The sequence below is a fragment of the Phenylobacterium sp. J426 genome, assembly GCF_024699945.1.
In the GTDB taxonomy this organism is placed as follows: domain Bacteria; phylum Pseudomonadota; class Alphaproteobacteria; order Caulobacterales; family Caulobacteraceae; genus Phenylobacterium.
In genome coordinates, this window is sequence record NZ_JAJOMY010000003.1 from 1 (window position 1) to 56,623 (window position 56,623).

A 56,623-nucleotide genomic window follows, 5' to 3' on the forward strand; every position below is an offset into this window, starting at 1 on the left:
GGTCCGGCGATAGTGCCTGACGCCGCGTGTGGGGACCAAGCAAATGCTCGGACGCAAGATGTCGAACGCCTCCGCCCGGCGCTGTTTAGCTGCGTTGGATCGATCGCTCGCCATCATTCAGTTCGACACGACCGGGATCCTGGCGGCCAACACCAACTTCTGCTTGGCGATCGGCCATGAGGCCTCGAGATCATCGGTCGGCACCACAGTATGTCTCGTGTAGCCGGAATACGCCCGGTCGGCGGACTACAAGGCGCTCTGGAAGAAGTTGAGTGGACGGCGAGTTCGACGCGCGCGAATACAAGCGGATCGGAAAGGGTGTCCGCGAAGTCTGGATCCAGGCGAGCTACAATCCGGTACGCAACGGCGCTGGAAGGTCGTGGGCGTCGAAAGCGGCCACGGACATCACCGAGGTCAAGCTGCGCGAATGCGGAGTCTGAGGGCAAGCTGAACGCCATCTCCCCTCGCCCAGGCGATCATCGAGTTTGAGACGGATGAGTACGATCATCACGGCCAACGAGGCGTTCCCTGTCGTGGGCTCCAGCCTTGAGGGAGATCCCGGGGTCGGGGCATCGGATGCTTCGTCGATGCCGCCCACGCCGAATCTTCCGAGTACGCCGTCTTCCGGCGCAGGCCGAACGCCTGCGAGTTTGTAAAATGCGCCGCCGAGTTCCAGCTTTCGGCAAGAACGGTGGGAGGTGTGGATCAGCGCCTCCCGCAATCCGATCTTCGACATGGATGGCCGCGTGATGAAGGTGGTGAAGTTCGCCTCCGCCGATTGCCCCGCGTGAACGCGGTACAGAGCATCGGCGAGGGCTTGGCGGCCCTTGCCGCCGGGCGCCCACGCGCCGGCTCGAAACCTCGTTCCCGCCGGAGTACGAGCAGTTGCGCTCTGATTACAACAGCGCCATGGAGACGCTGCAACAGGCCATGCGCGCCATCAACGACGCGGCCCCACGGCATCCGGTCGGGGCACCGACGAGATCGCTGCGCCTTCGACGACCTCGCTCGAAGTCCAGGCTATAGCAGCAGGCGGCCCCGCTTTTTGAGGAGACCGCCGCCGCGTTGGACCATGATCACACGCCGTGCGGACCACGGCGGAGGGGCGAAACACGCCCAGCAGGTCGTGTCCAGCACCGGGCGACGAGGGCCCAGGCAGTCTGGCGAAGTCGTGCGCGAGGCGATCACTACGCCATGGGCGATCGAACGCTCCTCAAGCGAGATCAGCCAGATCATCGGCGTGATCGACGATCGCCTTCCAGACCAATCTGCTGGCCCTGAACGCGGGCGTGGAAGCCGCCCGGGCAGGCGACGCCGGCAAGGGTTAGCCGCCGTCGCCTCTGAAGTCCGGGCGCTGGCCCAGCGTTCCGCGGACGCCGCGAAGGGAAATCAAGACGCTGGATGCACCGCCTCGACCAGTCAGGTGTACGGAAGGCGTCAGCCTGGGTGGGGCTGACCGTCTGCCTGGCTTTGAGGCGGGATCGTGGCCCAGGTTGTGGGAAATCAACACCGCGGTCACGGAGATCGCGGCCTCGGCTCAGGAGCAGTCCACGGGGCTCCAGCAGGTGAACACCGCCGTCAACCAGATGGATCAGGCGACCCAGCAGAACGCGGCGATGGTGGGAACAGTCCACCGCCGCCAGCCACAGCTTGGCGTAGGATACCCGAGAGATGACGCGCCTGATCAGCCGCTTCGAAGTCGGCGGCGCGCCACCGGCTCCCTGGCGCTCAGAGCGGCACCCTCGCCTACGGCCGCGTCGTGGCTCTGAAGTCGGTGATCGACCCTCCGTCGTAACGGCGGCTTCCGCAAGGCTCTTCGTGGCCGCCAGTTCTGAGTGGGAGGCATTCTAGTCGAGGTCCCGCTCATGGCTGGCGCTCACCTGGAGGTGGCGTCTACAATATTGCCTCTTGCACTTCGACGATATGTTCAGCGGGAGCAGAGCGCCGCGCTCGCGGCCTTCCTCGAAAGGTACCGAACACCGCCGGTCAATGCGGCACGGGCGGGCCGCCAAGATTGACGGCGACCGCGCCTCAGGCGGCAACAGGCTCGTCGCAGAGCAACACGGCAATGCACGTCGTACCCCTGCCAAAGTTCGACGTTCGGCGTTGCTGGTGTCGCACAACTTGCGGATCCGACGATGCCGCCCAGCTATTCCGAGATGATCTCGCCCGCTGTTCCGATCTGATGCCGCCCAGCGGCACAGCCTTCATCGACAGGTTTCATCTGTCTGGGGTTCGGCCGGCTGGTCAAGCCTGATCGGCGGGTTTCGGGCGGCGCAGGGAGTCGCCGCTGAGGTCCAGGCGGTGGGCGTTGTGGACGAGCCGGTCGAGGATGGCGTCGGCGTAGGTGGCCTCGCCGATGACGGTGTGTGCCAGGCCGAGACCGGTAGTTGGCTGGTGACGATGGTGGAGCGCCGGCCGTAACGGTCCTCGAGGGATCTCGAGCAGGTCGTGACGTGCCTGGGCGTCGAGCGGCTCCAGGCCCCAGTCGTCCAGGATCAGCAGTTGCACGGCGCCCAGGCTCTTGAAGCGGCGGCCGATGCTGCCGTCGCCGTGCGCCAGCGCCAGCTCGTCGAAGAGCTTGGGGACGCGGACGTAGAGCACCGAGCGGTTGTCGCGGCAGGCTTTGTGGCCGAGCGCGCAGGAGATCCAGCTCTTGCCCACCCCGGTCGGGCCGCAGATCACCAGGTTCTCGGCCGCGTCGATCCAGTGGCTTTTGAGCAGCGTCGTGAGGACGCCGCGGTCCAGTCCGCGGGGGGCGCGGTAGTCGATGTCTTCCGGGACGGCGTGGTGGCGCAGCCGCGCATGGCGGAGCCGGGCGCCGAGACGCTTGTCCTGTCGGTGCACGGTTTCACGGTCCAGCAGCAGCGCCAGCCAGTCGGCATGTCCCAGGCCGCCGGCTTCGGGGTTGTCGAGCAGTTCGCGGAAGGCCTTGGCCATGCCTTGGAGGCCCAGGACGTTGAGCTGGTCGAAGGTGGGATGGGTCAGCATCAGATCTCCTCAGTGGTAGTAGGTTGAGCCGCGGATGTTGGGGTGGGCGACGGCGCCGCCGGCTCGCCGTCGCGCCGCCGGACCGGTTGGCCGTCGAGCCGGTTGTCGAGGATGGATTTGACCGCGCCGTAGCTGCGCGCGCTCACCAGCAGGGCGCGCTCGCAGGCCGCCTCCAGGCGCGCGACGCCGTAGACCTTGGCCAGGCGCACGATCCCCATCGTGGTGCGGAAGCCCTGTTCGGGGTGCGGCCGGTGCTCGAGGATCACCTGGCAGAGCAGCGCCACGGAAGGGCCGCAGGCCCGCGCCTCGCTCAGGATCCGCTCGATGGTCCAGTCGCTGTAGCGGCGGTGGCTGGCCGGCATGTGCTCGCTGAGCGTGGTGTGTTTGCCGTCGCCGGAGCCACGCAGGTGGGCGGCGATGCGCTCGCCGTGCAGGAAGATCTCCACGGCGCGGGCGGTGAGCCGCACCTCCACCGTCTCGCGGGCGTGACGGTAGGGGGACGGAGTAGAAGTGGCCGTCGACGTCGACGTGGTAGTCCAGCCCCACCTTGCGCACGCGCCATTCGGCGAGGGCATAGGGCTCGGCCGGCAGGGCTTTAAGCCGCGGGGCGTCGATCTCCGCGAAGAGCTGGCGACGGGTGCGGCGCTGATAACGCCGGACCTGCTGCTCGTTGAGCCAGACCAGCAGCTCGCCCAGGGCGGCGTTCACCTCGGCCAGGCTGTAGAAGCGTCGATGGCGCAGCTTGCCGAGCAGCCAACGCTCGGCGATCCGCACTGCGGCTTCCACCTTGGCCTTGTCCCGCGGCCGCCTGGGCCGCGCCGGCAGCACCGCGGTGTCGTAGTGGGCGGCCAGCTCGCCGTAGGTGCGATTGACCTGCGGGTCGTAGAGGCAGGCCTTGATGATCGCCACTTTGGGGTTGTCCGGCACCAGCAGCCGCGGCGCGCCGCCGAAGAAGGCGAAGGCCTGCACGTGGCCGTCGACCCAGTCGGGGAGCTTCTCGCTCCAGGTGGCGCAGGCGAAGGTCAGGCTGGAGGCGCCCAGCACCCCGACGAAGATGTGCGCCGGCTGTGTCTTGCCGCTGCGGCGGTCGATGATCACCGGCACGGTGTCGCCGGCGTAGTCGACGAAGAGCTTGTCGCCGCCAAGATGCGTCTGGCGCATCGTCACCGGCAGGCGGGCTTCCCAGCTGCGGTAGAGCTCGCAAAATCGGCTGTAGCGATAGCCGTCCGGATAAGCCTCGATGTACTCGTCCCACAGGATCTGCAGGGTGACGTGCTTCTTCTTCAGCTCGCGGTTGAGCGCCGCCCAGTCCGGCTCGGCGCGCCGACGGAAGCCCTGCTTTGTCCTGCTCTCGCCGTAGAGCCGGTCTTCCAGCTCGCTGTCCGTCAGATCCAACGGCAACGGCCAGGCGAGACCGGATTCTTCGAAGCGCCGCGTCATCTCGCGGAACGTCGACGGGGCGATCCCCATCCGGCGGGCGATCTCCCGCCCGCCAAGCCCGGCGTCCAGGCGCAGCCTCAACATCTCGCGCACGCGGCGCATCGCAATCCTCTCCGTCGGCATCGGCCTCTCCTCGAAAGGAGGAGAGCCTAGCGTCGGCGAAGGCCTGGACCGCCGGGCCGCCTGGGCGGGATCATCCCGGATCCTGGGCGGCGTTATCCCGGAACGGTGGGCGGGATCACTTCGGAATGGTGGGCGGCATCAAATCGGAACGGCGGGCGCGATCACGTCGGATCCGCACACAACTCGCGCGCGACCGCCTTGGCTGCATCATCGTCCGCCGCATCGATCCAGTCGCCGCTGACGATACGTCCGGCAGGATTCAATCTGTAAGCGTGGTATTGCACGACCGTCACAGTCTCCTCCGCTTCAGGTAGTGATCGCAATCGCGCTCGGCCGCAGAGGGAATATGCGAGAGTCCGCTCCGACCTGCGAAGCAAGGTATGTGCATGCCTCGCGTGGCCGGAAACACCGCAAAGAGTGCGCTCACCTCACTTCAGGCGAGGCATGCCCACCCGCTCGGCACCAACGCAGGAGCAGGCCTTCGCCAGCTGGTTCATCAATAAGAACGGCGGCGGTAATGCTGTACCGGCGGCGTCGCTGGCGTAGGCCCTCACTGATGCTCGTCATCTGCTTGTCCGCCAGACATCTGCACGGCCCCGCTTACAGCCTTCAAGGTGGCATCATCTTCGACCACGGGAGGGATGATCGCGGTGACTACGGCTGTGGCGTAGTAGGACACGCGCACGCCCCCGATGTACCGTCCTACGGAGCGCATGTGGGAGACGAAGATGCAGCCTAAACTCAGTCTGCGCCTGCCGAGCGCGGCGATCTTCTGGTCCGGACTCCTTGCCGTGGGAATTCTGCAAATTGGCGGAGCGGCGTTCGTAGCTGCACAGCCTTGGAGGCAGGCCGAGCGGGCGCAGCAGCAACGCTTGTGCGCTCTGGCCATCGAATGGGTTCTAGGGGCCCACGATCAGACGACTCTAGAACGTGGCAAGTACCTGATCCGTGAACTTGACTGCGATATCGTTCGGAACAGCATGTCAGCCGCGCTCTGAGTTGGGCGATATGAGTCCCTCGCTCGGTTGAACTGCCCAGACGACCTGACTCCATTTGGGCTGCGAACCGCGTTCTCGCGTTTTGAGTGTCAACCTGCCAGCAATTGGATCCGCGTCGCACGTTTGGAGTCAGTGGCGCCAGGGAACTTCACTCGCGAAACTTGGTATCAGCGACACCGGCGGCCCTTCGAGGCCCCTGGGAGCTGCCACCCGGTCGACCAACAGTCGGATTGCGTGGTCTCGGCTTTGCTTGGCCGCACAGGCTTCTACTCGATATGGGATTCGAGTTCAGTTGGATGCCGAGGCGCTTCACGCGGTCGCCTCGACAGCCAGCCGTCGACGCTCACCGGTGCCATGCACCAGGCGATAGAGCGAGGGCAGGACCAGCAAGGTGAGCAGTGTCGAGGAGATAATCCCGCCAATCACGACGGTCGCGAGCGGACGTTGGACTTCGGCCCCCGCTCCCACGTTAAACGCCATTGGCACAAAACCGAGGCTCGCCACCAAGGCCGTCATTAACACAGGGCGCAGCCTGGTCAGGGCGCCTTCGCGGATCGCTTCGTCTAGTCCTCTACCCTCGGCCAGGAGGTTACGGATGAAGCTCACCATCACGACGCCGTTCAGGACGGCCACACCGGAGAGCGCGATGAAGCCGACGCCGGCGGAGATGGAGAGGGGCAACCCCGCAGGAGAAGGGCGGCTACCCCGCCCGTCAACGCCAGCGGCACGCCTGAAAAGACGATGGCGGCGTCCTTCACCGAGCGGAACAGCGCAAAGAGCAGGCCGAAGATCAGCAGCAGGGCGGCGGGTACGACGAGCTGAAGGCGCTTGGCCGCCGAAATCAGCTGCTCGAACGTGCCGCCATAGCTGACCCAGTAGCCGCTAGGGAGCTCGACTTCGACTCCCACCTTCTGCTGAACCTCGGTGATGAAGGAGCCAAGGTCGCGCCCGCGGACGTTCGCTGTCACCACGACACGGCGCTTGCCGTCCTCGCGGCTGATCTGGTTGGGCCCGATCTCGACTTCGATCTTGGCCACGTCCTGCAATGGGACGAAGCCGCGGGGCGCGCCTTCCGCCGCCGGCAACGGGATCTGGAGCCGACCGATCTCATCGACGTTGCGGCGAATGTCCTCCGGCAACCGGACAATGACGTCGAACCGGCGGTCGCCCTCGAAGATCTGGCCTGCGACCGCGCCGCCGATCGAAGCGGCGACCACGTCCTGGACATCCTCCACGTTCAGCCCAAGCCGGGCGAGGGCGGCGCGATCAGGCGTGATCTGCAGCACCGGAAGTCCGGTAATCTGCTCTACCCCGACATCCTGAGCGCCTTCGATCCCCTCCACCACAGAGCCGACCGCCTCGCCGATCGAAAGCAGCACGTCGAGGTCGTCGCCGAAGACCTTCACAGCAACGTCAGCGCGAACGCCTGACAGGAGTTCGTTGAAGCGCATCTGGATGGGCTGGGTGAACTCATAGTTGTTGCCGGGGATCGTAACCACGGCCGCCTGGAGCTCGGCCAACAACTCCGCGCGGGGCTTGCGGGGGTCGGGCCAGTCCTTCCGATCCTTCAGCATGACGAAGGTGTCGGCGACCGACGGCGGCATCGGATCAGTAGCCACCTCCGCTGTACCCAGTTTGGCAACGACGCGCTCTACCTCCGGAAAGCGCTTTAGACGGGCCTCAAGCGCCGACTGCATCTGGACCGCCTGCGTCAGGCTGGTGCCGGGGATCCGCAGGGCGTGGAGGGCGATATCCCCTTCATCGAGGTTCGGGACGAACTCCGACCCCATGCGGCTCGCTGCAAAGCCAGCGATCACGACGAGAACGACGGCCCCCGCGACGAAGGCTGTGCGGAGGCGCAGCGCCGCGTCCAGAGCGGGTTGGTACACCCGCCGCGCGCGCCGCATGACGGGACTCTCCTTCTCCTCGACCCTGCCGGCGACGAAGAGCGCAACGGCGGCCGGCACGAAGGTCAGGGAGAGGACCATGGCTGCGGTCAGGGCGATCACCACGGTGATGGCCATGGGATGGAACATCTTACCCTCCACTCCCGTCAGGGCGAAGATCGGCACATAGACAAGCGTGATGATCAGGACGCCGAAGAGCGAGGGGCGGATCACTTCGTCGGTCGCGCTCGCGGTGAGCTCGAAGCGTTCCTCGCGGGTGAGCAAACGCCCAAGCCTGTGCTGAGCCTCGCCAAACCGACGCAGGCAGTTCTCGACGATGATCACCGCGCCATCGACGATCAGGCCGAAGTCGAGGGCGCCGAGGCTCATGAGATTCCCGGAGACCCGCGTCTGCACCATCCCGGTGATGGTCAGCAGCATGGACAGGGGGAATGATGGCCGCGGTGATCAGAGCCGCACGGAAATTGCCGAGCAGCAGGAAGAGCACCACGATCACGAGTAGAGCCCCTTCGAGGAGGTTCTTCTCGACCGTCGCAATGGCGCGATCCACCAGGTCTGTGCGGTCGTAGACCGCCTGAGCGGTCACGCCGGGCGGAAGGGCCTTAGCCGCCTCCTCGAGGCGTTCCGCGGCCGCGCGCGCAACGGTGCGGCTGTTCTCGCCCACCAGCATGAAGACCGTGCCCAGCACTACCTCTCGGCCATTCTCGGTCGCCGCCCCTGTGCGCAGCTCCTCGCCCATGCCGACGTCGGCGACGTCGCCGACCCGGATGGGCACGCCGCCGCGATTGCTGACGATGATGCCGCGCAGATCCTTGAGCCCAGCCGCCTGCCCGGGCACGCGCACGAGGTACTGTTCGCCGTAGCGCTCCACATAGCCCGCGCCGACGTTGGCGTTGTTGGCGCCCAGGGCTGAGACCACGTCACCAATGGTCAAGCCGTAGGCCGATAGCCGTTCCGGAAGCGGGGTGACGTGATACTGCCGCTCGAAGCCACCGATGGTGTTGACCTCGGTGACGCCGGGGGTGTTGCGCAACTGAGGTCTGATGACCCAGTCCTGCAAAGTCCGCAGGTCCTCAGGCGTATAGGCGCTGCCGTCCGGTTTGCGCCACCCGGGACGGGCCTCCAGGGTGTACATGAAGATCTCGCCGAGCCCCGTGGCGATCGGACCCAACTCGGGCGTCAGGCCCTCCGGCAGTTGGCTGCGCGCGCCCTGCAGCCGTTCGTTGACCAGCTGGCGCGCGAAGTAGATGTCGGTCCCGTCTTTGAAGACGACCGTCACCTGGCTCAGGCCATAGCGCGAGATCGAGCGAGTGTATTGCAGGCCCGGAATCCCTGCGATCGCCGTCTCGACCGGGAAGGTGATCCGTTGTTCGGATTCCCAAGGGTGAGAAGCCTGGCGCCTCGGTGTTGATCTGCACCTGGACATTGGTGATATCAGGCGTGGCGTCGATGGGCAGACGTTGAAAGCTCCAGACGCCGATTGCGGCGCTGAGGAGCACGAGCGCAAGGACGATCCAGCGATAGCGGATCGAGAGCGCGACGATGCGTTCAAGCATGTTCTGATCCGCTTCTAGTGATCGTGGCTCGCGCCGGACTTGTCGATGTCCGCGCGGATGAGGAAGGCGCCATCGGTGACGTACTCGGTTCCGGGCTCGAGGCCCCCGAGGACCTCGGTCCATTCAGGGGTGCTGCGTCCCAGTTCCAGCATCCGCACCTCGTAGGTATTCCCGACCTTCGCGAAGACGACGGTGAAGTCCCTGAACCGCTGGAGGGCCTTGGTGCGCACGGCCAATGGGGCTTGCTGGGTCGCCACCTGGAACGAGCCCTCGACGCCCATACCCGGGCGGAAAGTGGCTGCGGCGCTTGGCGGCAGGTGAACGTGCGCCATCAGGGTCTGACTGGACATGTCAGCGGTCGGCAGAATGGCCTCTACAGGCGCTACGAGGCGGCTTTCGCCCGAGAGAGTGCGCACCTCCACCTTTTGGCCGACGCGGACGCGCTCGGCGTCGCGCGGATAGACGAAGAATTCCGCGTGCAGCTTGGTGGGGTCGGCGATGACGAACAGCGCCTGGTCGGAAGCCACATCGCCGACATTGGCGTTCTTCTGGACGATGACGCCGCCGATCGGGGCCGGGATGGCGTAGGTCTGCAGGCTCTGGCTCGACTCGACACGGGCCAGGACCTGCCCCTTGCGGACCTGCTGTCCCAGCTGGCCGGTCATGGCCATGATCCGGCCAGGGTACCAGGCGCGGACGTCCCCCCTCTCCTTCCGGAGTAATCTCGACCCGCCCCGCCATATCGACGAGCTCGGCCAGCAGCACGGGACCCGCGCGCTCGGTCTTCACCCCGCCAGCCTGCGCCGCCTCCGCGGAGATGGTGGTGCGGCCTTCATAGGAGGGGTAGGCCCATTGATGGGTTCGGCCCCCCTCGACTGCGCGGACCTTCACGTCGAATGAGTGGGGCTCGGTGACCACGCCATTGCCGCGGAGGTAGTCGGACTGAGGCGCGAAGGCGAACTGATCAACCCGGCCGCCCAGGCGGGCGAGTTCGACGGTGAGCTGGACTTGCCGGGGATCGATCGGCTTGTCTTTGCGGTAGGCGTAGACGTGAAACTCCGGATCCACGCCCTCTTCGAAGATGGTCATCTCGACGGCGAAGTCTCCGTCCCGAAGCATGCGGCCGCGGTGAGGCCCGCGCTCGTAGTCTGCGGCCGCGGCTGCGCCGTGCTCGGCTCCCTCCGCCGGCGTCTGTTTCCCATCCCCACAGGCTGCGAGGAGAGCGGCGGCCGTGATCAGGAGCGCAAGGCGCGACAGCCGATTGAGTGCATAGGCGTTCATCAGCGACGCTCCGCGTTCGAGGTTGAAGACGAGATCCCAGCGTGGCGGCCGGTGAGACGGTCCAGGGCGGCCCGCTCGACGTGGTACTGCCGCAGCACGCTGACGCGCCGAGCCCTGGCCTCGGCCAAAGCTCGCTCGGCCTCGGTCACATCGAGGTACTGGAACCCTCCGCGGTTGAAGCCTTCACGCACCTGCTCGACCGACCTGATGGCAGGTGGGATGACTTCCGCCCGGATGCGTTCCGCCTCGGCCGCGGCCGCCGAAATACGTACGGTCAGCTGAGCGATCTCGCGCTCTCGCGTCAGACGAGCCGCGGCGATGTCCGCCTCAGCAGCCGTTCGCTCGGCCTGGGCGCGCTCGATAGCCGCCCGATTGGTGTCGTTGCGCCGCAGCGGGATTGTTCCGCCCACCACAAAGGCCACGTTCGCGCCATCGCCCAAGTAGCGGACTCCAGCGCGTAGAGTTGGATCAGGCACAGCGCGCGCCTGCTCCACCCGGATATTGGCGAGCGCAATATTCCGCTCGGCTTCAAGCAGGGCGAAGTCCGGCGTGGTGAACATGGAAGGAACGACGGGAGCTTTGGCGTCGAAGAATGGCTCTAAAGCCAGACGGAAGTCAGGCTGGCCGCTCCAGAACCGTGCAAGCGCCGCCCGAGCGTTGTGGGCGCGGTCCCGAGCCTGATCGCGTGCGATCTCCGCCTGAGCCGTCATCATGTCGGCGCGCGAGCCGGCGAAGAGCGGATCGCGGGCGCTCTTCACGCGCCGGTCGATGTCCGCCTGGGCTTGGCGAGCGGCGATGAGCCTGGCCTCGGTGATCAAAAGCTCCGCTTCGGCCGCCGCCGCCTCTGCGTAAGCGACCTGCACGTCACGAAGGACGTCCAGTGTGCGGACTTGGCGTCGCAGCCGCGCGGCCTCGATCTCAGCCCGCGCGCGTCCCGTCCGGGCCTCGCGCTTCCCCCGCGCTCAAGCGTCTGCTGATAGCTGAGCGTCGCCTCGGTGCGATCCAGGAGTGAATAGGCGCCGGTGCCCGCGAAATTCTCCAGGTCCAAACCGAGGGTGGGATTCGGCCTCACCCCCGCTTGCCGCAGATTAGCTTCGGCGGCCGCCAAGCGGGCCTCGGAGCCGGCAATGGTCGGATCAGCCGCGAAAGCCCTGGCGAGCGCCTCCGACAGGCTGAGAGCGGGCGGCTCGGCTTGCGCTCGCGCGGCAGCGGGCGCGCTGAGGCCTAGGATGAGGGTGGCGGCGAACGCCAGCCCAAGCCGCGAGCTCGCGCGACGTTGGAATCTGAATGACATCTGTCTCTCGAAGCATGGGGGATCAGGCGCGCGCGGCCTGATCGCCGCGCTATGTCAGGCGAAGACTTCGAGAGGCATCTTGGGAGGGCGTTCTAGCCCAAAGATCATGCCGGCGGCCGGCGGAGCGTCATTTGGCGCACGGAGCACCAGGGACTGGCCTTCGACCGCCGGCACAGCGTCCGCTCGAGGAAGCAGGGAGACCTGGGGCCCGTCGCTGTGGTGATGATGGGCCGGGGCGTCTCCAGCGCCATCAGCCGGAGCCTCGGCCTGCGGTTCGTGGTCGTGATCGGCGCCGTGATCGTCTTGGTCGAAGTATACCTGACCGGCCAGGGAGACGGCCGGATGGTCTATCGACAAGCTGTGCTGGGCTTGGTCCAGGGTCGCGATCGGCGCCTGAGAGACAAGCACGGCCGTCAACGCCACGCAAAGCGTAGCGAGGAACGTCCTTAGCTTTCTGGCTCGCAGCGCTACCACTCAGAACTCCTGGCAGGCGTTACTAGGTTGCGCAGCCTGCGGGTGCAAGAACAGTGACATGCGACTAGACGCCCATTCTCGGCCACTGATGGTGGAGATCATCAATGACGAAAGCATGTACGTGTTCGGACCGCCCGACGGCCCGGGAATCCTCACGCCAATGAGGATGGTCAGAGGGCAGTTCGGTGTGAGTATGCGCGAGCTGATCGGGATCGCGCGCCGGCCATACCTTCAGACCAATGACCACCCCGGCGAGCCAGATTAGAGCCAGCGCCACGAGGTCGCGGACATACCCAGCGCCGCGCCGAGGCCGCCGGCGACTGTAGGTCAACAGCCAGCAGGCCGGTACGCCCGTGAGCGTGCTGACAACGGGCGCCTATAAGATCGTCTGGTCTGCCGCCTCGGCCGACGGCCACAAGATGACCGGCGAAGGGGCCTTCAAGGTCGGCTGACGTGCTCGAGCCTGCGGTGATCGTCCTCAGGCTGGTGCAGTACGCGGGAGCGATGTTCCTCATGGGATCGTCGCTCTTCTTTATCTATGCCCCTCCCCTCCGCAGGTCCCGGCTCCGCCGCGGAGGCGCCCTGGGCCCGCAGGCTGCTGGCGAGCGCCGGCGCGCTGCTGGCGCTCGCGACGCTGCTGTGGATCGCCGCCCAGGCCAGCGTGCTGGCCGGATCGATGGTGGAAGGCCTTAAACCCGAAGCGCTCGGCGCGGTGATGACGAGCAAGGATCTCGGCAAGGCGGGAATTCTCCGGGCGGGCGTCGCCTTCCTGGCCGCAATACTGGCCATGATGCTGAGGCCGGCGCGCGCCAGTTGGGTCGTCGCGGCCGCGCTTGGGACCGTCGCGACCGCGACCTTCGCCTGGATGGGTCATGGCGCGGCCACGGAGGGGCCACGCATGTCCAAGATCTATGACCACCCCCGCCCCGTTGCACCTGGGCTGGAACCTACAAGAGAGAAACTAGAAGCGCGCCGTCAGCCCCACTTTCACTGCTGTCGGCGAGCCCGGGGTGATATTGTTGTTGCTGTTGGCGTAGAGGAAGTAGCGCTTGTCCAGCAGATTCTCGACGTTCACCTGGGCCGTGATCTGGTCGGTGACGTCATAGAACACAGCCGCATCTAGACGGGTGAACCCGGGCATCACCACCAGATTGTCCGTCGAGGCGTAGCGCTTGCCTTGGTAGATCGCCCCGAGCGCGACACCCAGTTTCGGCGTCACCTCGTACCGGCTCCAAAGTGAGGCGCTGTGCTTGGGCATGTTCGGCAGGTTGTTACCGGCCCGGACGGTGCCCGAGACGTTGTCGAGGAACTCGCCGTTGGACAGGGTGTAAGCCGCGACGAAGCTCAGCTGCTCATTCAATTCGCCCGCCGCGCTCAGCTCCACGCCTCGCGTGCGCTGCTTGCCGATCGGCACGGTGGGCGACGCCGCATTGCTGGGATCGGAGAGCGCCAGCACGTTATCGCGGTCCAGCTGGAAGACCGCCGCAGTTACATTGAAAGACGGGTTGATGTCCCACTTCGCGCCGAGCTCGTAGTTCTGGAATGTCTCGGGATCTAGGTTTTGATTGCTGATCGATAGGCTGGTGAGCTGGTCGCCGCCACGCGGCTGGTAGGTCTTCGAATAGCCGGCATAGATCGATGCGTTCTGCACCGGCTTCCAGATCACCCCCCACTCGCGGGGACCAGAGCGTGTCGGTCACATCGAATTGCCGCTGCTGCCCGGCCGGGAAGCCAACCACGCGCCGGTCGGTCACGCGCGTGCGGAAGTCCTCGTAGCGAACGCCCAGCACCAATTTGAGGGCCTCGGTGAGGCCGATCTGGTCCTGGACGTAGCCGGCCTTGACCGTCGCGACACCCTTGTTGTCGCCGCTCGACGCAGTCTGCGTCCACGTCAAGGGAAGCCGGACGTTAGAGGCGGAGATCGGCACGGTGACCGAGGCGGCGTTGCCGGCGAAGCGCCCTTCGAAGCGACGGTTATCGGTGATCTGGTGCCCGTATTCCGCACCGGCCAGCACCAGGTGTTCGATCGTCCCGGTGTTGAACGTCAGGGTCAGATCGGTCTGGCTGATGAAGTTCTTGCGCTCCATCGCGTTGTTGTAGGCCGAAAGGGACACCGTCGTCTGGGCGGCGTTCACTTCGCCCGGGAAAACGTTTTGGTAGAATTTGTCATAGTTCGCCCAGCGCGTGCGATTTCTGATCGACACGTTGCCGCTGAACCTGTGCTCGATGAAGATGTTCGCCGCGTCGGTGTCGGTCCACGTGGGGCTGTTGGATGGATCGCCGAAGAACTGGCCCCGCGGAGTCTTCAGCGGTTTGGTCACCGCCAGGCCGGCCCCGCGGAACTGCGCAGGCACACCACGATCGGCGATGCGGTTGTCTTCGAAATGCTCATAACCGATCTGCACCTCGGTGGCGTCGCCGAGCCGGAACGACCCCGTCGGATTTACACCCCAGCGCTCATAGTTGACTCCGTCACGATAGCTACCGCTGTCCTGATAGACGCCAATGATACGGACAGCCACGCGGTCATTCACGGGAAGTCCAAGGTCGCCGCTGATTCGCTTGTGGTCGTAGCCGCCCGCTTCGAGGCGGAGCTCGCGAACGGACTGCCAGCCGGCGACCTTCGTCACCCGATTGACGACGCCGCCGATGCCGCCGCGCCCGAAGATCATCGCGTTGGGACCCCTGAAGATCTCGAGCCTTTCGATGTTGTAGAGATCGCGATAGGTCTGGACGTCATCGCGCACGCCATCGACGAAGAAGTCGCCCGTGGTGGCATTGCCGCGGAACACCAGAGTCTCCCGGTTGCCCTCCCCTTGCGCTGAGAAGACGCCCGGAACGTATCGGATCGCCTCGCCGATATTGCCCGCCGCCTGGTCGTTGATCTGTTTGATCGAGACGACGGTGACAGCCTGCGGAACGTCGATCAGCGCGGTGTCCGTCCGTGTCCCCGTGGTGCTTCCCGTCACCTTGTAGCTGGTCTTGGATTCCTGCTCGCGGGCTTGAGCGGTCACCGTGACACCGCTGAGGGTATTTGCGTCAGAGGCCGCGTCGGCCTGCGCCACCCCGGTCCAACAGACTGCCGACGTCGCCGCCAGCAGAGCCACACGCCGATGACCCCCGCCCCTCCGCCACTCCACTCATAGCCGAATCCCCCGCGCTCAATTGCGACTGCGAATAGTTCTCAATCGTACCCTGCGGAGCTAGTCAAGCGTGAATGTAGCTGGAGAGGTCGGGGCGCACGGCTGGTAGTTCGAGCCGCGCCCCCACAGGCGCGCCGGGTGAGCGTCCAGATGTCAAATCCGCACGATGATGCCTCGGCATCGCAGGTAGGCCGCCACGCTCCAGGTGAAGCCAACCAAGCCAACGAAGGACAATACAACCGCGAGCAGGGTCTCAGCGCCGGAGCGGGGGGCCGGCCAAAAGCAGACGCGCGGCGGCCGCGGTCATAGCGGTAAGCACGAGCGAATGGAGGATACCAGGACACCCCGCCGCCGGCGAAGCGCACGTCGAAGGCGCCGAGGCGTCGTGACCAGCCGGCTCACATGTTCGGACTGGACTGAGCTACGTGCTCGCGCGCCTGCCGGCGCGCTCGAACAAGCTTTTCGGCGGATCGCCCGTGCGCCGGCCGGCCGGGCGGGCGGTCGCTGCGCTAGCTGAGGGCTGCGCGCCTGCCCTTCGGCCGGCCTCTAGTCGGCGAACTCAGCGACATCTCTAACCGGCGTAGACATTTTGATTGTAGCCGCAAAGTGCAACTGTCAGTGCCGCGCGATAAGAGACACCCGCCTGCGCTCAAGCTTGTGGAAGGTGACGCGATAGATGCCGGCCAGGCCATCAGGATGGCCGTGTGATGACTGAACTGGCGCCTTGGATCGCGGCTTCCGACCGGTCGGTGTTCGTGGCGACCGGGCCGATGTTATGCAGCGCCGAAGGATCCGATGGCTGGGCCGCAAGAACCTTTCGGCTGCGTTTTTCCCAGCTCGCGGGAGCGCTCTTGATTCTCAAGCGACTTGAGCATGTATCTTGTTGTTGAGATTTATTCTCATGAATCCCCAGGACACTTCGATGTTGGCGCTCGCACGCCTCCTTCTTGCAGTTGCCTTTGTCGGAACCGCCCAACTACCCGACACCGTCATGGCACAGAACGCGCCCCCTTCGGCGGAGGTCGCTTGGCGCCTCTTGGACTATATCGCCGTGGATTACCCGGGCGCAGTCTCCAAGGGCAGCATCATCAGCGAGGCCGAGTATGCGGAGATGCGGGAATTCTCCGCCTCCGTACGCAGCCGTATTGTGACCCTGCCGGCCAGTCCCGCTAAGCCGCAGCTCCTTGCGGAGGCAAACGCGCTCGTTGCATCGGTCGATCAACGGGCCGAGCCTGCGGACGTGGCGCGACGAGCCCGGACCCTCGCGACGGATCTCCTGAAGGCCTACCCCGTGCCGCTCGCGCCGCAGGAGGCGCCAGACCTCACAAAGGGCGCGGCCCTGTACGCCGAGCAGTGCGCGTCCTGCCATGGCGCCGCCGGTAGGGGTGACGGCCCGAACGCGAAAGAGCTTGAGCCGCCGCCAATCGCCTTCACCGACGTGGCGCGCGCAAAGGAGCGGAGTCTCTTCGGCCTCTACCAGGTGATCGGACAGGGGCTCGACGGCACGGCCATGGCGAGCTTCGCCCACCTCCCGTCTGAAGACCGCTGGGCCGTCGCCTACTATGTGGGGAGCTTTGCCTACTCGCGAGACGACGAGCGCGCCGGCGAGCAGGCTTGGCGCGCCGAGCCGCAGTTGCCAGCCGTAGTCCCCGACCTGCAAGTCCTGACCCAGACCACGCCTGCAGCATTGGCCGCTCGCGTGGGCGAGCCGCAGGCCACCCAGCTCATGGCTTATTTGCGCCGCCATCCCGAGGCTGTAGCGCCCAAGTCGAATGGCGGGCTGGACGTCGCGCGCCGCAAACTCGCCGACAGCCTGGCGGCCTACCAGGCGGGCGACCGCAAGCGGGCAGAGGAGCTGTCGCTGTCCGCCTATCTTGACGGATTCGAGCCTGTCGAACCTCTGCTTCGGGTGCGCGACGGCGCCCTGATGGCCAAAGTCGAGGCGACAATGGGCGAGCTCCGGGCGAGCCTTGCCCGCGGCGCGCCGCGTCGGCCGAAGTGACCGCGCAGGTCGGTGAGCTCAACGCATTGTTCGATAAGGCCGCTGGCGCGCTCGCCCCAGAGCAAGCCAGCGCCGCCTCGAGCTTCCTCGGCGCCTTCACCATTCTGTTGCGCGAAGGAGTCGAGGCGCTTCTGATCGTGATCGCGATGATCGCCTTCCTGCGCAAGACCGAGCGTCAGGATGTGCTGCCCTATGTCCATGGCGGCTGGATCGCCGCACTTGCGGCAGGGGGGACTTACCTGGGCGGCGGCGACCTACCTCATCTCGATCAGCGGGGCGAGCCGTGAACTCACCGAGGGCTTCGGCTCGCTGGTCTCCGCGATCGTGCTAATCTCGGTGGGCGTGTGGATGCATGGAAAGGCGCAGGCGGGCGCGTGGCAGGCCTATATTCGCGACAAGCTGTCTTCGGCGCTCTCGAAGCGGTCGGCCTGGTTCCTGTTCCTGCTGGCCTTCGTCGTCGTCTACCGGGAAGTGTTCGAGACCATCCTCTTCTACGCCGCCCTTTGGAGCCAGGGAGGTCAGCTCGCGATGGTGTCAGGGGCGAGCCTGGCGGTCATCTGTCTGGCGGGGATCGCCTGGGCGCTGCTGAGCTATAGCAAGCGCCTGCCCATCGCGCAGTTCTTCTCCTATAGCTCGGTCCTCATCGCCGTGCTGGCCGTGGTGCTCGCAGGGAAAGGCGTGGCGGGACTGCAGGAGGCTGGGATACTGGGCGTGCGCCCCTTCCCCCACCTGCCTCGAATCGAGGTGCTCGGCGTGTTCCCGACCTGGGAAGGGCTCCTGGCTCAGATTCTGACGCTGACCGCGGTCCTGGTCGGCTTCCGGGCGGCGGGCCGGCGGGCCCAGGCCGCGGCGCGGGCCTAGGGACGTTGGCCACCGTGAGGCGGCCGGATCAGAGCAGAAGCAGTCGGAGGCTTCTGGCTAAAGGCGCTTTAGAATGGCCTTCATCTGCGCGATTTCGCGCTTCTGGGACTCCACGATCCCACTAGGGCCGAAGCACAGTTGACGGATCTCAGCGTCCTTGATCGACGCCTGGCCGCACATCAAAATCGCGCCGGAGTGGTGGGGTATCATGGAGCGAACGAACTGTCGGTCGCCGACAAACCCTTGGGCGCGAATTCCTGCCAACGAAAGAACGAATACGGCGGCAAAGACGACGTATAGGCCAACATTGAGTTTGGTGTTGCGATACATCGACTTCATCGTCAGCAGCATCACTGCGGCCATCGGCGCCCACATCACCAGCGCCATGTAGAAGAAGTTGATGTTCTGGACGAACTCTCCCCAGCTCGAGATCATCGCGAACATTGCAATATACATGATGACGAGGCTCAAGGCGAGATTGAGCGCGAGCATCATATAGTGATGCTGTATCATCTGGCGATCCATTGATCCTTCGATCTTATGTTCTGTCCGCACGTCCCTCTCCTATCGCGCTCAATTTCTAGATTGTGGCTTCGCCGTAGATGTGCGGCTACAACGCGGCATTATCGGAAGAGTTCAATCACAAGGCCCAGCTTTAGACTCCACACGCGCACGTGGTGGCAAAGGGATCGTCGGAAGAGTTGCGATCGCAGGCTCTAATCGATCGCGATCGGCTGTACGCCGATGAGGTCGACAACAAGCGGCGATCGTAGGCAGCCTATGTCAGCCTGGCCAGTGCGCGGTTCTCAGCACGTATGCGCACCCAAAGCATGGCGGCGTTCAAGGCGGAGAATATCAGGGCGTAGGTCGGCAAGCCGAAGGCGATCGGCAGCACCGCAATCTCGGCGACAACGACGGCATAGTTCGGGTGGGACAGGACGCGATAGGGTCCGCGCCTCACCAGGGGTGCGCCGGGAAGTACAATGATCCGGGTGGTCCAGCGATCTCCCAGCGTTGCGATGACCCAGATCCGCAACAGTTGCAGGAGCAAGAAGAGGCTCAGCCAAAGCGGCGCGACCGGCCGGTCCCAGGCCATCATCCAAAGACCGATCAGCCAGGCGGCGTGCAAGGAGACCACGATAGGATAGTGACCAGACCCCATCTCGACGCCGCCTCTGGCCAGGAGCCTTGCGGAGTTCCGGCGGGCAAGGAGAAGCTCGGCGATCCGTTGCAGGGTCACGAGGGCCAGGACCGTGACGGACAGGGTCACGCCGCGCGATCCAGGGTGACGGTGCTCGCGGTGAAGCCTGGTCCCAACGCCGTGAGAACCGAGCGCGGCGGCATGCCAGAGCGCCGAACGCGGTCGAGGACGAACAGCGCGGTCGGGGCGGACATATTGCCATGGTCAGCCAAGACCTCGCGTTCTCGATCCAGGCCGCCCTGCGGGATCGACAGCGAAAGCTCCAGCGCCTCGATCACTTTCACGCCGCCGGGATGGCAGATGAACCGGTCTATGTCCTCGACCTCTAGATTCTGGCCGCCCAACATCGACGCCATGGCTGGCCGCAGATTGGTTTTGGCGAATGGCGGGATCGCGCGTGCGAAGATCACCCCGAGGCCCGTCGGCTCGACCCGCCACCCCATGACATCGAGCGTGGCGGGCCAGGTATGCTCGGCGATCCCAGTCACCTGGGCGAAACCGCCCTCCCCGGCCCGGACCACGCAGGCTGCAGCGCCATCGCCGAACAGCGCCGTGGCCACGATGTCGGCCTTGCTGAGGTTGTCCAGCCGGAACGCAAGGGAACAAAGCTCGACGGTGACGAAGAGGACGATGGCGCCTGGAGTCGCCGCCGCGAGTTTGGCGGCCAGAGCAAGACCGGTCGCGCCGCCGGCGCAGCCGAGACCAAAGACCGGCACACGGGCGGCGTCGGGTCGGAATTTCATGCGCTCCATCGCGCGCGCCTCCAGACTGGGCGTCGCGATCCCCGTAGACGACACCGTGACGATGACGTCGACGTCGGGGCCGGCGAGCCCCGCCTCGGCCAGCGCCGCGGAGGCCGCCTGCACGAACAGGTCCGTCGCGCCATCGAGGTAAGCTTCGGTGCGTTCGGGCCAGCCCCGGGGCTCGAAGTACCATTCGATCGGCCGGATCACCTGCCGGGTACGAACGCCGGCCGAGGTGAAGACCGGAGCCATACGCTCGAACTGCGGAAACTTATCGTAAAACAGGTCTCGCGCCGCCTGCTCCACTTGCGCTTGCGCCAGCACGTTAGGCGGGGACGCCGTTGCGAGCGACAAGAGGGCCACGGGAGGCGGCATGAACTGTGGAATCCTGCGCATGACGTCGTCCGACCTCGACGACGGATTAGGCAAACAGATCGCAGCTCGCAGGGTTCCCGAAGTGACCGATGATCGCAGACACCGTCTTCGCAAATCGACGCCGGAGGACTGCGCAAGCAAGCCGTTGCGTAGGCCCAGATTGGAGGGTGGCTCGGCGTTCGAATACTCGGTATGGCAACTTTGTTGTGTGGTTCTGAGGGGGAGAAGCACGGTTGTACGTATATCCCTTAGATATGGAGAGGTTTCATGCGTTCCAATCGTTTTGCACTTCGCGGCGCGTCCGCGATGTTCACAGTGCTCGCCCTGGCGCCCGCGCCCGGGTTCGCTCAGTCCACCGCTCCTGAAGCTCTGGAAGAGGTGGTCGTCACAGCAGAGAAGCGCGAGACAAATCTGCAGGACACGCCGGTCGCCGTCACGGCGGTCACCGGCGAGACCCTTCGCGCGCTCGGGGTCTCCACCCTCGAGGATCTGCAGGTCTTTACGCCGGGTGTCACCATCACCAACGACTCGATGGCGATCGTGAACATCCGAGGCATCGGCACCTCGGCCTTCGGTGTCGCCACCGACCCGAGTTCGACGGTCCACTACGACGGCGTCTATATTCCGAGGCCGACCACTAGTTACCAGGACATGTTCGACGTGGAGCGCATCGAACTGCTCCGTGGTCCCCAGGGCGTTCTGTTCGGACGCAACTCCGCCGGCGGCACGCTGAACATCACCTCGCGGGCGCCCACGTCTGAGTTGGAAGGGATACTCAGCGCGACGGTAGGCAACTACGATCGACGGACATTCTCCGGCTCCGTGTCCGGGCCGCTTGGCGAGCGCATCCGCGGCCGCCTGACCGTCCTCAAGAACGATCGCGACGGCATCTACGACAATCCGAAGACAGGCGAAAAATACCAGGACATCGACCGTTTCGCCGCGCGCGCCACGCTCGCAATCGACCTCGCCGAAAACTTCGATCTGACGCTGCGCGCCGACTATGGCCGCGACCGCGAGACGGGCTATCCGTCCATTCGCCAAAGCTACCCGGCGGACTTCGCGCGGGCCGGCGCGACCATCCCGCGCGGCGAGGACGAGCTGATCCTCGACACGCGACCGCGCAACAACGTGGAGAACGGCGGCGTCTCGGCGACCGCTACGTACGTGACGGCTCCCGTGACCCTGAAGTCGATCACTGCCTATCGCGGCAGCACGGTCAACCAGGTTCTCGACGTAGATGCGACGGACCTCTTCCTACGCAACATCACCCTCTACGAACGGTCGCGCTCCTTCACGCAGGAGCTGCAGCTTAGCAACAACGAGCCTGAGCGCCTGGAATGGATCGTCGGCGCCTTCTACCTGCGCGAAAAGGCCCGCGACCAGCTGCAGATCCTGGAGCCCGCCCGCACCCTCGGCCTGCCCGAAAGCAACGTCACCAATGCGCTGGCGGCCTACGGCCAGGCCACGTTCCGGCTGACCGATCGGCTCCGGCTCACCGGCGGCGCCCGTTATAGCTACGAGGAAAAGGATTTCGCTTACCGCGTCCTTTCCGGAGGGACCGATGTGGGCGGTGAAGCGGCCAAGGCGTCCTGGCGTGCATGGACCCCGAAAGTCGGGATTCAGTACGACGTCAGTGAAGACGTGATGGCCTACGCCTCCATCACGCGCGGCTTTAAGTCGGGAGGCTTCCAACTTGGGGACGGCCGGCCGTTCCGGCCGGAGTATATCTGGAGCTACGAGGGCGGGGTGAAGTCCATGTTCTGGGACCGCCGTGTCCGGGCGAACCTCAGCGTCTTCTACTACGACTATACCGACCTGCAGGTGGTTGAGTACATCAACGGGGTGGCCACCACCACCAACGCCGGCAAGGCCACCCTGAAGGGCGGCGAGCTGGAGGTCACGGTGAGGCCCGTCCGCGGCCTCGACCTGAACGCGACGGCGGCCTACCTCGACGCTGAGTACGACCGCTTCTTCGACAATGGGGTCAGTCTGGCCGGGAACATCCTGCCGAACGCGCCGCGGTGGAACTTCACAGGGGCCGCACAGTACCGGTGGGAGTTCGTCGACGGGCACAGCCTGACCCTGCGGGGCGACATCGCCTGGCGTGATCGCGTCCAATTCAAGCCGAACAACCTGCGCCAGTTTTCGGGCGAGCCGTACACGCTGCTGAACGCCCGGGCGACCTTTGCAACGGCCGGCGATGTCTGGGAGGTGGCCGTGTTCGGCCGCAATCTTACCGACGAGCGGTACGCGACCTACAAGACCGTCGGAACCGACGCCACCGGAGTCTCGAACCCGGCCCTGCCGCTCGCCGTCTACGGAGAGCCGCGGCAATATGGTGTGCAGCTCGTGCGCCGGTTCTAGGCTTCTTGCCCCCTCCGCCCTCGGCGGAGGGGGATCTTTGGGTTTCGAGAAAAACAGATGCAACATCACCATTTCGCCGCGTTCGCGATCTTGGCCATCGCCGCTCCGGCTTCGGCGCAGACACAGGCGGCGCAGGGCGCCGGCGGCCGAGGTTCGCAACGTCCTCGACGCGTTCACGACCGCCCTGGAGCAACGCGAGGTTAGAGAGTTGGCGCGGCTCTTCACCCCGGACGCCGCCGTCCTCGAAGGCGGGCGTTACGAGGGGCCGATCGGTCAATACCTGAACCATCATCTCGGGCCGGAGCTCGCCGCATTCGACAGTTTCGAGATCAAGAATCGCAAGGTGGACATTCAGGTGCTGGGCGAGGTGGCGTGGGCCCGCGAGGAGCACGGCTACGTCATCCGCGCCAAGGGCCGCCAAGGCGTCATCGAACGGCGCGGGGTGAGCACGGCCGTCCTGGTGCGAAGCGCCGGCGCCTGGCGCATCGCACAGCTTCACCTGTCCTCAAGGGCCCTGAGAGCGACCCGAGCGCGCCTCCATGCTGTGGGAGTGAAGCAACGTCCGCTCCCGGATTGATCGGAAAGTGCCGACGGGCGGCGGGAGCCGGCGCTTGTGCGCGTCAAATTCTGCCTGTCCGCGTCGCAGACGCGAAGAACCAGCCTGGATCGTGAGCCTCTGAAGGCGGCGCGGTCCCGGTTGCTCGACCCGACCGGGAGTATTGACGCTCGCGCATCACTCCCGGTCAAATCTCAGAGCCCGACGTGGGTCGTGCTAGACCTTGATGTCGAGCGTGCCCGCAGGCTTGCTATTGTGCGAGGTCTCGCCAGTGGCGTGGCTCGTCTCAGGCTTGGCCGGCGGCTGGGTTTGCTGCGGCGCCCGAGCGGCCTGCGCCAGGGCGGCAGAATTCACGGCGCTTGCGGCGGAGACGTTCATCGGAATGTTCCTTCCTCGTTGTGCTCTTGCTGAGCTCAGAAATCGCTAGCGGGAGCGCACTGAAGAAACAGTGAATGGCCCCCACTATTCATGGTGCGCGTCTTGGCAGAAGAGCATGCCTCCACGTGCCCACAAGCAGGTCAGGCACGCCTTCAGGTCCTCGCCAATCTCTAGCGATGCGGCGCTATCACAGCGGGAGCGCGCCGACGTTTCGCGTTTCAGCCCTCGTGGCGTCCATTTACACCAGCCCTTCAGCGGCGACACCATGGTTGGCCCTGCAAGCAGGCAAGTGGTCTGTTGAGGAAGTGGCAGCCCAATCCCTGCCCATCAACGGGGCCGACGGTAAGGTCCGGCGCGCAGTCCGTCACTAGAGACTGCGATTCACCGTGAATGAAATGCCGCGCTAGGCGAGGGGTATCCATCTCGCCGCGCGTAACACCTTCAAGGAGCGAGATTGCGGCCGGGAGCCCTGGGCTGAACGGGCGATCTCTGCGGCAGGAACGGCAAGCGATGAAGCACATCTTTGCGCTGGTCCTGTGCCTCGGCGCCGCTACGGCTGCGAGCGCGCACCCCGGGGCCGGGGACGGACCGTCGACCCCTAGGCCGGCAAGCCGGCCCGCGCCACGTCCGCAGGCGATCTCGCCCCCGGCGGCCCCGCCATTGAAGATGAGTGAGATTCGCGGCGTCGGCCTGGTGCGAGCCATCGATGCAACGGCAGGCAGGATCACAATCGCCTACGACGCCATCGAGCCGCTGAACTGGCCCGCAGGGACGATGGCCTTCGCCGTGGGCAAGAGCGCTCTTCTGAATAGCGCTACGGTAGGGGACAAGGTCCGCTTCAGGTTGGAGAGCCAGCAGATCACCGAACTGACCCGCTTCTGACGCTACGCCTCAGCGTCGCGGCGCAGGGTGACCAAGATCGAGCGACGCAAACAATGGGAGAGATGATCAGGCGGCACGGTTCGACGAGACCGTCGTTAGGTCCCTGACCGAAGACACGAGGTGAAGGTGGACGCCGAGGCGTCCGACAGCAGACTCGCCCGATCAGCCGCGGCTGGGGATGATCGGGCCTTCGCCCTGCTCGTTCGTCGCCATAAGGATGGCCTCTACCGGCTGCTCCGCCGCTACACCGGGGACGCCGACGAAGCTTACGAAGCCGTGCACGAAGCCTTCATCGCCGCGTGGAGCGCACTGAAGCGCTACGATTCGGAGCGCCCCTTTGGCGCCTGGCTGCGCACGATCGCGATCAACAAGGCGCGCGACCGTGGCCGCCGATAGGTGGTCCGTCGTGTGATCTTCGGGTCGGGCGGTCTCGAGGATACCGAGGCGCTGAGCGCGCCCGACCCGTCGCCCAGCGCCGAGGCCGGCGTTTTGGTGGACGAGCAAGCGATGCGGCTGGACCGCGCCATCGCGCGGTTGCCGGCGCCCCTGAAGGAGCCGCTTTTGCTCACCGCCTTCGAAGGTCTGAGTCATCACGACGCCGCCCAGATCCTCGGCGTCTCGATCAAGACCATCGAGACGCGCGTCTACCGGGCCCGCAAGCTGCTGGCCGAGCAGCTCGACACCGACATGCGGCCCTCCGCTAGGTAAGCCGGTGGGAGACTTTCTCGAGCGCGGCGACCCCGGACCCGAAACGGGCTATCGCCTCTCGATGCTGCTCCAGGGCGCTATACGGGAGATACCGCACGCTGAGGTCGGCGATCCGGCTGAAGGCCGGTCTGGCGATCTGCGCCCGCACGTCGGCTTCGCGCTTGTCGGGCGCGACGAGGAACAGGCTGTGAAGTCCGCTCGCGTCGCCGCCCAGCGCCAAGTCCAGCATTCGCACGATCCCCGAATAGATCGAAGTCGTGTGCTCCACCTCGAAAGCCGCCACGATGGACCCAACCCTGTCGAGCCAGAGCACATCGATGAGCCGAACGGCCTCGGCGCCGGGCCGACTGTCGAGGACGCTCGGCAGCCGCTCCAGGCAGTGATCGCCCAGGCGACCGGGCCCAAACGGGCGCCCACGATCGTTCTGCGCGATCCATACCTCGTAGCCGAGCGCGCGCGCCAGATCGCGAAGCCAGCCCTGGATTTCCGTGTGGGTCCGCGCGTCAGCCTCGGCGGCCGAGGGTTTGACGGCCTGCGCGCGAACCCTGGCCAGATCCGCCTCCCATTCGGTGCGCGCGGCGGTGTCATTGGTGCGTGGCGGCGGCGCATAGAGCCCCATGCCCAGGTCGAAGCAGAACGCCGCGGCCGCGCCGAGGTCGTTGGACAGCTGGTCGCGGTATTTGCGATTAAAGGCGATCAGGCCCTGCCGCATCGCCAGGTACTCGTCCCAGCGCCCAAGCTTCACGTTGGCGCCAGTCAAGGCGTTGTAGCCGCGCACGATCGCCGTGTTGAACGGCGGCGCGATGGTCGGGTGCAGGAAGTAGAGTATGTTGGCCACCGCTGGGCCCAGACCCTTGATCTTCAGCGCATCGATCCGGTGAATCTCCGCCAGGACGTGCTCTTCAGTGTCGCAACAGACGCAGGCGTCTAACAGTTGGCCGAACGCGCGCTGGTTGCCCGGGTGCTCATAGATGTCAGGGATGCGCAGCTTGGGCTTCCACAGGAAGGCATGGTCCGCCCCTTTGAACACCTGCCGCTGCTCGGCGATCGAATGGACGACGGTCTCCAGAGACGATCCGCGGTAAGCGACGCCGAAGCGCTCGGCCTCGATCTCGGCGGCCACCTGTTGGACGCCGCGCCGGATCGACCGGAAGTTCTTCAGGCGGTCCTCCCAGAGGAACCAGCTCTGATAGGCGCCTGCCGGATCGTTCCGCCACCGGCTCAGCAGTTCACGTGTCAACTCGTCGGACAACTCTATTCCCCCCGCAGGCGCGCATGTTCGCTGCACCGACTTCCAACCACAAGCTCTCCCCCCTGCTGAAAAGGAACATTGATGGTTTATCTCGCCAGACTGACCTCGGTCATGGTCGCGGCCCTGCTCGCCGCTCCGATGACGGCGTCCGCCCATGATCCGGTCCCCGGCCCTTCGCTGATGGCCGCACATCTCAACCCCGCAGCCGCCGAGGCAGCGACTGTCGTCGACGCCTTCCATGCGGCTCTGAAGGCGGGGGACGCTTCAAAGGCCGCGAGTCTGCTTGATGACGCCGTCCTGATCTTTGAGGCCGGCGGCGCGGAGCGCTCAAGATCGGACTACGCGGCCCACCATCTGCCGGCCGACGCGGCCTTCGCCAAGCTGGCTACGGAAACCCTGAACCGTCGCAGCGGCGGCGGCGGCGGAAACCGGCAGCGACGACTATCTGACGAAGCCATTTTCGTTCGGGGAACTGATGGCGCGGATCGCCGCCATCGTCCGACGGGGTTCAGGCGCGGCCACAGCCACGACGACCCTGCAGGTGGGCGATCTGGAGCTGGACCTCTTGGCGCGTTCGGCCAAGCGGGGCGCCCGGCGTATCGAGCTACTCAACAAGGAGTTCCAACTCCTTGAATACTTCATGCGCCATGCTGGCCAGGTGGTGACACGCACCATGCTTCTCGAAGCCGCTTGGGACTACAGCTTCGATCCCGGAACCAATGTCATAGACGTCCATGTGAGCCGGCTCCGCGGCAAGCTTGAGCACGGGGGAGGAGCCGCCGCTGCTGCATACGGTCCGCGGCGCCGGATACCAGCTTGACGCGCGTTAGCCGGCCCCGGCGCCGACCGCAGGCGGCGGCGTTCCGCGGCGCCCTGTGGATCACGCTGATCGCCGTGGTCACGACCGTCGCGGCGCTGAGCGTCCAGCACTTTCAGACTGTCCGGGTGTTGAAGATCGAACTCAAGCACCTGCTCGAGGGCGAGGCGGACGCGCTCGTCCTTCGCTATCGTGATGGCGGCCTGGGCGGCCTCGCTAACTATATCGACGAGCAGACCCGGACGCAGCGACGCGACGTGGTCTACATGGTCTCCGATGGCGCCGGGCGGCGTCTGGCGGGCAATGTCTTGGTCTGGCCAAGCGGGCTTGCGGCCGAGCACCTGGCCATCACGACCGTGCAGGTGCGGCGAGGCGGTCAGGTCCAGTCGCGACGGATCGAGGCCGAGGTCCGCACCCTCGGGCCCGGCACGCGGCTCTTGGTCGGACACCTGGCGGACAGCCGCATCGCGCTTGGGCGTCGCTATTGGATGTCGCTCGCGCTGTCGGTGCTGGCGACCGCCGTGCTCGGGCTGAGCCTTGGTTGGCTCGTCAGCCGGCGTGGTGTGCGCGTGGTGCGGGCGGCGGCCGACACGGGGGATCGATTCCTCAGCGGTGACTTGGATGAGCGGCTGAAGGTCTCGCCCCGCGACGACGAATTCGATCGCCTGGCCGAGGTGTTCAACGCCTGCCTCGACGAGATCGAGCGCATGGTCCGTTCGCTCCGCGCCGCCACCGATGGCCTGGCGCACGACCTGAAGACGCCGCTGACACGGATCAAGGCGCGCCTGGAATTGGCGGCGCTACGCGGGCAGGAGGTTCCGCAACAGGATATCCTGTCGGAGACGGCGCGCGATCTCGACGCCCTCTTGGCGTTGGTGAACGGGCTGCTGGTGCTGGCCAGGGCTGACGCCACCACGGCCGATAGCTTCGTGGCGCTCGACCTCGCGGCGGTCGCGCAAGAGGCCTACGACCTCTACGCGCCGCTTGCGGAGGATGCCGGGCAGCATCTCCTCCTTCAACTCTCGCCAGCGCCGGCGCGCGGGGTTTCGAGCCTCCTCCTCCACGCGACCGCCAACCTGATCGACAACGCCATCAAGTACGGGAGCCCAGGTGGGCAGATCGTCGTCGCCACGGGAATCGAAGGTGCGGCCAGCAGCCTGACCATTGGCGATCAAGGGCCGGGGATCGCACCGGATGCGCGGGACCGGGCCGTACAGCGCTTCAGCCGGCTCGACGAGAGCCGCTCGACGCCCGGCAGCGGCCTGGGACTATCCCTCGTGGCGACCGTCGCGCGGGTCCATCGTGGCCAACTCGTGCTGGCGGACAATCAGCCCGGGCTCAGAGCGGAGCTGCGTTTGCCGCTGAGCCCGGGCCGGGACCTACGCCCCGCCCGCGCGGCGAAGGAGATCACCGGTGAGACTGCCCGTGTGATCGGAACGGAAGGGTGAAGCGCGCGCCCCATCCGCCATAGGTGCGGTTGGGCGCGTATCCATAGACGCCGTATGGACGGGCGGGGCCGACCGCAGAATCGTAGCCGTGGCGGGCGCTGTAATCATAACGAGCGCCGCCGTAGTAGGCGCGATCGGCCTGATACGGTCTCGCGGCCCCATAAGGGTTTGCGCGCCAGGCGCTGGCCGATGGCGCATAAGGTGCGCCGGGATGGCCGTAAGGCTGTGCCGAGGCGGCCGAGGCGATCGTGAGGGCGGCCGTCGCAGCGGCGGCGGCAAGAAGGCGTTGCATGGCATGCTCCTTGGACTGGCCGACATGACGTCGGCGAACAGGACCGTTGTCGCCCACGTGGATGTCGTGAACCGAAAGCGGACGTGACATCGGATTTAGGCGATCGGGCGCGAGCTAAGGGGTCGGCCGGACCCGGCGCGTAATCCCATTAGCAATGCTGACAGAGGAATCCTGTGGTCCGCGAGAAGACGAGACCCGATCGCCTGAGCGGGCGCCGGCGCGGCCCGCTTTTCTGGACGGAGGCGCTCATCGTCGCCGCCGCTATTGTTGGATTGACCGCCTATGAAGTCGTTGGAACCAACACGCCCAACGCCGATGACCGAATCTGGATCTCCGACCCACATAGAGATTTCCACGGGTCTGCACCCGCGCCGCGGCGCTGATGGACGGCGCCGAGGTTCTCGACGTGGCGCGCGAGGCCATCTGGCTGACGGTGCAAATCTCGGCGCCGGTGTTGATCGTCGGTCTGGTCGTCGGCGTCGCGATTGGACTTCTGCAAGCCCTGACGCAGATCCAGGAGCAGACGCTCGTCTACGCCCCGAAGATCGTGGCCATCTTCATCGCGCTCTTGATCTTCCTGCCGATGATGGCCGCCCTGATGAAGGGCTTCATGGAGCACATCGCGCAGCGGATCGCGGCGATGTAGCGACGCGAGGCGGCGGCTGACCTCAAGACATTAAACCAAGTTCATGTTCGAGACAGGCGCCGCTCACGGCGGCCGGATCAATCTCAACGGAGCTCTCAGGGAGGCAAGACTATGCAGGTGATGGGGTGGGATCTGCGGCATCCGAGGACACATCTCGGGATCGCCGTCGTGCTGGGCGCGGCCGGGCTGCTCGCCGCCGTGGCTATTGGCGTGACCATCGGACTGGGGCTTTACAACATCGGCGCCGACGCGCCCCACACCCGGCCGGTCTACAGGGTGCTGGAAACCCTGCGCGACCGGTCGATCAGCGTCAGGGCGTCAGCGATCAAGCCGCCGGCGAACTTGAACGACCCCAAGCGGATCGCGAGCGGCGCGGGGCTGTACACCGAGATGTGCAGCGGCTGCCACCTGGCGCCTGGCCTCGAAAAAACCGAGATGAGCCAAGGGCTCTATCCGCAGGCCCCTGAGCTCTGGCGGCACGCAGACCTGACGGCTGGCGAGCAGTTCTGGGCGATCAAGCACGGGATCAAGATGACCGCCATGCCGGCCTGGGGACGAACCCACAGCGACGAGCTGATCTGGGACATGGTGGCCTTTGTCCGCCAGCTGCCCAGGATGTCGCCCGCGCAGTATCAGGCGGCCATCAAGAGCGCTCCAGCCGACCACGACGAGATGATGAATGAAGGCGGCGGTATGCCCGGGATGGCGATGCCGGGCATGACGATGCCGTCCAAAGAATCGGATGGTCATCCCGGGCACGAACACTGACGCGCGTATGCCGGAGGTTTCACAGCCGAACCAAGACGTCGACCCGGAGCTTTCAATGGACGACATCTTCGACTGTCTGATCCTTGGCGCGGGTCCGGCCGGCCTCGCCGCGGCGCTCTATCTGCGCCGGTTTCGCCGAACTGTCTTGGTCGCCGACGCCGGACAAAGCCGTGCGGCGTTGATCCCACGCAGTCACAACGTCCCCGGTTTCGCCGGGGGCATTCGCGGGCTGGACCTACTCGCCCAATTGCGCGAGCAGCTGGCGCCGTTCGGGCCGGTGGATTGGGCCGGTGAAGTGACCCGTTTGGAGCGCGTGGACGAAACCCTCTGGCGTGCGACTTTCGCGGATCGGGCGGTGCTCGGCCGCACTGTCCTGTTCGCCACCGGCGTAGTCGACCGGCGGCCGCCGATCTCCGAGCCCGAGCAGGCGATCCAGGATGGACTGCTTCGGTTCTGTCCCATCTGCGACGGGTTCGAAGCCATGCTGGATAGGATCGCGGTCATCGGCATGGACGATCACGCCGCAAGCGAGGCGCTGTTCCTCCGCGCCTACAGCCCCAGCGTCAGTTTGCTGACGCTCGGCCCGAACCATGGGGTCTCGCGGGCCAGTCGCGAGGCGCTCGACGCTGCGGGCGTACCGCTGATCGCCGCGCAGCCCGATACCCTGAAGGTCGAAGACGGCCGGCTGCACGCCTGGCGGATGGACGGATCACAGCTCGAACCGTTCGAAGTGGTCTACGGCGCCCTGGGCGTTGTTCCGCAGTCGGACCTCGCCGAGGCGATCGGCGTCGTCGTCGATGGTTCGGGATGCATCCTCGTGGATGAGCACCAGCGCACATTCTTGCCGAGCGTCTATGCCGCGGGAGACGTCGCACGGGGCCTCGATCAGATCAGCGTCGCTGTCGGTGAGGCGGCGATCGCCGCGACCTCCATTCACAATAGCCTCGCGCCTGTGCGCACCCTCCATGTCTGAGGTGTCGCGTAAGAGATCCGCGCGCTCACCAGCCGCAGTCTCGACCGTCACGGTCTATCACTTCACCTGTTCGACAGGCGGCTCCCCCGCCACGACGAACCGCTTGGCGACGCGCGAAGCGATTGAAGCCCTTCCCGGCGCCGCTCGCATCCTCTGCACCGGGATCGGCGTCGATCCCACGGCAGTGGAGAATGGGTTTCTGCGCGCGGACTATGACTGGACGTAAGGGGCGGCGAGCCGGTTCCGGTGCAACTGCGACAGTCGCTCCTCGCCCGCGGGCCGCGCGCTCAACTCGTCCGCGGAGGGCTCAAGCGTAGGGCAGCCTTCCCGGCAAACTGCCAAGCTCCGCAGCGTCGTCACCAACCATGGTGGTGGTCGACGTGGTCGGGATGATGATGGCCGCCGTATCCGTAGCCGGCATGTCCGCCACGACCGTAGCTGTAGCCCGGAACCACGCTTGGGCCGTACCAGACGCGCGTCCCCTGCGGGTAGACGTAGACCCGAGGGCCCGGCGTCCAATAAGGCGCAGAGTAGCCCGAGTAACCGGCGTCGCCGCGATAGGCGGGCGGATAGTCGCCTCGCGGATAGGTGCTGTAGCCATATTCCACCCATCTCCCCGCCGGGCCTCGCGGCATCCGGTCATGCGCGGACGCGACCGCGGGGAGCGCGACGGCCGCGCAAAGCAGGATCATCTTCAAACAACGGGTCATGGCGCGCCTCCTGTCGTCACCACAGGTCGTCCCGTCGAACGAGCGGCCTGCGTGGCGGAGAACGCCGAGGAAGTGGGACGCGACCGAGGCGGGTCGCGCCCCTCCCCAGCGTGCGTCGCTGGCGGGGGATCGGGCCAGCGCAGCCACCAGAGCCGATCGGGGGCTCTAATCCGGGATACGCGCGACGTGGGCTGCAGCCCTCAAGCGCCGGGGTCTGCGCGAGCGCGAATCCACAGATCCGTCAGTAGCTGAGCCGCAGCGACAGCCGCACGGCGCGGGGCGAGCCGGGGGTGATGTTCGTATTACTGTTGGCGGCGGCGTAGTAGCCCTTGTCGAAGACGTTCTCGACGTTGAGCTGCGCCGACACCTGATCGGAGACCTGGTAATAGAGGGCCGCGTCGACGCGCGTGAAGCCCGGCAGCGTCACGGTGTTGTCGGTCGCAGCGAAGATGGCGCCGCGGTAGATCACACCGAGGCCAAGGCCCAGGCGTGGCGTCACGTCCACGCGGTTCCAGAGCGAGGCCAAATGCCTTGGCAGCTGCGCGAGGCGCGCCCCGGCGCGAACGGTGGCTGACTGCGTCTGGGTGATCTCACCATCCTGGTAGGCGTAACCGCCCACGAGGGTCCATCCGGGCCGCAGACGCCCTCGGCGGCAAGCTCCACGCCCTTGCTGCGTTGGCCCTTCACCAGGACCAGGCGGATGGGATCGGCCGGATCGGTCGCGGCGACATTCTCGCGATCGAGTTGGTAGATGGCGGCAGTCAGGGAGAAATCGGGGCGCAGGTCCCACTTCACGCCGACCTCCCGGTTGATGAACCGTTCCGGATCGAGCGCCTGGTTGGACAGGGACAGGGAGCTCAACTGGTCGCCCGCACGCGGCAGATAAGAGCGGCTGTAGCTGGCGTAGAGGGCGAGCGGCTCCACCGGCTTGAAGACCAGACCGGCGCGGGGCGACCAGAGCTTGTCGCTCGTGGCGAACACAGCGCCGGTCCGGTTGTTGCGGAAGTTCACGTCGAACCGATCATAGCGCAGCCCGACGATCGCCTGTAGGCGGCCGGTGAGCTGGATCTGGTCCTGCGCGTAGGCCGCAGCGATCTTGGCGACGCCGTGGTTGTCGGCGTCGGTGGCGCTCTGCCGATAGGTGACCGGAACCGAGACCGTCGGTGCGGCCAGCGGGACCGTGATCGTGGTCACCGTGGGTCCGATCCCCGTGAAGTAGCCGGTCTGGCGGAAGTTGTCGGTCCTCTGCCGCCCGAACTCGGCGCCGAGCAGCAGCTTGTGGCCTACGGGGCCCGTGGCCGCCGACCATGTGAGGTCGGTCTGATTGAACAGATTCTCGCGCCGCGTCGCGTTGTTGTAGGCCGAGAGGGCGACCGCGGTCCCGGCGGCGTTGACCGCCCCAGGATAGACGTTCTGGTAGGCCTTGTCGTAGTCGCCGAAGCTGGTGACGTTGCGCAGCCTGACGCCGCCGCCGAAATCGTGTTCGATCACACCGCTGGCGACGTTGATCGTGGCGCCTGTGGGGCTGTCGCCGGGATCACCGAAAAAGGTAGAGCTGCGGGTGCGAACCGGCCGCCCCTGGAACGACGGAATCCCGCGATCGGCCATCATGTCGTAGGTGAAATACTCGTAGCTCAGGCGAACGGTCGTCCGCGGGCCCAAGAGCAGCCTGGCCGTTGGGTTGACGCCGTAGCGCTCCAGCCGAACCCCATCGCGATAGCTGTCCGAATTCTCGTAGACGCCCGTGGCCCGCAGCGCGATCCGCTCATCCAGCGGTTGGCGCAGGTCGCCGGTGAGGCGGCGGTTGTTCCACGAGCCGCCTTGCAGCACCAACTCGCCGCCTTGGGTTCCGTCCGCCTGCCGGGTGACTCGGTTGAGGATCCCGCCGCCGCCGCCGCGGCCGAAGATCATTGCGTTGGGCCCTTTCAGCGCTTCGACGCGCTCGACGTTGTAGAGGTCGCGGAAGTATTCGACGTCATCGCGCACGCCATCGACGAAGAAGTTCGCCGTCGAACTGACGCCTCGCATGATCGGGGCGTTACGTTTGCCCTCGCCCTGGGCCATCCCCACGCCGGGAATGTAACGGACCACATCGGCCATGCCCTGCATCGCCTGGTCATCGATCAACGCGCGCGTCACCACGCTCACCGCCTGCGGCGTGTCGATCGGGGCGGTGGCCGCCTTCGTCGCCGTCCGGGTCTGCTCGACGCCATAGCCGCCCCGCGCGCCCCGCACCGTCACGCTCGTGACTTCAGTCGCCGCGTCCCCCGCCCAGGCTAATCCGGGCGCCAGGAGCGGCAGCAACGAAACGGTCGAGGCGAGCGGGGTCGCGCGGCGGACCGCTCGTCGAAGGGAGACGGACACGTTGAAGGCTCCTGCGCAGCTTTGCCGCCTTCTACGAGCCCGCCCCTCCGTCAATGTGAATGCGACGCATTCGCATATTTGCTAGTAGACAGGTGGCGCCGCCGCCGGCGCCGGGGTGGTGTAAGGGTGCGGCATCAGCCGAGGACGGCCGTGATGACCATAGCCGTAATCCCCCACATCGAGCTGCAGGAGACAGTTGGCGTAGGCTTCTGTACCGGGGAGAAGCCGTAGGTGACGCAGGCCTGCCGGTGCCGGGCCGCCATTTCCGCGGCGCTGATGCACCCGCTGAGGACTAGGGAGAGCCCAGCGACCGAGGCGGTGACGGCGAACCGTTTCGGTGCGCGCCAGGGGCGATCCTGCTCATGCGCAGCAGAGCCAGGGCCGATCTTGTTTGGGGAGCTGAAGGGTTTTGGCACGGGTAAGCCTCCAGACGCTGCGGCCTGCTCTAAAGAGCATACGTCCCAACGGGCTCGGGCCCCTCAAAAACCTGAGGGAGCCGCGCGAGGCTGCGGCTCGCGCGGAACGCCTGCGATCCGCCGCGTGTTCTGTCTCCAGGACAGGCCACCATGGACCCTCACTCCCACACATCGGGAACCGGCAGCACGGCGGCGCTCGGCGGCCACCCGCTACACCCCATGCTCGTCGGATTTCCGATCACGCTCTTCATCGGCGCCTTCATCACGGACGTGGTGTACCTCGCAACGAGCGGAGCGTTCTGGGCGCAAAGCTCCGTTTGGCTGCTCGCCGTAGGCGTCGCGATGGGGCTGCTCGCCGCCGTTCCCGGGGCGATCGACCTGCTCACGATCGAACATGCGCGGCGCTGGCGCCTGGCCTGGATCCATGGCCTGATGAACCTCGGCCTCGTGACGTTGGCCGCGATCAACCTCTTCCTGCGCTGGCGCGATCCGGAAGCTGCCGTGGCCCCATTCGGGGTCCTCCTGTCGGCCATCTGCGTCGGATTGCTCGCGATCACCGGCTGGCTCGGCGGTGAAATGGTCTATCGGCATGGCGTCGGCGTCTCCAAGGCGGTAGGCCATACCAAGGGCTCGGACGCCGCTCACGACGCTGCGACGACGACGGGGAGCGCCGCCCAGGGCGACGAGCACGCCGCACCCGCGCGCCGACCCTGACGATGCTCCGCGACATCCTGCTCTATTCGATGGTTGGTTTGGCGATCTATCTCATCGCGGCGTTCGTAGCGCGCTGTTGGCGCAACGCCCGTGGACGCGGTTCGCAACAGGGCCGCCGTCCCTTCTGATCAAGCATCAGCTCGTCCGATCGCCGATCTAAGGGCTGGAGCTCGCCTGACGCGTATCCCCAAAGACGGCGTAAAAGGTGCGCAGATGAGCGATTGCCTGGACCGGCTGATGGCAGACCTGGCGGCGACGCCAGCCGATGCGCGATTCGAGAGCATGGAAGCCGAGGTCATGCGCAGGATCGTGGCCCTGAGAGAAGAGGCCCGCGTTCTGGCGGAGCTCCAACCGGTACGGGTCGCCTCGATCGTGCTCGCGCTGGCGATGGGCGTGACCACGGGCGCTGCGCTCGTCGCGTCGGCCATGGTCACGCCGAAGCCCTATGCGGTGCTGTCCAGCGCCGGCCACTTCGCCCCATCCACCCTTCTCGAGGGGCGGGACTGAGGTTAGGCCAGACAATCTCGGAAAGGGACCACAAGGAGGTTCGCAGATGTCAGCCATGGTAGCGATCGGGAGGATCTTCCTTGGTCTCGCGCTTCTGGCCCTTGTCACAGCGTGGGTCAGCGAGCTGCGCGGCGGCCCCGTCTTTGGTCTTTCCCAGCAGCATCTGTTTGGTGACGCCACGGTGATGGCCTTGCTGGGCATCGGAGCCATGGTCGACGCCTTCTGGCATGCGCGCAACCGCTAGCGCCGTTGCACCTGGCGCTGGGCGCGGCTGCGGAGAAACGACTTGGTTCTGCTGGGTGGCCGCGGGTTCGCGCGTATCCCCATAGAGCGAGTCCAGACGACTGAGGCGAAGGGAGCGCACGATGGCGGAACGCGAGCTCGTGCTGGTGACCGGCGGCAGCGGCTTCATCGGCAGCGCGGTGATCAAACGCCTGGCGCAGGATTACCAGGTGGTGGCGCTGGATCGCGCCGGTCCGCCGGACCCCCCCGCCGAGGCCGCCGCGGTCGATTTCGACCTAGGAACAGACGAGGGCGTCGCCAAGGCCCTGGAGACGGTCCGCGCACGCTTCGGCGGTCGGATCGCCTCTGTCGTCCATCTGGCCGCCTACTTCGATGTCTCCGGCAAGCCCAATCCGCTCTACGATAAGATCACCGTCCAGGGGGCGCGACGTCTGATCGAGGGCCTCCAAGGGTTCGAGGTCGGCCAGTTCATCCTGGCGAGCACCATGTTGGTGCATCGGCCAACCGACCGGCCGGACAAGACCATCGACGAGGACTCGCCCATCGCGCCGGGCTGGGCCTACCCGGAATCGAAGGTCAAGAGCGAAGCCGTGCTGCGCGAGGCGCACGGCGACATTCCCCTCGTGCTGCTGCGCATCGCCGGCGTCTACGACGACCAGGCCCACTCCCCGTTCATCGCCGAACACGTGGCGCGCATCTATGAGCATAGGCTGACCGCCCACGTCTACCCGGGCATGCTCTGCGCCGGCCAGTCCTTCATCCATCTCGAGGATCTGGTCGACGCGATCGCCAGGCTCGTGGTGCGCCGCGCCCAACTGCCTCCCGAGCTTCCTCTGTTGCTCGGCGAGCCGGAGGCGCTCGGCTATGGCGAGGTGCAGGACATCATTGGGCGGACCTTGCACGGCGAGGATTGGGACACGGTGCGGATCCCTCAGCCGATCGCCAAGCTGGGCGCCTGGTTGCAGACCGAAGCGCTGGGGGACGAAGAGTTCGTGAAGCCTTGGATGGTCGACCAGTCTAACGACCATTACGTCCTCGACATTACCCGCGCCCGCACCCTGCTCGATTGGACGCCGCAGCACAGCCTAAGGACCACCCTGCCGAAGATTGTGGAGGCGCTGAAGCGAGACCCCAAGGGCTGGTACGAGACCAACCATCTCGACGCGGCGGTCGTGGCCTGGAACCGGCCGCATGGTGCGTCGCACACGGCCGGGCAGGACACCGAACCGTCCAGAACGGGTGACCACATGGCGCATCACCCGGCTCCTGCGCCTCCAGCCGGAGCTGCTGGCGAAGAGCATGCCGCACACGGCGGCGGCCATGATCACATGGCGATGATGGAGGCTGACGCCCGGCGGGTCCGCTGGGCGCACTTCGCCAATATCGGCCTGGGCCTTTGGCTCGCCGCCAGCCCGTTCATCTATGACGGGCTGGGCGCCGCCGCGGCGAGCCCGCTCGTCCGGGCGGTGACGGAAGCCCGCGGGCTGGCCAGCCTTGACACCCGGGCCGCCGCGCTCTTCTTCAGCGATCTCCTGAGCGGCCTTGCGATCGCCGCGTTCGGGGTCCTGTCGCTCTCCAAGCGCACGGCCTGGTTCGCCCAGTGGGCCAACACCTTCGTGGGCCTTTGGCTGCTCTTCGCGCCGATGCTGTTCTGGACGCCCAGCGCCGCGCAATACCTCAACGACACCCTCGTGGGCGTGCTGGTGATCGCCTTCTCGGTGCTGATCCCGATGATGCCCGGCATGAGCATGGCGGGAATGATGGATCCGAAGAACATCCCCCCGGCTGGACCTACGGTCCCTCGACCTGGCCTCAGCGGCTGCCGATCGCGCTGCTGGGCCTGATCGGTCTGCTGATCTCCCGCGTCCTCACCGCCTACCAGCTCGGGCACATTGACGGCGTGTTCGAGCCCTTCTTTGGCGGCGATCCGGCGAATCCCCAGAACGGCACGGAGGAGATCATCACCTCGTCCGTCTCCAAGGCCTGGCCGATCCCAGATGCGGGCCTGGGCGCCATCAGCTACACGCTCGAAATCCTGATGGCGGTGATGGGTGGGCGCGACCGGTGGCGGACGATGCCGTGGATGGTCACCTTCTTCGGCATCCTGGTGATCCCGCTCGGGGTGGTCAGCATCTACTTCATCATCATTCAGCCCATCGTGATCGGGACCTGGTGCACGCTTTGCCTGTTGGCCGCCCTGGCGATGCTGATCATGATCCCGTTCGCCTTGGACGAGGTGATCGCCATGGGACAGTACCTCTGGTGGGTCCATTGCACCGGCAAGCCCCTGATCCGCACCTTCTTCCAAGGCGGCCCGGTGGATGCCGGCGCCGTGGACGAGGCGGACGCACTGGCAAGTCCAAGCACGTTCTGGAAGGATTCGGTTCGGGGAATGACCTTCCCCTGGACGCTCGTCGTGAGCGTCGCCATCGGAGCTCTCCTGATGCTGACGCGGGTCGTGTTCGGCGCCTCCGGCGCCATGGCCAACAGCGATCATGTGGTGGGCGCGCTCGTGATCACCGTGGCGATCATCGCCACTTCCGAGGTCGCCCGCGCCGTCCGGCTGGTGAACGCGGCGCTGGGCCTCTGGCTCGTCGCCGCGCCGTTCCTGCTGAGCGGCGACACACCCGCGGGCCGCATCGCCAGCATCGCCCTGGGGCTCGCTCTGCTTGGGCTCAGTCTGCCGCGCGGCCGTCGCAGCCCCGAGCATTACGCCAGTTGGGACAGGTTGGTGCTTTGACGGGGATGTTCGGCATGGCGCGAACATCGCAACAAGGGAATGCTGACGTGAGCAGTGAGCCGCACGGCGACACTGCCAGTGCGCGGCGACCGCGTTGAGCGCCTCGCAGCCGACCTCTGCGCGTCCCAGGGTGGTGGTCATCACCGGCGCATCGAGCGGCAATGGCCGCGCGACGGCCCTGGCCTTCGCCAGGGAGGGCGCCAGCCTCGTTTTGGCCGCCCGAGGCGCGGCCGCGCTAGCAGATGTGACGGCGGTGTGCGAGGCCCTGGGGAGCGAAGTTGTCGTCCAAGTCCTCGACGTGCGAAATTCCGGCGCCGTCGAGCTGCTCGGGACCGTCGCCATCGAACGATTTGGACGCATCGACGTGTGGGTCAACAACGCGGGCGTGCTCCAGTATGGCCGCTTCGACGAAACGCCAGCCGAGGTCGCCGAAAACGTTATTCGCACAAACCTCTTCGGCTACATGAACGGCGCACGCGTCGCGCTGCGCCATTTTCGGGATCGCGGCCGCGGAACGCTGATCAATGTGAGCTCCATACTTGGAGAGATCGGCCATCCCTACACGGCGGCTTATGTCGCCTCGAAGTTTGCGATTCGCGGCCTTACAGAGAGCCTGAGAGCCGAAGTTCGAGATCAGCCGCATGTCCACGTCTGCACCGTGCTGCCGGCGGCGATCGACACCGCGATCTACCAGCATGCCGCAAACTACACCGGGCATGCCGTCTCACCGATCTGGGCGCTCTATCCGCCCGAGGTGGTCGCCCGCGCCGTCCTCGACCTCGCGCGTCGGCCTAGACGCGAAATCTTCGCGGGGAGCTACGGCCGTGTCGCCGTGGCCGGCCGGCGAATTGCGCCCGCACTAACCGAGCACGCCGTACGTCTGGCGGCTGATCTGATGGAAGTTGGAGATCACCTCGCTCCTATCACGACGGGCAATCTCGAGACGCCGATCGACGACGGCCACCGCGCCGATGGTGGGTGGCGCAGACACTATAGACGTCGAGGGCGGGCGGCGGCGATCACAGGACCTCGCCGCCACTGTGGCGCTCGTCGCTCTGGCATCCGCCTGGCTGTGGGTTCGCCCTGCGAGCAAACCCTGACATATCACCTTGAGTCTTGGTCGCGCACCTTGCTTCGGGTCATCTCAGCTGTGCCCATTAATACGACAGGTGGCAAAGCGCATTCTCGACGTACACTCGACCGTGCCCCGTTGACAAGTCGAAGTGGACTGCGGGGGAGCCCGCCTGCCGGTGCGTATATGTATCAGAGGCGGTCGATCTCCACAGGCCTGAGCTGAACGGGAAACGACGATTGGAAGCAATTGGCGACAGGCTGTTCGAGATCGTCGCGCGTACTCGGGATGAGGTCGTGATGGGTCCCATGAGCGACCCGGCCGAAGCCCGACTGAAAGCGGGCGTCACCCGATATTTCACGGCCGTCGCCTGGATCGCGGCGGACGCCGAACTCGCGCGACGCAAGTTACAAGGCGACAAGCCGAAGGCGTTCATGAGCGCCTTCCTCCAACAGATGCACCAAGAGGTTCGGTGCCTGCAGCTCGCGATCGAGCCAGGTTGCACCGACGACGAGATCTGGCGGATGCTCTTTGAGGACGCGGACCTCTACAGCCGAGCCTTGCAGGCGGCCAGGACCCAACGGTGCGAAGACGTGCCACTCGCTGCCGGGTTGCGATGGCTCGACAAGCGGTCGCTCTTCAATCTCGCGTCCGCCAAGGCTTACGGCGAGAGCTTCGCGGTCCTGACGATTGGGACCGCGATCCCGCCTCAGATCGTCGCTGTCTTCGAGATGATGCGCCTAGAGGGGACCGGCTCCAGCTAGGGGCGCAGCCGACCGCGGCCCCCCAGCTAGCGCCGCCAGCCAGTCGTGAAGTCGAGAGTCCGCAGCAGCGCGAAGGTGTTGCAGCTGGACGTACCGAGCGTGCGGCAGACGTCTGGAACCTTACGGTTCGCCCTTTGGCGGTTCGGGCTTGAGGTCTCGTTGCTGACGACGCAGCGCTCTTGAGGCGCGCGCAGCGCGTAGGCGATCAGGAAAGGGTCGCGACCGACCCGCTCCAGTTCCACATCGTTCAAGTCGGCCGCGTATCCGTCGTCGATGACGCGCTGGACGTCCTCAGGCGCGATCACTTCGTCGAGCACCAGCGCGCGTTTCACCTCCACGCGCTGCAGCCAGCCGTAAAGGAGGTCCTTCTCCGCATCACCCGTCCCGTCCCGCACTTCCTCGAAGGTTTCGAGGGGCATGCAGACCCGCCCCTGCTCCGCCTGGTGCAGCAGCCACTCCCAGAACTCCGGCACCCGGTTGATGGGGTAGTAGTTGTTGTGGGCGGTGATCAGAACATTCGCGTCGAGCAGGTAGAGCACTAGCCGGCGCCCCCGGCGACCAGCGGCTCCACGTTGCGCGGACGGACCCCAAGGACCTTGCCGGCCTTCGTTGGCGTGAGAGTGCCTTCATCCAGCGTCCGGCGGACAAGCTGAAGCAGCGCCCCGCCAAGCTTATGCCGACGCACGACGTAGTAGTTGGGACCGCCCTCCGAGGCGCGTTCTCGCTGGCGCCGCTCGTCACGATCCCTGAGATACTCGTCGCGGAACGCCCCGCTGACCGTCCGCCAGCGATCCTCTGTCAGGGCGCCCGACAGACGAAGTCGATACGCCACGAGGGCGCGACTGATGTGGCGCCCGTTCGAAAACTCGGTGATCCGCTGCTGCACGGCCGCGAGGTCCGCATTGCGCACATCGAGGCCGGCAAGCTCTTCGGCGGGGAGCAGCAGGGCGCTGGCGACATCGTTGCAGAAGCGCTCCATGCGCGCCTCCATCGACCCGCCGCTGATGCCAGTCTGGCCCAAGATTATGTGCGCAAGCTCGTGCAGCAGCGTGAACGCCCAGGCCGATTTGGCGTCCTGGTCGTTGATCACGATGAACGGCGCAATCTCGTCAGCCAGGGCGAAGCCCCTGAAGGCCTCCACGTCGATCGCGCTGTGGTGCGAGCCGAGATTGCCGATGAGCAGAACGAAAACCCCGGCGGCTTCGACCTGGCGTCGTAAATAGTTGAACGCGAGCTCGGTCGTGCGCTGAGCACGAAACTCGGCCAGGCTGAAGCTGATCGCCTCGCTAACGGCGCGCGCAACGTCGGCGACGCCGGCGTTCAAGGTCCGCGACGCGACGAAGCCGAGCGGCGAGGCGTCCTCGTCCTCCAGCAGCGCGCGCACCACCCCTTGGCGTGCGCGGATATCCCGAACGAGCGCGTCTACCGCCCCTGCGGCGCCCGCGCGCTGGTCATCCGGAAGCGTTCGGAAGTCCTCGCCCCGATCGGCTTTCGGCGGTGGCTTGGCAAGGTAGAAGGTGATCAGCGGCCGCCGATACACCTGCGCCATCTTCAGCAAGGTGGGTCGGCTGACCTCGCCCTCCCCGGCCTCGAGCGCAGCCAGCCGCTCCGCACCGGGCCCTTGGCGCGTGTCCCGCAGGCCGACCTTCTGGGCAGCCTCCGGCAACGCGAGACCGGCGGTCTCGCGCGCCCAGGTCAGAATGGCCGGGTTGACGTGGGTCATGGCGTATCCAAGCCCCGAAATGGTTGATGGGGCGAGAAGCTCCTCCAATTGAGCCTTAGCATGACCCGGCTTCCGCGCCTTCGGCTTCGTCCCGCGCCAGCCGCCGGTAGAGGGTCGCCCGCCCGCATCCGATCAACTTCGCGGCCGATGGCACGCTAAGCGAGCCGCTTCGCAGCAAGGGTCCGTAATGGGCCCACTGGTCGTCGCTGATCTTGGCCGGCCGGCCAAATCTCACGCCGCGCGCCTGAGCGGCCGTCCGCCCCGCGCCCGTCCGTTGAAGGATCAAGCTGCGCTCGAACTCCGCGATGCCGGCAAACACGGTAAGCACCATCTTGCCTGCCGCCGATGTCGTGTCGGCCCACGGCTCCGCCAACGACCGCAGGCCCGCACCGCGTTCGGCGATCTCTTCCGCCAAGGTCAGCAGGTCGCGCGTCGAGCGCGCCAGCCGGTCCAGCCGCGACACGACGACGACGTCGCCTTCTCGCAGGTGCTCCAACAGGCGATCGAGCTCGGCGCGCGCCCGCTTCGCTCCCGATACCTTTTCCTCGAAGATTTTCCGGCAACCCGCATCTTTCAGCGACGCGCGTTGCAGCGCGAGGTCCTGATCATCGGTCGAAACGCGGGCGTAGCCGAGCAGCATGCGGAAGAGTCCCAAAACTCGTCTCGATAGTCAATGCTTTCGAGACTGACTTTTGAGACACGCCGCGGCGGGCGCAGTCCCCATTCTCCGCCGAGTCTCGAAACTTAGGAGTTTCGGGACGTGGGCTCGCTAAACAAGAGACCTTTAACAGGGAATGTGGAGCGGAGGTCCAGCGGCGAGGGCTGCGCCCTCGCCCCGCAAGGGTCCGTGCCTCGCTCTGCTGCGGCCGCGCCGCCTCCCTTGCGGGGCTCACCCGCTCATTGGCGCGGGCCTAGTCCGTTTGCAGGACGAGGCCTGCAAACGCCGGCGAGATAGATCAGCGCCAGAGAGGCGCACCCTGGGCATGAGCGCCGGCGCGCAGCGCCGCGGCTCTGTCCTGCGCGGGTCGATATCGGCCCTTCGAAAAGGCAGGCCAATCCAGCGCCCAGCCGGCGCCGACCATGATTTCGGCGATGTCGCGGCCCCAAGGGTCGAGGCAGCGCGCCACCAGGCGGTCGTGCGAAGGCGGCCCCGCCTGCCGACAGGTGAGAGCGTGCGTCCCGGCGACCGCGGCCAAGTAGCGGGCCGCTGGAGGTCCGTTGGGCGTCGAGGCCTCAGGCGCGTCGATCCCCCACAGCCGGATTTTCTCTTCTCCGATCCAAAAGGTGTCGCCGTCGACGATCCGCGTCACCGGTCCAACGATTGGGCGCAGGGTTGGCAGCGGCGGTGCCTGGGCGCGCAGTCCGCCGGCGACACGTGGGCCTGCGAGGGCAAGGGCCACGGCCGCAAAAGCCAGGAAGAGGCCGGTGTTCAGCGTCAGGCGCGGACGCCGAAATCGTAGGAACCGGATCATCGAGGCTTGGCCCTCCGCTCCGGCGCTGATGCAGCCCACTGCCGGTTCCTGGGATTCTCGGCCGAAAACGCGAGGCTTTCCTCGGAAAGCCCCTTGCGACGGTCGAGGTCACGCTGACGGTTGTCCAGGTTCGAGGTCATAGGAACCAGCGACTTCAAGAATGACTTGTCGGGCGTAGCCCGACACCGATTGGGGGATGCCGGGTGGGAGGGCGCGTTAGCGCCCGGGGCGCAGCCGCGAAGCGGCGGAGCGAGCCGGCGGGGGCGAAGCCCCCCAAGAGGCGGTGTCTTGCCTCTGGTTTCAGCCACAGCGCCGTTAGAAGAGACTCTGTTAGAAAAGGAAGTTAAGGCGTTAAGGGCTGTGGAAAACTCGCCTACGCCCTGGTTTTCCTGGGATTTTCGAGGTGGCCGGTTCCTGAAACCCCGTCTCGGGGTTCCTGTTACCACGAAATTCGGTTCCGAATACACCGTGAGTCGCGGTTCCCAATCCCCCGAGTCCGTCGGTTCCTGAAACACCGAGTCCTGCGGTTCCCAATACCCCGAGGTCGCAGACGTTCGCTGGACGCCGAGCCCGGTTCCTAAAACCCCGTCACCGGCCCGCCGTGGTGGCCCGCCGATCGGTTCCTGAAACCCCGAGCGGGACGGGTGGCGGCGGGGATGTCGGATTTCTTGAGCTATGCGACAGCGGATTCGCTCCCGCAGGGCGAATCGGCGCCAACTCAGCGACTCCGCGCCAAGGGGCTGGTTCCTAATACCCCGAGCGTACCGGGCGGGACTCGCCGAATCGGACCGAATCGCACCCCAATCAGAGACTCCGTCCCTGTCGCCGGTTCCTGAAACACCGAGTCGGAAAGATCGACGCGCGAGGGCAGGGGCGCCCATGACCGCGAACCTCGTCAGCTTGGCATGACAGCGCGCTTGTCGCTGCAGGCGCTGGCGAATTCGGCCGGGGCGAAGCCCTTCTCGATCCAAGCGGACCACGCCTGGTCGAACGCCCGAGGATCCCGCTCGGCGTCGACCCAGGCCGCGCGGCCGTCTTCGCGGTGACGCTGGCCGGCGTCGGCCGCCCGGCGCTCCTTGACCTCTTCGGCCAGGAACGCCCGGTCGATGAACAGGACCGCGGGGCTGCCGTCCTGCGTCGTGGTCTCTTTCATGGCGTAGCGGGGGAGTTCGTCGGCGCGGCACATTTCGCGCAGTCGGAAGGTGAACTTCTTGAACGGCGACTCGCTGCCCGTCTTGATGTGCAGCGTCTCCATTTTGCAGACCCAACCCTTCGGCTGGTTGCCGGCGTGCTTGCGCGCGACGCGGTAGATCGCGCGCTCGATGCCGCCGGTGAGCAGGAAGTACTCGCGATCGAGGGTCAGGACATGTCCGCCCATGATCCCCTCGAGCAGCCAGTCCGGCACGCGCAGCGTGAGCGACTTCAGCTGTTCTGGATCCTCCGGACTTTCCCCCGTCACCCTCGATGTCGCCGAGGTAGTGGAAGGCGATGTAGCGCCGCTTGCCCGCCCGGATGTTGGTCTCGACTTCCGTGGTGCGCAGGCGCCGGATCGCCTTCATGAGCTCGACATAGTCCTGGCCGCCGGTGCTGCGCGCTATGCCGCGCAGCAGCTCGTAGGGCGTGGTGTGGATCACCGGCCGCACTTCGTTCCTGCCAGCGTCCTTCTGGGCCATGATCCGCGAGATGCACCAGATGAGGATGTCGGCGTCCCAGATAGTCGCCATGCCGTGGGTCGGGTTGGCGTTGACCTTGATCCAGAGCTTGCCGTCCGGGCTCTCGTAATGGATCGACTTGTTGCGCTTGCGCTTGGAGATCGAGAAGAACGGTCGCTCCATCATCTCCGCGCTGTCCTTGGGCGCGTAGTCGACCAGGTCGGAAATGAAGAAGTCGCGGATGGGATGAGGGTCTGTGCGCGCGCTCATCGCTCACCCATCGGCGCCTTTCCCGCCGCCTTCAGCACATGGTCCAGCCCCTCGCCGATAAGCGCCTGGACCGTCACGCCCCGCTCCACGGCGACGAGCTTCACCGCGCGCGCCAGTTCGGGCGAGAAGTAGCCGGCGATCATCGTCTTGCCGGTCCGGGCCCGGGGTTGGGGCGGCCCGCGTTCAGTGACGCGGGGGGCGGGTTCTGGGGCGCGGCTCATAGGCTCTCCGGGGGCGGCGTCGTGGACATGTGGACACCTCCACGCGTCCACGATGTACCGGAAATCCGAGTCGGTCGAGCCCCGGTGATCGAGAACCTGTTGCCGCGATGTTCCAGACTGGGACACCGCCTGAAAAAAGCCATGGCTCCGCTTGCCTTCTCATCCGGTGCGCCACAGGGTTGCAGCAGGCTTTCTGCCGACTCCCCCCAAAATAGCACTTGATACGCGATCCGAGCAGGTTTACTGTCGTATTTGTCGGGAAATACGACATTTTCCGGGCAAGGCACGCTGAAGGGCGCGCGGCTCGCGCTGCGCGGCGAAAGATGACGCTCGCGTCGAGATTGCAAGGAGCGAAGCGCGTCAGGCGCACCGGCGACGCGCCACCCCAGGGTGGCCGCAGCGTGCGCCAAGACGCGACGTTGATGATGCAGGCGAGAGGGCGTCGCTGATGGTCCTGGAGCTCGCCGCAGTCCTGGCGCTCGCGCAGCGGTGCGCTCCGACCATCGCCCCTGTGACCATGCTCAGCATCGTCCAGGTGGAGAGCCGCTACAATCCGCTGGCCATCAATGTGAACGGCGCGGCGGACCCGCCGCCGGCACGGACGACCGCCGAGGCGATCCGCACCGCCGAGATACTGATCCGGCAGGGCAAGAGCGTCGATCTCGGCCTCGGCCAGATCAACAGCAAGAACCTCGGCTGGCTCGGCATAAGCGTCGCCGACGCCTTCGATCCCTGCCGCAACCTCGCCGGCGCCGCCAAGGTGCTCGAGGCCGGCTATCTCAGCGCCGCCCGCAGCGCGCCGCAGCAGCAGGCGCTTCGGATGGCCTTCTCGGCCTACAACACCGGCGACCACAGCCGCGGCTTCGCCAACGGCTACGTCGCCAAGGTCGAAGCGGCGGCGAGCCAGGTCGTGCCGGCCCTGGGCCGCGCCTACGCCGCCCCGCCTGCGCCCACCCCAGCGCAGCTCGCCGAGGAGCCGCCGTCGCCAGAGCCGGACACGCCCGCCTGGGACGTGTTCGGCCGCGCGCAGGCCTCCTCCATCCTTGTGTTCGGAAGGTGATCAGCTTGAACGCCCTCCACCACGTCAAACGTGACCACGGCCGCCGACGCGACGTATGCTGGCCCCCTTGTGAGCTTGGGGGTGCAGCGTATGCCCGACGGGACGATCCGGGAGCGAATGCTGACGAGCCTGCGGCCGAAGAGCGGCAGGATTGTCGGCGTCCGGATCGTCGAGGCGACCGACAGTACATGGACCATGTACGTCACGTTGAGCTGGAAGACCGGCGAATACCTCGTCTCGGTCTACGGCTCACCGAAACCAAAGCGGTACAAACACTTAGCCGCTGCGGTCGCCCATTGTCGGGACGCGTACAGATACTACGGCCCGATAATTCTCGAAACAGAGAAGCAGGAGCCCCTCCCCCATGATGAGCTCACAAGCCATCAATAGTCAGGCGCCTGTCGCGCGGGTCTCGACCGCGCGCCGGGTCGGCGCACTCGCCTTCGCCACGATCGCCTTCACCCTCGGCCTGGTCGAACCGGCGCTCGCGCAGAACGTCGAAGGCCTGCTGCAGAACGTGCTGGATCTTCTCACGGGAAACACGGCGCGGCTGCTCGCCGTCATCGCCGTGGTGCTCCTGGGCATCGCCTGCATGTTCGGCCTCTTCGACTGGCGGCGCATCGCCATCGTCGTCGTCGGCATCGTCGTGGTGTTCGGCGCGGCGGAGATCGTCAACCTGCTGACGGGCGGCGCGGCCTAGCGGCCCGCGTCTCGCCGCGCGGCTCCGGGGGGCTGGCGCGCGGCGGGTGGAGATCCCCCCGTCATGGAAAACGACGAACGCATCACCGAAGACACCCTGTTCCTGGCCTGCACGCGGCCAGCCATGGTCCTGGGCGTCCCTGTGGAAGCCATGGCGATGAACGTGATCGTCACCGGCTTCATCTACCTAGTGGGCCATAGCCTGCTCTACTTGAGCGTCGGCGTGGCGCTGCACTTCCTCTTCCGCGCCATCGTCAAGCACGACCACAACGCCTTCCGCGTCCTCTTCATGTGGTTCGAGACGAAGGGCCGGGCCCGCAACCGCGGCTGGTGGGGCGGGAGCTCGCCGACGCCGCTGAAGGTGCTGCGCCGCTACAGCAAGAAGGACTTCCCCAATGGGTAACGCGGCGGCTCTCCGCGCCGCGCAGACGGCGCGCGCGCCCTCCGGCGTCCTGCGGCGTGAGACGGAGCTCGGCGGCGCCCTGCCCTATGCCCGGCACGTGACCGACTACGTCGTGGCCCTCGACAGCCGGGCCCTGATGATCTGCTTCAAGCTCGACGGCGCGTCCTTCGAGACCGCTGACGTGCGCGACATCAACGACTGGCATGCCAAGCTGAACAACGCTTGCCGCAATCTCGCCGATGATCGCCTGGCGATCTGGACGCACATCGTGCGTCGCGAGGATCGCGGCTATCCCGAAGGCAAGTTCCGCTCAGAGTTCGCCCGCCAGCTCGACGCCGAATACCGCAAGCGGGTTACCGGGACGCGGCTCTTCACGAACGACCTCTATGTCACCCTCGTGCTGCACCCCGGCCGCGACGCGGCCGAGCGCGCTGCGGCGTTCTTCAGCCGCCTGCGCGCCCGCGGCAAGGCTGGGGCCGAGGTGGATGAGGACGCGATCCGCACCCTTGAGGACAAGGGCCGCGACCTCCTCCAGTACCTCTCCCGCTATGGCGTTCGCCCGCTCGGCCTCTACGAGCACAACGGCCTCTGGTTCTCCGAGCCCATGGAGCTGATGCACCTGGTGCTCACCGGGCGGCCGCAGCGCATGCCGCTCGTGCGCGGTCACCTCGGCGACGCGCTCTACACGTGCCGCGTGATCTTCGGCCGCGAGGCCCTGGAGATCCGCGAGCCCGGCGAGGAGAAGTTCGCCGGCATCTTCGGGGTGAAGGAGTACCCCGCTTCCACGAGGCCGGGCCTCTGGGACGGCCTGCTGCGCGCTAAGTACCCGTTCGTGGCCACCCAATCCTTCGCCTTCCTATCGAAGGCCTCGGCGCGCGCCATCATGGAGCGCAAGCAGAACCAGCTCATCAAGGCCAACGACCGGGCCCACTCACAGGTGGACGGGCTCAACGACGCGATCGACGACCTGGTCAGCAACCGCTTCGTCATGGGCGAGCATCAGTTCTCGATGCTGGTCTACGGCGCCAGCACCAAGGAGCTGGCCGACAACATGTCGGCCGCGCGTGCGACGTTGGCGGACTCCGGCCTCGTCGTAGCCCGCGAGGACCTGGCGCTGGAGGCGGCCTTCTGGGCGCAGTTTCCGGGCAACTTCGGCAAGCGCAGCCGGCCGGCGGCGATCAACTCGCGCAATTTCGCCGCGTTGTCGCCGTTCCACACCTACCCGTCCGGCCGGCCGAGCGGCAACCACTGGGGCCCGGCCGTCGCCCTCCTGCGCACCTCTGCCTTGTCGCCCTTCTACTTCAACTTCCACGCCGGTGATCTCGGGCACACCTTCATCTGCGGCCCCTCAGGCTCGGGCAAGACCGTCGTTCAGAACTTCATGCTCGCCCAGCTCGAGAAGTTCGGCGCCCAGCAGGTCTTCATCGACAAGGATCGCGGCGCCGAGATCTTCATCCGAGCATCGGGCGGCACGTACCTGACCTTGAAGAACGGTGCGCCCACAGGCTTTGCGCCCTTCAAGGCGCTCGATCACACCCCGGCCAACCTCGTCTTCCTCTCCCAGCTGGTCCGCAAGCTCGTCACGCCGCATGACCGGCCGCTGAGCGTGCAGGAAGAGCGGCTGATCGCTGACGGCATCGCCGCCCTGCAGCCCATGGAGCCGCGCCAGCGCTCGCTCCTTGCGCTGCGCCAGCTCCTCGGCCAGCGCGACGCCGAAGGCATCGGCGCGCGGCTGGAGAAATGGACCCGGGCCGGCCCGCTCGGCTGGGTTCTCGACAACGACGCCGACCAGGTCGCCCTCGATGGGCGCCTGCTTGGCTTCGACATGACGGACTTCCTTGACAACGCCGAGGTCCGCACGCCGATCATGATGTACCTCTTCCATCGGCTCGAGGAGCTGGTGGACGGCCGGCGCCTCGTCGTCGACATCGACGAGTTCTGGAAGGCGCTCGGCGACGAGAGTTTCCGCGGCCTCGCCCAGGACGGGCTCAAGACCTACCGGAAGAAGAACGCTTTCATGGTGTTCGGCACCCAGAGCCCGGCCGACGTCCTGCGCTCCGAGATCTCGCACACGATCCTGGAGCAATGCCCCACCAAGATCTTCCTGCCCAACCCCTACGGCCAGGCCCGCGACTACGTCGAGGGCTTCGGCCTCACCCGTGAGGAGTTCCGGCTGATCCGCGAGGAGCTGTCGCCGGAGTCGCGGATGTTCCTCGTCAAGCAGGGGCACAACTCCGTGGTCGTGGAGCTAAACCTTGGCGGCCTCGAAGACGAGCTGGCGGTCCTCTCCGGCCGGGCGGAGACCGTCGAGCTGCTGGACCGCATCCGCGCCCAGCACGGCGACGACCCGGCCGTTTGGGGGCCGATCTTCCACCAAGAGCGACGGAGAATCTTATGAGAACCCGACTCATCGGGGCGGCGGCGGCCGTCTTCATGATCGCCGCGGGGCCGCCAGCCTCGGCGCAAATGACGGTGACCGACCCAGGCGCCTACGTGCGGATGCTGCGGCAGTTGAACGAGGCCCGCGCGCAGCTCCAGGAGCTGCAGACGCAGGTGCGCCAGGGCACGGAGCTGATTTCCCAGGGTCAGCGGCTTTACGACGACTTCAACAGGCTGACCAACGTCAACAGCCTCGCCGGCGTCCTGAACAACCCCGCCCTAAGGCGGTATCTGCCGGCCGAGGTCCAGGACACGTCGCGCCTGTTGAACGGCACGCTTTCGGACCTGGGCTCGATCGGTACGCGCGCCACCTCCATCCGAGACGCCAATCGCCTCTTCACGCCGGTGACGTCTGGGCTTTCCGCCGTCGAGCAATACTACCAGGACTCTCTCGTCAAATCGGGCGACCGGGCGGCTCGGGACATCGCCTTGGGCGAGAGCGCCTACAGCACGGCGGCTCAGCGCCAAGCCGGCTTGGACGAGCTCCGCCTGGCGCTGAACAACGCCAGGTCCGCGAAGGAGGTCATGGACCTCCAGGCCCGCATCGCCGCCGAACAGGCGCTCATCAACAACGACCAGATGCAGTTGCAAGGCCTCGCGATGATGCAGGACGCCGAGCGCCGGCTGGCCGAGCAGCGAGATCGGGAGGCGCGCGCTGCGATGTACCGTCAAACCATGAGCGACTATCGGGCGGGCTTCAAATGAGGGCGGTCGCGATAACTTTCGCCTTCGCGGCAGGAGGCTTGCTCACAGCGTGCCAGCCCGAGCCGCGGTCCGCGTCCTACTTCGAAGCAAACGCGAGCGAGAGGGCCGAGGTGGTCGCCGACTGCCGGCAAGGCACTCATCGCGGCGAGGAGTGCAAAAACGCTCAGTTCGCCGCTGAGAAGGCGGCCCGGCAGAAAACGATGAACGACTACAGGAGCGGCTTCTAGCCGCCGAGCGCCATGCCAGCAGCCGTCTTCCAGCCCGCTTACGACTATGTAGATTCTCGGCTCGAGGCTGTCCTAACGGATGGCCTTGGCAACGTGATCGCTCAAGTAGCCGGCCCGCTACGCGTGGCGCTCATCCTGTACATCGTGCTTTGGGCGTACTCGGTCCTCGCCGGGCGGATCACTGAGCCCGTCATGGACGGTGTTCTCAGGTTAGTGAAACTCTGCTTCATCTATGCCGTCGCAACGACCGTCGCCTATAATACCTACGTCACGGGGCCTCTATTTGAGGACCTGCCGAACTGGCTCGCTAAAGCCATCAGCGGCAGCGGCGCCCCAAGCGTTGGGGCCGCCTTCGACAGCTTCTTCAATCGGGGTGGCTACCTCGCCACCAAGATCTTCAACAGCGCCACGCTGACTGATCCCGGTCCCTACGTCACCGGAGCAGTTGTCTGGGTCGTCACGGCGCTGACCGCCGCACTCGGCTTCGGCATCGTCATGCTCGCGAAGGTCGCGCTCGCAGTCTTGGTTGCGCTCGGCCCGATCTTCATCGCGTGCCTCGTATTCGAGGCATCGCGAATGTTCTTCTACGGCTGGCTGAAGCAGGGCGTGAACTACCTGATCCTGTTCGCCCTCATCATCACCGTTTTCCAGATCATCCTCGCACTCGTCGAGGGTCAATGGGGCAACATTGATGGCCAGGCGGACCCCACGGCGGCCGGGCTGTTGTTCATCGCCTTGTGCTTGCTAGGCGCGATCTTCTTCCTTCAGACGCCCAACATCGCGGCGGGCATCGCGGGGGTGCCGCCGCCGGCATCGGTGACTTCGCCAACGCGGCGCGGAGCGCGTTCGGCGGGCAATCCACGGCGCCCGCCAGCGCTGGCAGAGGGCCACGTGGCGGAGGCGGCGGCTCCGTCCGCCCCGCCGCCAGCGCCGGCAACGGCCACCCTCGCCGATGACACTTTCCCCTCGTCCCTCAGGAGACCAGCACGTGTTGCGTACACTGACCCTGACGGCCTGCGCGTTCGCCCTGGTGGGCTGTTCGACCACCAGCACGTCCAAGCCCAAGTCCTGCGACGGCCATAGCCGCCGGCCCGTCAACATCTACGGCTCGATCCTCCCGGGTTCGCCCGTGCCGGCGAAGACTGCGCCGGTCCCCGCTCCGCCCACCCCCGGCCCGAATGGCAAGCCGGCCAAGCCGACGAAGAGCACGACCGCGCCGGCGCCCACCGTGCCCGGCGTGGTTCCTAAAACCCCGACTGCTGGCCTGGCTCGCCCCGCCGCGAAGCCACCCCGGGTCTCGGCCCTTCCGCAGGCCTTTGCGAGCTGCGGACAGGGAGCTCGCGGATGACCGGCGTGCCCGCGGACGATCTCAAGAGCTACTTCGAAGAAGCCCGGCGCTGGGACCAGGATCGAGTTCAGGCGGCGCATCGCTCAAAAAAGCTGGCCTGGACCGTCGCGGCCGTCGCGAGCGGCCTCGCCGTCGCCTCGATCGGCGCCGTCGTGGCGCTGGCCCCTCTGAAAACGGTCGAGCCCTTCGTGGTGCGGGTAAACGAGAGCACGGGTGCGGTCGACGTGATGACCGGCCTGAAGGGCTCGCGCGACGTCACCTACAACGAAGCCGTCAGCAAGTATTTCCTCGGCCAGTACGTGCGGGCCCGCGAAGGCTACCTGCCGCCGGCGGCCGAGGAGAACTTCCGCTTCGTCTCGATCATGTCCACGCCCGACGAACAGCAACGCTGGGCGGACGCTTACCGGTCGACGAACCCGACCAGCCCGCAGGCGGTCCTCGGCCCCGATGGGGTCGCCACCGTGGCGATCCGCAACATTACTTTCATCAACCCCAAGGTGGCCAACGTCCGTTTCACTAGGACGGTGCGCAAGGCCCAGGAGGTCCAGTCGACTGATTGGATCGCCACCCTGACCTTCACCTATACCCAAGCCCCCATGCTGGAATCGGACCGGCTGCGAAATCCGCTCGGCTTCCAAGTCCAGAACTACCGGGCCGATCCGGAGATCTCCCAATGATGCGCAAGCTGCTCGCCGCCGCCGCTTGTGCGGCGCTGGCCGCGGCCGCCCTCCCCGCGGCCGCCGCCGACGTTCCCAAGCCAGGCCAAGCCGATCCGAGGATGCGCGAGGTCGACTATGACCCGAAAGAGGTCGTGCGGATCGTCGGGACCTTCCGCACGGCCACCCAGATCATCTTCGGGCCCGGGGAGGAGATCCAGCACGTGGCGCTGGGCGACACCGTCTCCTGGGAGGTGGCCGCCGAGAGCAACATCCTGTTCATCAAGCCCCGCGAGCGGGGGACGCCCACCAACCTCATCGTGACCACACGCCGGGGGCGCCGAGCTGCGCAACTACACCTTCGAGCTGACGATCCGCACGGGCCCGATCACCGCCAACTCGCCGGACACCTACTTCCAGGTCCGCTTCCGCTACCCCGAGGATGAGCGTCGCGCCGCCGCCCAGGTCCTCGCCCGCCAGGCCGGGATCATCGAGAAGGCCCGCACGGGCCTGATGCTCGACCATGCCGTCGTCGAGGGGCCGCGGAACCTCAACTACACGGTCCAGGGCTCGTCCCGCCTTCAGCCGTCGGAAGTTTCGGACAACGGCCAGTTCACCGTGCTGCGGTTCCCGGCCAATCAGGAGCTCCCCAGCTTCTTCACCGTCAACCCGGACGGCTCCGAGAGCCAAGTGCCCTTCGATGTGCGGGACGAGTTCGTGGTGATCCACACCGTGGCGCCGAAGCTTATCCTGCGGCGCGGCCGCGAAGTCCTCTGCGTCTTCAATGAGGCCGTCCAGCCCTACGGGGTGAACCACGGGACCTACACCGCCTCCTCGTCCGTCGAACGCACCACCCGCAACCCGGGACAATAAACCATGAGCGACACTCACGATCCCGGCGCGCCGCGCCGCCCCGAAGACGACGTCCGCCGTGACGAGGCTGGCGATCCTTTCCTGCGGCGCCGCGCGCCGGACGAGTCGAACGTCCCGCCCGAGTACCGTGAGCCGGACAGGGGCGCCGGCGTGCCCGGGGAGCGCGGGATCACCCCCGTGGCGGGCCGCTTCAGTTCCAACCAGGCCAAGATCGCCGGCATCGCCGCCATGGTGGGCGGGGCGTCCCTTCTCCTCTTCCTCACCTGGGATCGCGGCGACGCTCAGGACGCCAAGGATGAGCCCAAGGAGCCGGCTCGCCAGGTCGTGAGCTACGACCAGGTGGCGAAGACCCCGCCCCCCTCCCCTGCCGCCCGCGCCGACCGCCGGAGGCGTCGCGCCGGGCGTGGATCCTCTCACTGGTCAGCCCCTCGGGCCCGGTCAGGTCGTGCCGGCGCCGTCGCCATACGCGGCCGGACCCGCGGGCTCAGCCGGCGGGCCGCCGCGCGAAAGCCTGGCGGACCTCTCCCGCCGCGCGCCGATCCTGGCGTACAGCGCCTCCGGCCAAGGCCTGCCAGCCGCCGCCTATGGCGCCGCGACGAGGGGCCAGCATGGCGCAGGACGAGCCTGCGCCGCGCACGCCGACGGAGCTGGAATCCCTGCGCCGCGGCTCGGCTATCAACACTGCGCGCGCCAAGGTGCTCGGTGATCGCAGCTACATGATCCTCGCCGGAACGCAGATCCCCTGCGTCCTGCAGACGGCGATGGATTCCTCCCCTGCCGGGCTACACCACCTGCATCATCCCGCGCGACGTCTTCTCGGACAACGGCCGCGTCGTTCTGCTCGAGAAGGGCACAAAGGTCCTCGGCGAGTATCGCGGCGGTATGCAGCGCGGTCAGCGCCGGCTCTTCGTCCTCTGGACTCGCGCCGTGACGCCGCGAGGCGTGGCGATCGACCTCGCCTCGCCGGCGGCGGACGCCCTGGGCCGCTCGGGGTTCGGCGGCGATCTCGACAATCGCTTCTTCGAGCGGTTCGGCAGCGCCATCCTCCTCTCCCTGGTCGACGACGGCGTCTACATCGCCGCCCAGGGCGACCGGCGCGACTTCCAGAACACCGTGCGCGTCCCCTCCGACGTCGCCGGCGTCGCGCTTCAGAACTCGATCAACCTGCCGCCCATCCTGCGCAAGAACCAGGGCGAGGACGTCGGGATCATGGTCGCCCAGGACTTCGACTTCGCCGACGTCTACGGGGTCGCGGCCCGATGAACGCGGACAGCTCCGTCCTCGTCCACTACCTGCAGCCGCTCCAACGGCTGCTGGAGCCGGCCGACGTGACGGAGATCGTCATCAATCGGCCCGGCGAGGTTGGCGTGGAAGGACCAGGCGGCTGGCGCTGGCATGAGTTGCCCGACCTGTCGGCCGCCTGGCTCGCCACCCTCGCCAACGCCGCGGCCGCCTTTACGCGCCAGGACGTGAACGCCGAGACGCCGATTTGCTCCACCGTCCTGCCGCAGGGCGAGCGTTGTCAGATCGTGCTCCCGCCGGCCGTCCCGACCGACACCGTCTCGATCACCATCCGCAAGCCGTCCAGCATCACCTTCGGCATGGAGGATTTCACCCGCGCCGGCCTCTTCGAGGCGGCGAAAGCCGCCAGCGACGAGCTCGACGAGACCGAAGAGGAGCTGCTGCGGCTGCGCGACGCCGGCGCCTGGCCTGCCTTCTTCGAGTTGGCCGTGCGCTCGCGCAAAAACATCCTCATCAGCGGCGCGACCGGATCGGGCAAGACGACCTTCAGCAAGGGCCTCATCCAACTCATTCCTGAGCATGAGCGCCTGCTCACGATCGAGGACACCCGCGAGCTGACGGTGCCGC

55 protein-coding genes and 6 pseudogenes (1 of these 61 cut by a window edge) are annotated in these 56,623 nt (G+C 66.4%); 38 read left to right on the top strand and 23 right to left on the bottom strand.

Annotated features, from left to right (window positions below):
* Positions 1–272 precede the first annotated feature (272 nt).
* Together LRS10_RS23355 and LRS10_RS23360 are read left to right on the top strand one after the other, a co-directional pair.
* Positions 273–440, top strand: coding sequence for a hypothetical protein (locus LRS10_RS23355; protein WP_257839560.1), 168 nt, complete (start codon positions 273–275; stop codon positions 438–440).
* Between the two features lie 837 nt (positions 441–1,277).
* A complete protein-coding gene (locus LRS10_RS23360; RefSeq protein ID WP_257839675.1) occupies positions 1,278–1,328 on the top strand; it encodes a hypothetical protein in 51 nt (16 codons plus the stop codon).
* A 919-nt stretch (positions 1,329–2,247) separates the two neighbouring features.
* Here LRS10_RS23360 and LRS10_RS23365 read toward each other — a convergent pair.
* The 3 genes and pseudogenes from LRS10_RS23365 to LRS10_RS23375 all read right to left on the bottom strand — a co-directional run bounded on the left by LRS10_RS23365 (position 2,248) and on the right by LRS10_RS23375 (position 4,847).
* Positions 2,248–2,991, bottom strand: coding sequence for an ATP-binding protein (locus LRS10_RS23365; protein WP_257839561.1), 744 nt, complete (start codon positions 2,989–2,991; stop codon positions 2,248–2,250).
* Between the two features lie 9 nt (positions 2,992–3,000).
* Positions 3,001–4,533, bottom strand: a pseudogene (gene istA / locus LRS10_RS23370) (IS21 family transposase).
* Between the two features lie 182 nt (positions 4,534–4,715).
* Entirely contained in the window at positions 4,716–4,847 is a 132-nt protein-coding gene (locus tag LRS10_RS23375; RefSeq protein ID WP_257839562.1) for a hypothetical protein, read from the bottom strand.
* Positions 4,848–5,267: 420 nt separating this feature from the next.
* Here LRS10_RS23375 and LRS10_RS23380 point away from each other — a divergent pair, with 420 nt between their 5' ends.
* A complete protein-coding gene (locus tag LRS10_RS23380) occupies positions 5,268–5,552 on the top strand; it encodes a hypothetical protein (RefSeq protein WP_257839563.1) in 285 nt (94 codons plus the stop codon).
* A 309-nt stretch (positions 5,553–5,861) separates the two neighbouring features.
* Here LRS10_RS23380 and LRS10_RS23385 read toward each other — a convergent pair.
* The 3 genes and pseudogenes from LRS10_RS23385 to LRS10_RS23395 form a co-directional block, all read right to left on the bottom strand.
* Positions 5,862–9,015 (bottom strand): annotated as a pseudogene (locus LRS10_RS23385) (efflux RND transporter permease subunit).
* Positions 9,016–9,029: 14 nt separating this feature from the next.
* Positions 9,030–10,296: pseudogene (locus LRS10_RS23390) on the bottom strand (efflux RND transporter periplasmic adaptor subunit).
* Positions 10,296–11,213, bottom strand: coding sequence for a TolC family protein (locus tag LRS10_RS23395; RefSeq protein WP_374571528.1), 918 nt, complete (start codon positions 11,211–11,213; stop codon positions 10,296–10,298). The pseudogene LRS10_RS23390 and the gene LRS10_RS23395 overlap by 1 nt, the downstream one beginning before the upstream one ends.
* A 593-nt stretch (positions 11,214–11,806) precedes the next feature.
* On the opposite strand from LRS10_RS23395, the gene LRS10_RS23400 reads away from it, so the two are divergent.
* Both LRS10_RS23400 and LRS10_RS23405 read left to right on the top strand, forming a co-directional pair.
* Positions 11,807–12,040 carry a hypothetical protein gene (locus tag LRS10_RS23400; protein ID WP_257839565.1) on the top strand — a complete coding sequence of 78 codons (234 nt, stop codon included), beginning with the start codon at positions 11,807–11,809 and terminating at the stop codon, positions 12,038–12,040.
* A 371-nt stretch (positions 12,041–12,411) separates the two neighbouring features.
* Positions 12,412–12,516 (top strand): annotated as a pseudogene (locus LRS10_RS23405) (copper resistance protein CopC); the annotation flags it as partial.
* Positions 12,517–13,025: 509 nt separating this feature from the next.
* Here LRS10_RS23405 and LRS10_RS23410 read toward each other — a convergent pair.
* The gene (locus LRS10_RS23410) at positions 13,026–13,715 is read right to left on the bottom strand and encodes a TonB-dependent siderophore receptor (RefSeq protein ID WP_257839566.1); all 690 of its coding nucleotides are present in this window, start codon (positions 13,713–13,715) and stop codon (positions 13,026–13,028) included.
* Positions 13,716–13,743: 28 nt separating this feature from the next.
* Positions 13,744–15,204 (bottom strand): annotated as a pseudogene (locus LRS10_RS23415) (TonB-dependent receptor); the annotation flags it as partial.
* Between the two features lie 928 nt (positions 15,205–16,132).
* On the opposite strand from LRS10_RS23415, the gene LRS10_RS23420 reads away from it, so the two are divergent.
* From LRS10_RS23420 to LRS10_RS23430, 3 genes are read left to right on the top strand one after another with little or no spacing between them, the layout of a single operon-like run.
* On the top strand, positions 16,133–17,209 hold the full coding sequence (locus tag LRS10_RS23420; RefSeq protein WP_257839567.1) for a c-type cytochrome: 1,077 nt from the start codon (positions 16,133–16,135) through the stop codon (positions 17,207–17,209).
* Complete coding sequence (locus tag LRS10_RS23425; protein ID WP_257839568.1) at positions 17,206–17,496, top strand: FTR1 family protein; 291 nt, start codon at positions 17,206–17,208, stop codon at positions 17,494–17,496. The genes LRS10_RS23420 and LRS10_RS23425 overlap by 4 nt, the downstream gene beginning before the upstream one ends.
* Positions 17,429–18,070, top strand: coding sequence for an FTR1 family protein (locus tag LRS10_RS23430; protein WP_257839569.1), 642 nt, complete (start codon positions 17,429–17,431; stop codon positions 18,068–18,070). The genes LRS10_RS23425 and LRS10_RS23430 overlap by 68 nt, the downstream gene beginning before the upstream one ends.
* Positions 18,071–18,127: 57 nt before the next feature.
* Here LRS10_RS23430 and LRS10_RS23435 read toward each other — a convergent pair whose 3' ends face one another.
* The 3 genes from LRS10_RS23435 to LRS10_RS23445 all read right to left on the bottom strand — a co-directional run bounded on the left by LRS10_RS23435 (position 18,128) and on the right by LRS10_RS23445 (position 20,620).
* Entirely contained in the window at positions 18,128–18,625 is a 498-nt protein-coding gene (locus tag LRS10_RS23435; protein WP_257839570.1) for a DUF305 domain-containing protein, read from the bottom strand.
* Between the two features lie 223 nt (positions 18,626–18,848).
* A complete protein-coding gene (locus tag LRS10_RS23440) occupies positions 18,849–19,340 on the bottom strand; it encodes an isoprenylcysteine carboxyl methyltransferase family protein (RefSeq protein WP_066686105.1) in 492 nt (163 codons plus the stop codon).
* Positions 19,337–20,620 carry a type III polyketide synthase gene (locus LRS10_RS23445; RefSeq protein WP_257839571.1) on the bottom strand — a complete coding sequence of 428 codons (1,284 nt, stop codon included), beginning with the start codon at positions 20,618–20,620 and terminating at the stop codon, positions 19,337–19,339. The genes LRS10_RS23440 and LRS10_RS23445 overlap by 4 nt, the downstream gene beginning before the upstream one ends.
* 36 nt (positions 20,621–20,656) lie before the next feature.
* Between LRS10_RS23445 and LRS10_RS23450 the strand changes: the two genes are divergently transcribed.
* Together LRS10_RS23450 and LRS10_RS23455 are read left to right on the top strand one after the other, a co-directional pair.
* On the top strand, positions 20,657–22,756 hold the full coding sequence (locus LRS10_RS23450) for a TonB-dependent receptor (RefSeq protein WP_257839572.1): 2,100 nt from the start codon (positions 20,657–20,659) through the stop codon (positions 22,754–22,756).
* Positions 22,728–23,333 (top strand): nuclear transport factor 2 family protein, encoded by a 606-nt coding sequence (locus LRS10_RS23455; protein ID WP_257839573.1) that lies wholly within the window; start codon positions 22,728–22,730, stop codon positions 23,331–23,333. Before LRS10_RS23450 ends, LRS10_RS23455 begins: the two co-directional genes overlap by 29 nt.
* 195 nt (positions 23,334–23,528) lie before the next feature.
* On the opposite strand, the gene LRS10_RS23460 is transcribed toward LRS10_RS23455, so the two are convergent.
* A complete protein-coding gene (locus tag LRS10_RS23460; protein ID WP_156449536.1) occupies positions 23,529–23,690 on the bottom strand; it encodes a hypothetical protein in 162 nt (53 codons plus the stop codon).
* Between the two features lie 666 nt (positions 23,691–24,356).
* Between LRS10_RS23460 and LRS10_RS23465 the strand changes: the two genes are divergently transcribed.
* From LRS10_RS23465 to LRS10_RS24685, 3 genes are all read left to right on the top strand, one after another.
* Positions 24,357–24,572 carry a copper-binding protein gene (locus LRS10_RS23465; RefSeq protein ID WP_068875187.1) on the top strand — a complete coding sequence of 72 codons (216 nt, stop codon included), beginning with the start codon at positions 24,357–24,359 and terminating at the stop codon, positions 24,570–24,572.
* A gap of 120 nt (positions 24,573–24,692) precedes the next feature.
* Positions 24,693–24,968 (top strand): sigma factor, encoded by a 276-nt coding sequence (locus LRS10_RS24680; RefSeq protein WP_308238045.1) that lies wholly within the window; start codon positions 24,693–24,695, stop codon positions 24,966–24,968.
* Positions 24,969–25,280, top strand: a complete 312-nt coding sequence (locus LRS10_RS24685; RefSeq protein WP_308238046.1) for an RNA polymerase sigma factor — start codon at positions 24,969–24,971, stop codon at positions 25,278–25,280.
* Here LRS10_RS24685 and LRS10_RS23475 read toward each other — a convergent pair.
* Entirely contained in the window at positions 25,273–26,532 is a 1,260-nt protein-coding gene (locus LRS10_RS23475) for a type II restriction endonuclease (RefSeq protein ID WP_066686095.1), read from the bottom strand. The two genes, LRS10_RS24685 and LRS10_RS23475, sit on opposite strands and share 8 nt — an antisense overlap.
* A gap of 475 nt (positions 26,533–27,007) precedes the next feature.
* Here LRS10_RS23475 and LRS10_RS23480 point away from each other — a divergent pair, with 475 nt between their 5' ends.
* The 5 genes from LRS10_RS23480 (at position 27,008) to LRS10_RS23500 (ending at position 31,476) form a co-directional block, all read left to right on the top strand.
* The gene (locus tag LRS10_RS23480) at positions 27,008–27,352 is read left to right on the top strand and encodes a response regulator transcription factor (RefSeq protein WP_308238047.1); all 345 of its coding nucleotides are present in this window, start codon (positions 27,008–27,010) and stop codon (positions 27,350–27,352) included.
* The gene (locus LRS10_RS23485; RefSeq protein ID WP_257839574.1) at positions 27,349–28,797 is read left to right on the top strand and encodes a HAMP domain-containing sensor histidine kinase; all 1,449 of its coding nucleotides are present in this window, start codon (positions 27,349–27,351) and stop codon (positions 28,795–28,797) included. The genes LRS10_RS23480 and LRS10_RS23485 overlap by 4 nt, the downstream gene beginning before the upstream one ends.
* A gap of 671 nt (positions 28,798–29,468) precedes the next feature.
* Positions 29,469–29,735, top strand: a complete 267-nt coding sequence (gene fliQ, locus LRS10_RS23490; RefSeq protein ID WP_197426790.1) for a flagellar biosynthesis protein FliQ — start codon at positions 29,469–29,471, stop codon at positions 29,733–29,735.
* A 111-nt stretch (positions 29,736–29,846) separates the two neighbouring features.
* Complete coding sequence (locus LRS10_RS23495; RefSeq protein WP_231732122.1) at positions 29,847–30,503, top strand: cytochrome c; 657 nt, start codon at positions 29,847–29,849, stop codon at positions 30,501–30,503.
* Positions 30,478–31,476, top strand: a complete 999-nt coding sequence (locus LRS10_RS23500; RefSeq protein WP_066680193.1) for an NAD(P)/FAD-dependent oxidoreductase — start codon at positions 30,478–30,480, stop codon at positions 31,474–31,476. The genes LRS10_RS23495 and LRS10_RS23500 overlap by 26 nt, the downstream gene beginning before the upstream one ends.
* Positions 31,477–31,832: 356 nt before the next feature.
* On the opposite strand, the gene LRS10_RS23505 is transcribed toward LRS10_RS23500, so the two are convergent.
* From LRS10_RS23505 to LRS10_RS23515, 3 genes are all read right to left on the bottom strand, one after another.
* Positions 31,833–32,186, bottom strand: a complete 354-nt coding sequence (locus LRS10_RS23505) for a hypothetical protein (protein ID WP_066730303.1) — start codon at positions 32,184–32,186, stop codon at positions 31,833–31,835.
* Positions 32,187–32,427: 241 nt separating this feature from the next.
* Positions 32,428–32,775: a TonB-dependent receptor domain-containing protein gene (locus LRS10_RS23510; RefSeq protein WP_257839676.1), complete on the bottom strand. Its 348-nt coding sequence runs from the start codon at positions 32,773–32,775 to the stop codon at positions 32,428–32,430.
* Entirely contained in the window at positions 32,682–34,550 is a 1,869-nt protein-coding gene (locus LRS10_RS23515) for a TonB-dependent siderophore receptor (protein ID WP_257839575.1), read from the bottom strand. The genes LRS10_RS23510 and LRS10_RS23515 overlap by 94 nt, the downstream gene beginning before the upstream one ends.
* 566 nt (positions 34,551–35,116) lie before the next feature.
* On the opposite strand from LRS10_RS23515, the gene LRS10_RS23520 reads away from it, so the two are divergent.
* The 7 genes from LRS10_RS23520 (at position 35,117) to LRS10_RS23550 (ending at position 41,006) form a co-directional block, all read left to right on the top strand.
* A complete protein-coding gene (locus tag LRS10_RS23520) occupies positions 35,117–35,680 on the top strand; it encodes a DUF2231 domain-containing protein (protein ID WP_257839576.1) in 564 nt (187 codons plus the stop codon).
* 213 nt (positions 35,681–35,893) lie between these two features.
* On the top strand, positions 35,894–36,187 hold the full coding sequence (locus tag LRS10_RS23525; RefSeq protein WP_257839577.1) for a hypothetical protein: 294 nt from the start codon (positions 35,894–35,896) through the stop codon (positions 36,185–36,187).
* 55 nt (positions 36,188–36,242) lie between these two features.
* On the top strand, positions 36,243–36,431 hold the full coding sequence (locus LRS10_RS23530) for a hypothetical protein (protein ID WP_257839578.1): 189 nt from the start codon (positions 36,243–36,245) through the stop codon (positions 36,429–36,431).
* Between the two features lie 121 nt (positions 36,432–36,552).
* Positions 36,553–38,274: an NAD(P)-dependent oxidoreductase gene (locus LRS10_RS23535; protein WP_257839579.1), complete on the top strand. Its 1,722-nt coding sequence runs from the start codon at positions 36,553–36,555 to the stop codon at positions 38,272–38,274.
* Between the two features lie 11 nt (positions 38,275–38,285).
* Complete coding sequence (locus LRS10_RS23540) at positions 38,286–39,170, top strand: vitamin K epoxide reductase family protein (protein ID WP_257839677.1); 885 nt, start codon at positions 38,286–38,288, stop codon at positions 39,168–39,170.
* A gap of 94 nt (positions 39,171–39,264) precedes the next feature.
* A complete protein-coding gene (locus LRS10_RS23545) occupies positions 39,265–40,467 on the top strand; it encodes an SDR family oxidoreductase (protein WP_257839580.1) in 1,203 nt (400 codons plus the stop codon).
* Positions 40,468–40,550: 83 nt separating this feature from the next.
* Entirely contained in the window at positions 40,551–41,006 is a 456-nt protein-coding gene (locus LRS10_RS23550; RefSeq protein WP_257839581.1) for a hypothetical protein, read from the top strand.
* Positions 41,007–41,032: 26 nt separating this feature from the next.
* Here LRS10_RS23550 and LRS10_RS23555 read toward each other — a convergent pair whose 3' ends face one another.
* The 7 genes and pseudogenes from LRS10_RS23555 to LRS10_RS23580 all read right to left on the bottom strand — a co-directional run bounded on the left by LRS10_RS23555 (position 41,033) and on the right by LRS10_RS23580 (position 46,344).
* A complete protein-coding gene (locus LRS10_RS23555; RefSeq protein WP_257839582.1) occupies positions 41,033–41,545 on the bottom strand; it encodes a DUF4411 family protein in 513 nt (170 codons plus the stop codon).
* Positions 41,545–42,729, bottom strand: coding sequence for an ImmA/IrrE family metallo-endopeptidase (locus LRS10_RS23560; protein WP_257839583.1), 1,185 nt, complete (start codon positions 42,727–42,729; stop codon positions 41,545–41,547). Before LRS10_RS23560 ends, LRS10_RS23555 begins: the two co-directional genes overlap by 1 nt.
* A gap of 55 nt (positions 42,730–42,784) precedes the next feature.
* Positions 42,785–43,369, bottom strand: a complete 585-nt coding sequence (locus tag LRS10_RS23565; RefSeq protein WP_257839584.1) for a recombinase family protein — start codon at positions 43,367–43,369, stop codon at positions 42,785–42,787.
* Positions 43,370–43,685: 316 nt separating this feature from the next.
* Positions 43,686–44,201 carry a thermonuclease family protein gene (locus LRS10_RS23570; protein ID WP_257839585.1) on the bottom strand — a complete coding sequence of 172 codons (516 nt, stop codon included), beginning with the start codon at positions 44,199–44,201 and terminating at the stop codon, positions 43,686–43,688.
* A gap of 895 nt (positions 44,202–45,096) precedes the next feature.
* Entirely contained in the window at positions 45,097–45,660 is a 564-nt protein-coding gene (locus LRS10_RS23575) for a replication initiator protein A (RefSeq protein WP_257839586.1), read from the bottom strand.
* 28 nt (positions 45,661–45,688) lie between these two features.
* Positions 45,689–46,123, bottom strand: a pseudogene (locus tag LRS10_RS25550) (replication initiator protein A); the annotation flags it as partial.
* Positions 46,120–46,344: a ribbon-helix-helix domain-containing protein gene (locus tag LRS10_RS23580; protein WP_257839587.1), complete on the bottom strand. Its 225-nt coding sequence runs from the start codon at positions 46,342–46,344 to the stop codon at positions 46,120–46,122. The gene LRS10_RS23580 and the pseudogene LRS10_RS25550, both read right to left, overlap by 4 nt.
* Before the next feature lie 448 nt (positions 46,345–46,792).
* Between LRS10_RS23580 and LRS10_RS23585 the strand changes: the two genes are divergently transcribed.
* The 13 genes from LRS10_RS23585 to virB11 form a co-directional block, all read left to right on the top strand.
* Positions 46,793–47,404, top strand: a complete 612-nt coding sequence (locus tag LRS10_RS23585; RefSeq protein ID WP_257839588.1) for a lytic transglycosylase domain-containing protein — start codon at positions 46,793–46,795, stop codon at positions 47,402–47,404.
* A 30-nt stretch (positions 47,405–47,434) separates the two neighbouring features.
* Entirely contained in the window at positions 47,435–47,794 is a 360-nt protein-coding gene (locus tag LRS10_RS23590; protein WP_257839589.1) for a hypothetical protein, read from the top strand.
* The gene (locus LRS10_RS23595) at positions 47,772–48,104 is read left to right on the top strand and encodes a TrbC/VirB2 family protein (protein WP_257839590.1); all 333 of its coding nucleotides are present in this window, start codon (positions 47,772–47,774) and stop codon (positions 48,102–48,104) included. The genes LRS10_RS23590 and LRS10_RS23595 overlap by 23 nt, the downstream gene beginning before the upstream one ends.
* A gap of 63 nt (positions 48,105–48,167) precedes the next feature.
* Positions 48,168–48,506 carry a type IV secretion system protein VirB3 gene (locus LRS10_RS23600; protein ID WP_257839591.1) on the top strand — a complete coding sequence of 113 codons (339 nt, stop codon included), beginning with the start codon at positions 48,168–48,170 and terminating at the stop codon, positions 48,504–48,506.
* Positions 48,499–50,904 (top strand): VirB4 family type IV secretion/conjugal transfer ATPase, encoded by a 2,406-nt coding sequence (locus tag LRS10_RS23605; RefSeq protein ID WP_257839592.1) that lies wholly within the window; start codon positions 48,499–48,501, stop codon positions 50,902–50,904. Before LRS10_RS23600 ends, LRS10_RS23605 begins: the two co-directional genes overlap by 8 nt.
* Entirely contained in the window at positions 50,901–51,650 is a 750-nt protein-coding gene (locus LRS10_RS23610) for a type IV secretion system protein (RefSeq protein WP_257839593.1), read from the top strand. The genes LRS10_RS23605 and LRS10_RS23610 overlap by 4 nt, the downstream gene beginning before the upstream one ends.
* Positions 51,647–51,877 (top strand): EexN family lipoprotein, encoded by a 231-nt coding sequence (locus LRS10_RS25555; protein WP_374571454.1) that lies wholly within the window; start codon positions 51,647–51,649, stop codon positions 51,875–51,877. Before LRS10_RS23610 ends, LRS10_RS25555 begins: the two co-directional genes overlap by 4 nt.
* A gap of 123 nt (positions 51,878–52,000) precedes the next feature.
* A complete protein-coding gene (locus LRS10_RS23615) occupies positions 52,001–52,960 on the top strand; it encodes a type IV secretion system protein (RefSeq protein ID WP_257839594.1) in 960 nt (319 codons plus the stop codon).
* Positions 52,961–53,221: 261 nt separating this feature from the next.
* Positions 53,222–53,902, top strand: a complete 681-nt coding sequence (locus LRS10_RS23620) for a virB8 family protein (RefSeq protein WP_257839595.1) — start codon at positions 53,222–53,224, stop codon at positions 53,900–53,902.
* Positions 53,902–54,327: a TrbG/VirB9 family P-type conjugative transfer protein gene (locus LRS10_RS23625; RefSeq protein ID WP_257839596.1), complete on the top strand. Its 426-nt coding sequence runs from the start codon at positions 53,902–53,904 to the stop codon at positions 54,325–54,327. Before LRS10_RS23620 ends, LRS10_RS23625 begins: the two co-directional genes overlap by 1 nt.
* Positions 54,269–54,754: a TrbG/VirB9 family P-type conjugative transfer protein gene (locus tag LRS10_RS23630; protein ID WP_257839679.1), complete on the top strand. Its 486-nt coding sequence runs from the start codon at positions 54,269–54,271 to the stop codon at positions 54,752–54,754. Before LRS10_RS23625 ends, LRS10_RS23630 begins: the two co-directional genes overlap by 59 nt.
* Before the next feature lie 774 nt (positions 54,755–55,528).
* Entirely contained in the window at positions 55,529–56,017 is a 489-nt protein-coding gene (locus LRS10_RS23635; protein WP_257839680.1) for a TrbI/VirB10 family protein, read from the top strand.
* On the top strand, positions 56,014–56,623 hold the 5' portion of the coding sequence (virB11, locus tag LRS10_RS23640) for a P-type DNA transfer ATPase VirB11 (protein WP_257839597.1). 398 nt of this gene lie beyond the right edge of the window; 610 of the gene's 1,008 nt are visible here — the first part of the coding sequence; the start codon lies at positions 56,014–56,016; the stop codon falls past the right edge of the window. The genes LRS10_RS23635 and virB11 overlap by 4 nt, the downstream gene beginning before the upstream one ends.

Coding starts and splice junctions, on each gene's coding strand:
- LRS10_RS23565 (WP_257839584.1), bottom strand. CDS start 43,369: ATGCTGCTCGGCTACGCCCGCGTTTCGACCGATGATCAGGACCTCGCG.
- LRS10_RS23455 (WP_257839573.1), top strand. CDS start 22,728: ATGGTGTGCAGCTCGTGCGCCGGTTCTAGGCTTCTTGCCCCCTCCGCC.
- LRS10_RS23625 (WP_257839596.1), top strand. CDS start 53,902: ATGCGCAAGCTGCTCGCCGCCGCCGCTTGTGCGGCGCTGGCCGCGGCC.
- LRS10_RS23595 (WP_257839590.1), top strand. CDS start 47,772: ATGAGCTCACAAGCCATCAATAGTCAGGCGCCTGTCGCGCGGGTCTCG.
- LRS10_RS23465 (WP_068875187.1), top strand. CDS start 24,357: ATGAGTGAGATTCGCGGCGTCGGCCTGGTGCGAGCCATCGATGCAACG.
- LRS10_RS23480 (WP_308238047.1), top strand. CDS start 27,008: ATGGCGCGGATCGCCGCCATCGTCCGACGGGGTTCAGGCGCGGCCACA.
- LRS10_RS25555 (WP_374571454.1), top strand. CDS start 51,647: ATGAGGGCGGTCGCGATAACTTTCGCCTTCGCGGCAGGAGGCTTGCTC.
- LRS10_RS23495 (WP_231732122.1), top strand. CDS start 29,847: ATGCAGGTGATGGGGTGGGATCTGCGGCATCCGAGGACACATCTCGGG.
- LRS10_RS23560 (WP_257839583.1), bottom strand. CDS start 42,729: ATGACCCACGTCAACCCGGCCATTCTGACCTGGGCGCGCGAGACCGCC.
- LRS10_RS23380 (WP_257839563.1), top strand. CDS start 5,268: ATGTGGGAGACGAAGATGCAGCCTAAACTCAGTCTGCGCCTGCCGAGC.
- LRS10_RS23585 (WP_257839588.1), top strand. CDS start 46,793: ATGGTCCTGGAGCTCGCCGCAGTCCTGGCGCTCGCGCAGCGGTGCGCT.
- LRS10_RS23610 (WP_257839593.1), top strand. CDS start 50,901: ATGAGAACCCGACTCATCGGGGCGGCGGCGGCCGTCTTCATGATCGCC.
- LRS10_RS23365 (WP_257839561.1), bottom strand. CDS start 2,991: ATGCTGACCCATCCCACCTTCGACCAGCTCAACGTCCTGGGCCTCCAA.
- LRS10_RS23530 (WP_257839578.1), top strand. CDS start 36,243: ATGGTAGCGATCGGGAGGATCTTCCTTGGTCTCGCGCTTCTGGCCCTT.
- LRS10_RS23620 (WP_257839595.1), top strand. CDS start 53,222: ATGACCGGCGTGCCCGCGGACGATCTCAAGAGCTACTTCGAAGAAGCC.
- LRS10_RS23520 (WP_257839576.1), top strand. CDS start 35,117: ATGGACCCTCACTCCCACACATCGGGAACCGGCAGCACGGCGGCGCTC.
- LRS10_RS23600 (WP_257839591.1), top strand. CDS start 48,168: ATGGAAAACGACGAACGCATCACCGAAGACACCCTGTTCCTGGCCTGC.
- LRS10_RS23550 (WP_257839581.1), top strand. CDS start 40,551: ATGAGCGACCCGGCCGAAGCCCGACTGAAAGCGGGCGTCACCCGATAT.
- LRS10_RS23570 (WP_257839585.1), bottom strand. CDS start 44,201: ATGATCCGGTTCCTACGATTTCGGCGTCCGCGCCTGACGCTGAACACC.
- LRS10_RS23535 (WP_257839579.1), top strand. CDS start 36,553: ATGGCGGAACGCGAGCTCGTGCTGGTGACCGGCGGCAGCGGCTTCATC.
- LRS10_RS23580 (WP_257839587.1), bottom strand. CDS start 46,344: ATGAGCCGCGCCCCAGAACCCGCCCCCCGCGTCACTGAACGCGGGCCG.
- LRS10_RS23505 (WP_066730303.1), bottom strand. CDS start 32,186: ATGACCCGTTGTTTGAAGATGATCCTGCTTTGCGCGGCCGTCGCGCTC.
- LRS10_RS23500 (WP_066680193.1), top strand. CDS start 30,478: ATGGTCATCCCGGGCACGAACACTGACGCGCGTATGCCGGAGGTTTCA.
- LRS10_RS23525 (WP_257839577.1), top strand. CDS start 35,894: ATGAGCGATTGCCTGGACCGGCTGATGGCAGACCTGGCGGCGACGCCA.
- LRS10_RS23605 (WP_257839592.1), top strand. CDS start 48,499: ATGGGTAACGCGGCGGCTCTCCGCGCCGCGCAGACGGCGCGCGCGCCC.
- LRS10_RS23450 (WP_257839572.1), top strand. CDS start 20,657: ATGCGTTCCAATCGTTTTGCACTTCGCGGCGCGTCCGCGATGTTCACA.
- LRS10_RS23460 (WP_156449536.1), bottom strand. CDS start 23,690: ATGAACGTCTCCGCCGCAAGCGCCGTGAATTCTGCCGCCCTGGCGCAG.